Here is a 56,397-nt window from a genome sequence, read left to right on the forward strand (position 1 = left end):
CACAGCCAGAGCGCACCGCGGCCTACGGCATCCAACCCCATAACTGAACGGTATTGGGGTTAGGAGATGGCGCGGCGGGCCCTGCGGCGGGAGAGTTCGTCCTCGGGGGTCTCGTCGACCGAGCCGCCGTCCGCACGCTCCACCGGGAAGTCCTTGATCTGGCCGCTGATCTCCCGCATGGCGCCGGAGACGGCGATGCCGAAGACGCCCTGGCCGCCCTGCAGCAGGTCGACGACCTCCTCCGGGCTGGTGCACTCGTAGACGGTGGTGCCGTCCGAGAAGAGCGTGATGCCCGCGAGGTCCCGTATCCCGCGGCGACGCAGGTGCTCGACGGCGACCCGGATGTTCTGCAGCGAGACCCCGGCGTCCAGCAGGCGCTTGACCACCTTCAGGACGAGCACGTCCTTGAAGGAGTAGAGACGCTGCGACCCGGACCCGGCGGCACCGCGGATCGACGGGACGACCAGCCCGGTGCGGGCCCAGTAGTCCAGCTGGCGGTAGGTGATCCCGACGACCTGGCAGGCGGTCGGGCCGCGGAAGCCCACGAGCTGGTCCGGCAGGCCGTCCAGTCCTTCACCGACCAAGGGGTCGGGAAAGAGCTCGCCCTGCGCGGGCCCGTCTGACGACGACCCGTCCACGGAACTCCTTCCCGGCGACCGGGGACGACGGCACTCGGCCGGGCCCCGACGACCCCTCACCAGCAACAGCGCTGACGGTAAGCGCGCGAGCGCCGTCGGTCAACGCGCCACGCCGCCGTACGCCCTGCCCACTCGGGCGTGTCGGCGACGAGACCGCGCAGATCGCGTACCTAGCCCGGCTGAGCGCCCCGGAAGTCCTCCGGCGACACGGAGTCGAGGAACTCGCGGAACTTCTCGACCTCGTCCTCCTGCTCGTCCGGGATGACGAGCCCGGCCTCGGCGAGCACGCTCTCGTCCGCGTGGATCGGCACACCGATCCGCAGCGCGAGCGCCACCGAGTCACTCGGTCTGGCGGACACCGTGATCCCGCCGTCGAAGATCAGCTCGGCGTAGAACGTGCCCTCCTGCAGGTCGGTGATCCGCACCTGCTCCAGCCGCCGCCCGAGCGCGCCGATCACGTCCTTGAGCAGGTCGTGGGTCAGCGGGCGGGCGGGCTTGACGCCCTGTTGCTCGAGCGCGATGGCGGTGGCCTCCACCGAACCGATCCAGATCGGCAGGTAGCGGTCGCCCTGCGTCTCGCGCAACAGGAGGATCGGCTGGTTGGCGGGCAGTTCGACCCTCACACCCACGACGCGCATCTCGCTCATGCGCCCGCCTCCTCACCCTGGGGTCCGACACCGAAGACGCTACACGCGCGGTCGGTCATCCGCGCGCCTCCATCACGGGCGTCGGCGAGGTTCCCTGCGCACCCGCGACACCCCCGAACGGAGTCAGTCCGCCGCGCCGGGGTCCACCGCACCCGTGAGGAACACCAGGCGGAACTTGCCGATCTGGACCTCGTCGCCGTTCGCCAGCACGGCCGTGTCCACCGGTTCGCGGTTGACATACGTCCCGTTCAGGCTCCCGACGTCCACCACCACGAACTCGCCCGAGTCCCGGCGGAACTCCGCGTGTCGGCGGGAGACGGTGACGTCGTCGAGGAAGATGTCGCTGTCCGGGTGGCGCCCGGCGCTCGTGGTGGGCCGGTCGAGGAGGAAGCGCGAGCCCGCGTTGGGGCCGCGCCGCACCACCAGCAGTGCGGAGCCGGGCGGGAGCGCCTCCGTGCCCGAGACGCCCGAGACCGGTTGCTCCTGGGCCGCAGGCTCGACGTCGGCCAGGAAGTCCGCCCGGAAGACCGACGTGGTCTCCGGGGAACGCTCCGGCGGGACGCCGGGCCCGTCGTTCGTGGTCACCTCGGGGTCTCCTGTCGTACGTGGTGCGGTCCCGGGACGGGGTCCCGGGAGGGTCAGGGCGGTCGGCGAAACCTATCGTGCCGAGACCCGGCGCGTGGGCCGGGGACGACCGTCAGGAACCCGCGACGAGTTCCCGGTAGCCCGCGGCGTCCAGCAGGGCGGACACGGCCTCCGCCGCGTCCCCGGCGGGCTCGATCTCGACGAGCCAGCCCTCCTCGTACGCCGACGAGTTGATCAGCTCGGGCGTGCCCTCCAGCGCGCCGTTGACCTCGACGACGGTGCCGCCGACGGGCGCGTAGATGTCCGAGACCGACTTGGTCGACTCGACCTCGCCGAGCGCGTCCCCCGCCGCGAAGGTGTCCCCCACGGCCGGGAGCTGCACGAACACGACGTCCCCGAGCTGGGACTGCGCGTGGTCGGTGATCCCGACCCGCACGCGGCCCGAGTCCAGTGACCGGACCCACTCGTGGGCCTCGGTGTAGCGCAGGTCCGTCGGTGTCTGCTCGGCACTCACGCTCCGCAGCCTAGCCCGCACCGGGCGGGGGGACGGACGGGGCCGGCCCGGCTCGCAGGGCCAGCCCGAACTGGGTCAGGTAGAGCAGTCCGGACCACAGGTACAACGCCACGCCCCAGGCCGCGAAGGCGTACCCGACGGGCCGGGCGACGGTGCCCCAGAAGCCCTCCTGGGTGCCGAGCAGCAGGATCGGGAAGGCGTAGAGCAGCAGGAAGGTGGCCGCCTTGCCGAGGTAGGTGACCGGGAAGGGCCCGTAGTTCATCCGGCGCAGCACGCTCAGGCAGACTCCCAGCACGAGATCCCGCCCGACGAGTACGCCGACCACCCACCACGGCACGATGCCGCGCACCCCCAGCGCGACCAGCGCCGCGAGGATGTAGAGCCGGTCGACGGCGGGGTCGAGCAGGGCGCCGAGCCGCGAGTACTGGTCCAGCAGCCGGGCGAGCTTGCCGTCCAACCAGTCGGTGAACCCGCCGACCGCGAGCACGACGATGGCCCATCCGTCCGCCTCGGGCCCGAGCAGCAGCCACAGGAAGAGCGGGACCCCCGCCAACCGCAGCACGCTGAGCAGGTTGGGAACGGTGACGACCCGTTCCCCCCGCAGCACGCCTGTCACGACGGGGAGGGTACCGGTGGTGATCGCGGCCCCCGCGGGGCGACGATGGGCGGATGGACGCCACCACGCTCAAGGACGCGCAGGCACCCCTCAAGCAGCGGTACCGGGAGGACGCGGGCTCCGCACTCGTCACCATGCGGGCGGACGGCGAGCTCGACGGCACCGGTGTGGCCTGCAGGGTCCGCACGGCCACCGCCCTGGTCGAGGCGGGCCTGCACCCGGCCTCCGGCGGCGACGGCACCCGGCTGTGCTCCGGTGAGATGCTGCTGGAGGCGCTGGTCGCCTGCGCCGGGGTGACCCTGCGGGCGGTCGCGACCTCGCTCGGGCTCGAGGTCGACGGCACGGTGCACGCCGAGGGCGACCTCGACTTCCGGGGCACGCTCGGCGTCGACAAGGAGGCGCCGGTCGGGTTCCGGGACATCCGGCTGGGCTTCGACCTGCGCACCTCGGCCGACGCGGACCAGGTCGCGACGCTGATCAGACTCACGGAGCGCTACTGCGTGGTCCTGCAGACCATCACGGGCAGCCCCACGGTGTCGGTGACGACCGATGTCTGAGACCGGCGCCGCGGTCCTGCTCGGCACCCTCGCCGACGCCGGCGTGACCACCTGTTTCGCCAACCCCGGCACATCGGAGATGCACCTGGTCGCCGCGCTGGACGCCGAGCCGCGCACGCACGCGGTGCTGACCCTGTTCGAGGGCGTGGCGACGGGCGCGGCGGACGGGTACGCCCGGATGGCCGAGCGGCCCGCGGCGACCCTGCTGCACCTGGGGCCGGGCCTGGCGAACGGGCTGGCCAACCTGCACAACGCGCGGCGGGCGGGCACGCCGGTGGTCAACGTCGTGGGGGACCACGCCCGGGACCACAAGCCGCTCGACGCCCCGCTGGAGTCCGATGTGGACGCCATCGCGGGCGTGGTCTCGGCCCGGGTGCACCGCAGCACGGACGTCGCGCGGCTCGGGGAGGACGCCGCGGACGCCGTGGCCGCGGCGTACGGACCGCCGCCCGCGATCTCAACCCTGCTCGTGCCCGCGGACGTCGCGTGGAGCACGGGCGGCGAGCGTGGCGCGCCCCGGCCGGTCGCCCCCGTCGGACGGGGCATGCTGGACGCCGACGGCCTGGAGTCCGCCGCCAAGGCCCTCTGGTCCGGCGAGCCGTGCACCCTGCTGCTCGGCGGGGCCGGGCTCCGCGGCGAGGGCCTGCGAGCCGCCCGCCGAATCGCCGCCGCGACCGGCGCGCGGCTGCTGGCCGAGTGCTTCCCCACCCGGATGGAGCGCGGCGCGGGCCGCCCGGCGATCGACCGGCTCGCCTACCCCGGCGACGCCGCCCGCGCCCAGCTGGACGGCACGCGGCACCTGGTGCTGGTCGGGGCCCGCTCCCCCGTCACCTTCTTCGGGTACCCGGGCAAGGAGGGCGACCTGGTCCCCGCGGGGGCCGCGGTGCACGGCGTCACCGAGACCGGGGCGGCGGGCGGGCTCGCCCTCGAGGCGCTGGCCGACCTGGTCGCCTCCGGCACCGACCCGGGCCCGACGGCGGACCTCGAGCGTCCCGGCGTCCCGACCGGGGAGCTGACCGTGTGGACCGCGGGGCAGGCCGTCGCGGCACTGCTGCCCGAGGGCGCGGTGGTCGTGGACGAGTCGATCACGGCGGGTGCCGGGCTCGCGCGGCCGACCGTCGGGTCCGCCCCGCACGACTGGCTGACGCTGACCGGCGGTGCGATCGGGTGGGGCCCGCCCGCGGCGACCGGCGCGGCCGTGGCCTGCCCGGACCGGCCCGTCTGGAACCTGCAGGCGGACGGCAGCGCCATGTACACGCTGCAGGCGCTGTGGACCCAGGCGCGCGAGGGGCTGGACGTGACCACGGTGCTGTTCGACAACGGCGCCTACGCGATCCTGCGCGCCGAGCTGCTGGGCGTCGGTGCCGAGCTGGCCGCGGACTCCCCCGCCCGCGCGCTGCTGGACCTGGGCTCGCCGCGGCTGGACTTCGTCGCCCTGGGCACGGGGATGGGGGTGCCGAGCGTGCGGGCGCAGACCGCGGACGAGCTGGTCGACGCGCTGCGGCGGGCCGCGGCCGAACCCGGCCCCCACCTCGTCGTCGCGCAGGTGCCGCCGTTGGTCCCGTAGGGGTGACCGCTCGTCTCACCGCTCGCCGCCACGTGTCCGCAGCTCGGCGCGCCGTCCGCCGATCGCGGGACGGGTGACCCCCGGTGGGGGCCGTACGCTGGGCCTCGATCACGGTCGGCAGTGGTGGAGCAGCAGAGGATCACGGTAGAACGCGTGCAGGTGCGGACGGCGGAGGACCTGGGCTCGGGCGATCACGCCTGCGCGGTCCCGGTCAGCGACGAGGGCCTCTGGGAGCTCACCGCCCGGTTCCTCGCGAGCGGCCTGGCGCGCAACGAGAAGGTCGTCTACTTCGACGACGGCACGTCCGAGCGGGTCCTCGACCGGCTGACCGAGGACCGCATGCCGATCGCCGGGGCGCTGCGCAGCGGGCAGCTGCAGGTGGTGCCCGCGGAGGTCACGCGCGGGGCGTTCCGGTCCCCGGTCGGGGACGTGCGCGCGCTGCTGCACTCCTATGTGGACGGCTCGGTCACCCAGGGCTGGACCGGCTTCCGGATGACCGGGCAGATGAGCTACGGCGCGACCACCCCCGCCGGGATCCCGTTGCAGGCCTACGACCGGGCGTTGGACGAGGTCGTCGTCGACCGCGGGCTCACCGCGCTGTGCCTCTACGACCACACGCACTACTCGGACGACCAGATCGAGCAGATGCGCGGCGTGCACCGCGAGGAGCTCGGCGCCCCGGCCGCCTACGACGACGGGCTGCTGCGGATCACCCAGACCGCCCGGTCGGCGGTCCGGCTGGCGGGCGAGGCGGACCACAGCAACCGGCCGATGATCCACCGGATCATCGCCGAGGCGCTGGACCGCGCGCTGCGCGCGGCGGACGCGGAGACCGACATCGAGCTCAACCTCGCCTCGCTGAGGTTCCTGGACGTCGCGGGCGCGGTCGCGCTGGTGCACGCGGCCGAGGAGTTCCCGTCGAGCCACCGGTTGGTGCTCACCGACGTGCGGCCCGCGGTGCTGCGCGTGCTGGACCGCTGTGGGGCGCCGTTCGCCGCCCAGCTGTCGGTGCGGGAGGCCAGGGTGGGGCACGAGTGAAGGTCGAGACCCGCGTCCCGGAGACCATCCGCCTGCGACACGCCGTGCAGTTCCACGACGGGCCCGTGGACCAGGTGGACCGCGCCGTCGAGTTCGCCGGGGCGGCCGTGCGCCGGGGCGAGCGGCTGGCCCTGGCCGTGCCCGCGGACGTGGAGCAGGCGGTGTTCCGGGCCGTCGGCGAGGCCGGGATCGTCTCCCTGGCCACCCCCTCCGGCGCGGGTGGCGGGTCCGGGCAGACCACCGCGGCGCTGCGGGCCCGGGAGCTGCGCGCGCTCGTGCAGAGCGACGCCGGGGTCACCGTCCTCTGTGCTCACGACCCCGCACTGGACGGCGTGGACGGCGGCTACTGGACCGAGCTGGATGCCGCGCTCAACGTGGCCCTGGGCGACCTGCCGGTGGACGTCGTGTGCCTCTACCCCGGCTTCCCGCTGCACCTCGAGGTGCTGGAGGGCGCTCAGGCGAACCACCAGTACCTGATGGTCGGCGGCGCGCTGCAGGAGAACCCGCGGCACCGCTGCCCCCAGGTGGTGCTGCGCGAGCGGGACCCGAGCACCCCGCTGGTGCTGGGCCCGCCGGACCTCACCCACCGCTACAACTCCTGGCAGCTGCACGAGGTCCGCGGGCTCGTCGCCACCCTGGCCCCTGAGCTGGGCTTCGATCCCGTGCGGGCCGAGGACCTGGTGCTGGCGGTCAACGAGGTGGCGACCAACGCCGTCGAGCACGGGTCCCCACAGGCCGAGATCCACCTGTGGGCCACCGCGGCCGGGCTGGTGTGCGAGGTGCACGACACCGGGGAGCTCACCGAGCCGCTGCCGGGGATGGTCGCGCCCCACCCGGCGGACCCGCGCGGGCGCGGGATCTGGATCGCCCGCCAGCTCTGCGACCTGCTGCACGTGTGGCGGGACCGGACCGGCACGCACGTCCGGATGCACGCCACCCCCTGACCGGTGGGCGGGCACGCGGTGGTCTAAGATCGCTACCGATCGTCACCCCTACGGCTCGTACCTGCGGCTGGTCACATAGGTACGCCCAGATCGTAACTGTGACGAAACAGCCTCTTGGCAATCGGCTCGGTCCGGGGAACACTGTTCGTCGGGCCCGCCCATGAGGCCGCCCCACGGGTCACACACCAGCGTTCCACCACATTTGGGATCACCATGTCTGACGGTCACCGCCGATCCTTCGCCGAGTGTCCGAGCCACCGCATCACGGTGCTCGGCTCGTTCGGCCTCACCTCCGACGGCGCCGCGGTGCCGTTGAGCGTCGACGCCCGCCGCGTCGTCGCCTACCTCGCGGTGCACCGCAGGCCGCAGCCGCGGGCCGGGCTCGCCGCGGACCTGTGGCCCGGTGTTCCCGCCGAGGCCGCCGCCCGGCTCCTCGCGGAGGCCGTCGCCGCGATCGACGTACCCGGCCTGCTCGTCGGAGACCCGTCCGACACGGACGCCGTGAACGCCGTCGACGCTGTGGACGCCGTCGACGCTGCGGACGCCCCCCTCGCGCTCGTCGACGAGGTCGAGGTCGACCTGTCCGACGCGATGCTGCTGGTCCGGGCCTTCTCCGGCGGCGGCCGCCTCACCGAGCGCCCCTCGGTGGACCTGCTCTCCGAGGACATCCTGCCGTCCTGGACCTCCCCCTGGATCGCCGTCGAGCGCGAACGCTTCCGCCAGCTCCGGCTCGCCTGCCTGGAGGAGGTCTCCGCCAAGCTCTCCACCGCGGAGCTGCACGCGGACGCCGTGGAGATCGCCGAGATCGCCGTCGCCGCCGCCCCCAGCCGGGAGAGCGCGCGCCGCGCCCTGGTCGAGGCGCTGCTGGCCAAGGGTGACGTGGTCGAGGCTGTGGCCCAGTACGACGCCTTCCAGGAGCTGCTGCGCACCTCCGTCGGCCCGCAGAGCGCCGGACTGGAGGGGCTGTTCCCGCCCGCGGGTGCCTGGCCGATGCGCCCGATGGTCGGCGGCTACCGCCCCGTCCCGTCGCGGTCCGCGGTCGTCCTGCCCGGCCTGCGCGCCGCGCGTCCGGCCACCCCGGGCGCCCGCCGCCTCGTGGCGGGCGGCTCCGTCCGCTGACGCACCCCTGACGAGCGCGAGCCCCGGCCGGGACCCGGTCGGGGCTCGCGGTCCGTTCGGGGGCGGGTCAGGGGATGACCAGCTCCAGGCTGACCTCGGTCCCGTTCGGCCGGGCCGCCACGTCGAGGTGCTGCGCGAGCGCGCGGATCATGGGCAGTCCGCGGCCGCGGTCGCGGCCCGAGACGTCCGACGGGCGCCAGCGGCCCCGGTCCACGATCCGCGCCGCGACGACCCGCCCACGACCCCTCGGCCGCACTCCCAGCTCGACCTCGAGCGGTCCGGGCGGCCCGCTGCGGTAGGCGTGGTCGACGACGTTGGCCGCCGCCTCCCCCACCGCGAGCAGCAGGTCGACGAGCACGTCCGCGGGCAGTCCGACGCCACGCGCCCACGTCGACACGACCGACCGGAGGCCGGCGAGTGCGTCGGGGGTGGCGGTGCGCACCACGCGCAGTTCCTCGGTGGCCCCGGTCGCGCCGGGGGTGGGCGGCGCGGCGGAGCCACCGCCGGGCAGGCCCTGGAGATTCACGAGGAAGGTGCTCCCGCGGTGTCGGGGTGCGGTGCCGGGACCGGCACCTGGCCTGGAGTCCCCCGCCCCGCACCCCGCCAAACCGGGCCGGTCAGTGGAAGCGCGGGGGGCGCTTCTCGCCGAAGGCCGCCAGACCCTCCGCGCCCTCCGCGCCGCCCGCGCTCGCGGAGATCGCCGCGGCCTCCGCGTCCAGGTGGGCCCGCAGGGGGCGGTCGAAGCTCGCGGCGAGCAGCGTCTTGATCCGGCCCAGCGCCGCGGTGGGACCCTGCGCGATCTTGTGTGCGGTGCCCGCGGCCTCCTCGGCGAGCTCGGCGTCCGGCACGAGCACGGACGCGATGCCCAGCGAGAGCAGGTCCTCGGCGCCCAGCACCTGGTCGGACAGCAGGATGTGCCGCGCCCGGGCCAGCCCGACGATCCGCGGCAGCGTCCAGCTCATCCCGCCGTCCGGCGAGAAGCCGATCCCGGGGTAGGCGGGACGCAGCTTCGTCCCGTCCCCGACGAGCACGACGTCCGTGGCGAGCACGATGCTCATTCCGGCTCCCGCCGCCCAGCCCTGGACCCCCGCGACCGTGGGCACGGCGCAGGTGACGTACGCCTCGAGGAACTCGTGGAAGACGTCCGCGATGTCCTTGACGAAGCTCGCCCGGTCCTCGGCGGCCGCGAACGACCGCACGTCCCCGCCCGCACAGAAGTTGCCGCCCGCGTGCACGAGGTGCACCGCCCCGAGGCCCCGCTCCGCGGCCTGCTCGGTGGTCGCGAGCCCGCGCAGGGTCTCGGCGACCTCGGCCATCGCCTCGCCGTCGAGCGCGTTGGCGCGACCCGAGGCGACCCGGACGCGGAGGACCCGCCCGTCCTGCTGGACCGCGTCGCTCACGCCAGCTCCCGCAGCTTCGGCAGGACGTCCTCGGCGAGCTGGGTCAGGAAGCGCTCCTGGTCGTGGCCCGGGCCGTGGAACACCAGGTGGTTGAGCCCGGCGTCGAGGTAGGGCTTGATCTGCGCGACGGCCTCGTCCGGGTCGGAGGCGACGATCCAGCGCTTGGCGACCTGCTCGATCGGCAGCTCGTCGGCCAGGCGCTCCATCTCCTGCGCCGAGTTCACCGTGTGCTTCTGCTCGGCGGTCAGCGACAGCGGCGCCCAGAACCGGCAGTTCTCCAACGCCACGTCGGCGTCCCGGTCGTAGGACATCTTGATCTCGATGGTCCGGTCGATCGAGGCGGGGTCGCGGGACTCCTTCTCCGCGCCCTCGGTCACCGCGGGCATCAGCTTGTCGGTGTAGAGCTCCATGCCCTTGCCCGACGTGCAGATCATCCCGTCGCCCCGACGGCCCGCGTACCGCGCCACCTGGGGCCCGCCCGCGGCGATGTAGACCGGCACCGGCTTCTCCGGGCGGTCGTAGATCGAGGCGTTGACCAGGGTGTAGTACTCGCCGGAGAAGTCCACCGAGTCCTCGGTCCACAGCGCGCGCATCAGCGTCACGGCCTCGCGCAGCCGGGCGTAGCGCTCCTTGAACTCCGGCCACTGCATGCCGGACACCGCGACCTCGTTGAGCGCCTCGCCCGTGCCCGCGCCCAGGATGACGCGGTCCCCGGTCAGCAACGCCATGGTGGCGAAGGTCTGCGCCATCACCGCCGGGTTGTAGCGGAAGGTGGGCGTGGTCACGCTGGTGCCGATCTGGACGCGACTCGTGCGCTCGCCGACCGCCGCCATCCAGGTCAGCGCGCTCGGGGCGTGCCCGCCCTCGTGGCGCCAGGGCAGGAAGTGGTCCGAGACCCAGACGCTGTCCAGGCCGACCTCCTCCGCCCGCACCGCGTACTCCACCAGGTCACGGGGGCCGAACTGCTCCGCCGAGGCCTTGTAGCCGATCTTGAGATCCACGCTGGTCCTTCCGTCGTCCCACGTACGGATGTGTCTACTACACCTCGCCGAATCGGGATGCGGTGACGGTCGTCGCTTCGTACGGTGGAGAGACGATGACCGCCGCTCCCGATCACGAGTCGGCGCCCCCCGTGACGTCGGCCGCGGCCGCGGCCACCCTCGCCGCGCTGCGCCGCCTCGCCCCCTACGTCCTCCCCCACCGCCGGGTCCTGCTGGGCTCGGCGGTCGCCGCGCTGTGCGGCAACCTCGCCGCGCTGGCGATCCCGCTGGTCACCCGGCGGATCGTCGACGGCCCGATCGCCCGCGGCGACCTGTCCGCGCTGCCCTGGCTGGTGGCGGGGATCCTCGCGCTCGGACTCGTCGAGGCGCTGCTGCTGCTGGTCCGCCGCCGGATGGTCGCCCGCCCGACCACGGGGATCGAGGCGGACATGCGAGCGGACCTCTACGCCCACCTGCAACGGCTGCCGCTGTCCTTCCACGACCGGTGGCCGTCCGGCCAGCTGCTGTCCCGCGCGATCCAGGACCTGTCCACCATTCGCCGGTTCCTGGCCTTCGCCGGTGTGTTCCTGGTGGTCAACACGATCACGGCGGTCGTGGGGGTGGTCGTGCTGGGCTGGCTGTCCTGGTTCCTCGGGGTGGCGCTGGCGCTGCTCGCGGTCCCGCTGGTCGCGCTGACCCTGCGCATCGAGTCGCGGTTCTCCGCGGTCGCGCGCCGGGCGCAGGACCAGGCGGGCGACCTGGCGACCGTGGTCGAGGAGTCCGCGCTCGGGGTCCGGGTGCTGCGCTCGCTGGGGCGCCGCCGGGAGATCACCGCCCGCTTCCTCGCGGACGCCCGGGTGCTGCGCGGCACCCAGCTGCACATGGTCCGGCTGCGGGCGGCGCTGTGGTGCGTGCTGGTGCTGCTGCCCGAGGCCGGGATCACCGTGATCCTCGGGCTCGGGGCCTGGGGGGTCGCCTCGGGCGTGCTGACCCTCGGCACCCTCGTCGCGGCCGTCACGGTGATGACGTACCTGTTCTGGCCCATCGCGTCGCTGGGCTGGCTGCTCACCGAGGCGGGCAACGCCGGGGCCGCGAGCAGGCGGTTCTGGGAGGTCATGGACGTGGAGCCCGCCATCGTGGACCCGGCTGAGCCGGAGACCCCGGTGGTGCGGGGGCGGATCGAGCTCCGGGACGTGCACGTCGGGACCGTCCTGCGGGGCGTCGACCTGACCGTCGAGCCGGGCGAGACGATGGCGCTGGTCGGCGCCACCGGATCGGGCAAGACCCTGCTCACCGCCCTGGTCGCCCGGCTCGCGGACGTCTCGTCCGGCGCCGTCCTGCTCGACGGCGTGGACGTCCGCCGGTGGCGGCTCGCCGAGCTCCGCCGGGTGGTCGCCACCGCGTTCGAGGAGCCGATCCTGATCTCGGCCGGCGTCCGGGAGAACGTGGCGCTCGGCGTGCCGGATGCCTCCGACGAGGCGGTCTGGGAGGCTCTGCGCACCGCGAGCGCCGCGGACTTCGTCGAGCGCCTGCCGTGGGGTCTGGACACCCGGATCGGGGAGCAGGGCATCTCGCTGTCCGGCGGGCAGCGGCAGCGGCTCGCGCTGGCCCGTGCCGTGATCGGTCACCCGCCGGTCCTGGTGCTGGACGACCCGCTCTCCGCGCTCGACGTGCACACCGAGGCCGAGGTGGAGGCCGCCCTGCGCCGGGTGCTGGGCGGGGTGACCGCGCTGGTCGTGGCGCACCGGCCGTCGACCGTGCAGCTCGCGGACCGGGTGGCGCTGCTGGAGGACGGGCGGATCACGGCCGTGGGGCGGCACGCGGAGCTGCTGGCGGACAACCCCGCGTACCGGGACCTGATCTCCAGTGAGCTGGTGCGGTCGTGAGGTCGCTGGAGGACCCGGGGATCGGCGAGGACCCGGAGACGGAGCCTGCGGAGTCGACCCTGGGCTCCGAGACGGAGCCTGCGGAGTCGACCCTGGGCTCCGCGACGGAGCCTGCGGAGTCGACCCTGGGCTCCGAGACGGAGCCTGCGGAGTCGACCCTGGGCTCCGAGGACGTGTCCCGCGCGGCCGGGCTGCGGCTCGCCCGCAGCGCCCGCCGTCTCGTCGGGTCCCTGCTCGGCCCGCATCGCGGGGGCGTGGCGCTCTGCCTGCTGATCCTGGTGCTGGAGAACGCCGTCCGGCTGACCGGGCCGCTGGTGGTGGCGTACGCGATCGACACCGGCGTGCCCGCGGCCCTCGACGGGCGTCCCGCGGCGTTGTCCTGGGCCGTCGTCGGGTACGCGGCGTCCGGGCTCGCCGCGGCGGGCCTGCGCGCGGCGTTCCTGCTGCTCTCCGGCCGGATCGGCCAGGACGTCCTGCTCGAGCTGCGGCGCCGGGTGTTCACCCACGCCCAGCGGCTCGCGCTGGAGTGGCACGAGACCTACACCTCGGGCCGGCTGATCTCGCGGCTGACCAGCGACCTGGAGTCGATCGACGACCTCCTCGACCAGGGGCTCGACGGCCTGCTGGGCGCCGTCCTCACACTCGGCGGGATCACCGTCCTGCTGATGCTGATCGACCCGGTGCTGGCAGGGGTGGTGCTGGCCGGGTTCGTGCCCCTGGCCGCGCTCACGATCTGGTTCCAGCGGCGCTCGCGGGCGAGCTACCGGCTCACCCGCACCCGGGTGGCGCGGGTGATCGTGCAGTTCGTCGAGTCGATGAACGGGATCCGCGCGGTGCAGGCGTACCGCCGCGAGGCCCGCAACGAGTCGATCATGGCGCAGCTCAACACCCGGTACCGGGACGCGAACGCGGACGCCCTGCTCACGCTGTCCTGGTTCGTCGCCTGCGTGCGCGCGGTCGGCAACGTGACGCTCGCGCTGGTCCTGCTCTTCGGCGCCCTGCGTGTCTCCAGCGGGGCGCTGGAGCTGGGCGCGCTCACCGCGTTCCTGCTCTACCTGCGGCGCTTCTACGACCCGCTGGACCAGCTCGCCCAGTTCCTCAACGCCTACCAGTCCGCGGCGGCGGCGCTGGAGAAGCTGTCGTCGGTGCTGGACACGCCGGTCGGGGTGCCCGAGGTGGCGGCGCCGACGCCGCTGACCGCGGCCCGGGGTGCGCTCGAGTTCGACCGGGTGAGCTTCGCCTACCCGCGCGCGCCGGAGCGACTGGTCCTGCCGGAGTTCTCCCTGCGAGTCCCCGCCGGGCAGACGATCGCGCTGGTCGGGGCCACGGGCGCGGGGAAGACCACGCTGGCCAAGCTCGCCGCCCGGTTCCACGACCCCGTCTCCGGGTCCGTCCTGCTCGACGGCGTGGACCTCCGTGTGCTGTCCGACGCCGACCTGCGGCGGGCACTGGTCATGGTCACGCAGGAGCCGTTCCTGTTCTCGGGGTCGATCGCGGAGAACGTCGCCCTCGGCAGGCCGTCGGCGACCCGGGCGGAGGTCGAGGCGGCGCTGGCCACCGTCGGCGCGGGGTTCGTCCGGGACCTGCCGGAGGGGGTGGACGCGGACGTCCGGAAGCGGGGCGGGCGGTTCTCGGCCGGGCAGCGGCAGCTGGTCACGCTGGCCCGGGTCGTACTGGCCGATCCGGCCGTGGTGCTGCTGGACGAGGCCACGTCGAGCCTGGACATCCCCTCCGAGCGCGCCGTGCAGGCGGCGCTGGAGACCGTCCTGGCCGACCGTACCGCGCTGATCATCGCGCACCGCCTCTCCACGGTGGCGATCGCCGACCGGGTCCTGGTCATGGCCGACGGCCGGGTGATCCAGGACGGCACCCCCGAGCAGCTCCTGGCCACCGAGGGCGACTTCGCCGACCTGCACGCCGCCTGGGCCGCCTCCCTGCGCTGACTCACGAGCGGCGAATCCGCGGGAGCGCTGAGCCGATCAACCCGTGACCCGGACGTCCGCGCTCGCCCTGGAGCTCACCCGAGGTGGTGTCGACGACGTCCGGCGCGGCAGCGTGACCGACACCGCCCGCACCTTCCCCGGCGTCCGGTGCGCCCAGCCCGCGCAGCGTGGACCGATCCCGTTCCGGTCGAGCGGGCGGCCGGGCCGGTGGACGCCACGCGGCCGGGCCCGAGCTGTGCCCAGGCCGGCACGGCTCCGCGGGGAAGACGTGGTTCGCGACGTCGGCGGCCGGACACCCGGTGTTCACCGTGCGGCCGGCCCGCTCGACGACGATCCCGCGCGTGACCGAGCAGCTGCCGCGGGGCCCGATGACCCAGTACGCCGTCGAGGACTCCGACGACGACGATCCCGTCCTGGTCGGCCCCGAGGGCGCCGTCGACACCTGGCGCGAGGGCTACCCGTACGACGAGCGGCTCTCCCGGGCCGAGTACGACCAGGTCAAGCGGCTGCTGCAGATCGAGCTGCTCAAGCTGCAGAACCACATCAAGGAGAGCGGCTCCAAGCTCGTCATCCTGTTCGAGGGCCGGGACGCGGCGGGCAAGGGCGGCACGATCAAGCGGTTCATGGAGCACCTGAACCCGCGCGGCGCCCGCGTGGTGGCGCTGGAGAAGCCGACGGACCGCGAGCGCGGACAGTGGTACTTCCAGCGCTACGTCGAGCACCTGCCGAGCGCCGGGGAGATCGCCCTGTTCGACCGCAGCTGGTACAACCGCGCCGGCGTCGAGCGGGTCATGGGGTTCGCGGACCCGGCCGAGTACATGGAGTTCCTACGTGCGGCCCCGGAGCTGGAGCGGATGCTCGTCCGCAGCGGGCTGCACCTGGTCAAGCTGTGGTTCTCGGTCTCCCAGGCCGAGCAGCGCACCCGGTTCACCATCCGGCAGGTCGATCCCGTGCGGCAGTGGAAGCTCTCCCCCATGGACCTGGCGAGCCTGGACCGCTGGGCGGACTACACCGAGGCGAAGGAGGCGATGTTCTTCTACACCGACACCGCCGACGCGCCGTGGACGGTGATCAAGAGCAACGACAAGAAGCGGGCCCGGCTGGAGGCCATGCGCCACGTCCTGCGGCTGTTCGACTACCCCGGCAAGGACCTCGCGGTGGCCACCGACCCGGACCCGCTGATCGTCGGGCCCGCCTCCCGCCTGTTCGAGGCGGACGAGAAGCCCGGTGCCTTCCCCCCGCTGGGCCGCCACGGCTGACCCGCCGCGCTGTGGCCGCGCTCACGCGGGCGGGACACCCGGGAAGGCGTCGACCAGCGGGTTGAGGGTCGCAGATCTTGTCGGGACCCCACAATCCGGTCAGTCTCACGTTGTGCGCGTCCGACGACATGGAACACTGGTGCCGGTCCGCCTCCGCCGACCGAGATCGGGTGGTCACGCATGCAGGATCGCGCTCCACGGATCACCGGGATCGGTCATGCCGTCCCCCCGCGGGTGGTGACCAACGACGACCTGGCCGCCCGCCTGGACACGTCGGACGAGTGGATCCGCAGCCGCAGCGGGATCGGCACCCGCCACCACGTCGATCCCGGCACAGCCACCTCCGACCTCGCCGCCGAGGCGGGCGCCCTCGCGCTCAAACACGACATGCGCAGCGGCGGGACCGGGCACGTCGACCTCGTGGTGCTGGCCACCACCACGCCGGACCGCACCTGCCCGGGCACCGCGCCGCTCGTCGCGACCCGGCTCGGGATGGGCGGGATCCCGGCGTTCGACGTCAACGCCGTCTGCTCCGGCTTCCTCTACGGACTGCAGACGGCCACCGCCATGGTCGCGGGCGGGGCCGCCGGGTCGGTGCTGCTCGTCGCGGCGGACACGTTCTCGACGATCGTGGACCCGGACGACCGCCGGACGGCGTTCCTGTTCGGTGACGGCGCCGGGGCCGTGGTCCTGCGGGCGGGCACCGAGCCCACGGTGCACGCGATCGACCTCGGCTCGGACGGCACCCAGGAGGACCTGATCATCACCCCGGGCGGCGGCTCCCGCTCCCCCGGCTCGGACGAGCGCTGGTTCGCCATGCAGGGCCAGGCCGTCTACCGGCAGGCCGTGGACCGGATGACCCGCTCCACCCGCGGCGTGCTCGAGCGCGTCGGCTGGGGCGTGGACGAGGTGGACCGCTTCGTCGGCCACCAGGCCAACAGCCGGATCCTCGAGGCGGTCGCGCAGCGGCTCGGCCTGCCCGTCGAGCGGGTCGTGATGAACCTGGACCGGGTCGGCAACACCGCCGCGGCGTCCATCCCCATCGCCCTGTCGGACGCGCACGACCGCGGCCTGCTCGTCGGCGGCCAGAAGCTCGCGCTGGCGGCCTTCGGCGGCGGCGCGACCTGGGGTGCCGCGGCCCTGACCTGGCCGGACCTCCCCCGCGCCTGACCCGATCCGCCGTTCGCACATGATCCGCGGCCGAACGGGGTACGCCCCGGGCATGGCCGACCCGCCCCGCTCCGGGGACCCCGACTGGGACCGGCGGGAAATGCTGGCCCGGCGACACCTGCAGGACGGGCTGGCGCGCGGCGGGCTGGTCCCGGACGCCGTCTGGGTGGACTACCTGACCCTGGGCGGCGGACTGTCCGCCGAGGACCTGGCGGCCGCCGTCACCGGGGACCTGCCCCTGCGCAGGCGTGACCACGACCTGCTGGCCCACGCCGTGAACGAGCGGCTCGCGGCGGACGTCGAGCGGGTGCCGTACTCGGACCAGATCGGCTGACGAACCGGACGAAATCCGGCCGAAACCTCCTTATTCCGATCATGCTCCGCTACTCTGCGGCCACGCTGGGAAGTGTCCGAGCGATCTCCGTCGGGTCCGCCCGATGCCCCCGCGGGCGGCGGCCGATCCCCCGGACGGTCCCTCGGGGTGGAGGGGGTGGGCGGGTCGTCATGGGCGTCTCGCTGGTCGACGGGTGGCTTCCGCCCGTCCTGCTCGCGCTCGGCGCGCTGGGGCTGGTCGGGCTGCTGGCCCGGCGCGGCCGGGGCGCCCTGGTCGCACTGCTCGTCGCGGTCCTGCTCGCCGGGCTGACCTACGCCGGGCTGAACCCGCTGGCGGTGGACGAGCTCGGGCTCGTCCCGGACCCGCTGCCCTCCTCGGTGCTGCTCTGGATCGCCGTCGCGGTCGGGGGGCTCGCGCTCGCGGTCGGCTCGCTCGTCGGCACCAGCGTGGGCCGCACGGTCCTCGCCCTCGTCTGCGGGCTGGCGGTGCTGGTCGCGTCCGGGTCGCAGATCAACGTCTACTTCCAGCAGTTCCCGACGCTGGGCACCCTGCTCACCGGCGGCGACCCGGAGGACGAGCAGAGCCTCGCAGGCGGGCGCGGCGCCGCGTCCCGCTCCATGAACACCCCCGTGGTGCAGCGGTGGACCGGGTCCGCGACCGGGACCTCGAGCATCGTCACCGCCCCCATCCCCGGGACGCTGTCCGGCTTCACCGCGCGGCCCGCGCAGATCTACCTGCCCGCGGCCTACAACACGCCGAACCCGCCGCTGCTGCCGGTGCTCGTCCTCGTCGCGGGCCAGCCCGGCGGTCCAGCGGACTGGGTCACCGCGGGGCAGCTCCAGCAGCTGCTGGACGGCGTGGCCGCCGCCCACGGCGGGCTGGCCCCGGTGACCGTGGTGGTCGACCCGAACGGGGCGGACTCCGACAACACGATGTGCATGGACTCGGTGATCGCCAAGGCGGACACCTACCTGTCCAAGGACGTGCCCGGCTGGATCGAGGCGACTCTCGGCATCGACTCGAACAAGGCGCACTGGGCCTTCGGCGGCTGGTCCTTCGGCGGCACCTGCAGCCTGCAGATGGCCACCCGGCACCCGGAGGTCTACCCGAACTTCATCGACATGGCCGGGGAGCGCGAGCCCGCGCTCAGCGCGGACCGCACGCAGACCGTCCAGGAGGCGTTCAACGGGAACGAGGCCGCGTTCGACGCGCTCGTCCCGTTGACCCTGCTGGCGACGAACAGGTATCCCGAGGTGTGGGGTTACTTCTCCAACGGCAGTGAAGAACAGCAGGTGGGGCAATGGACGACCGAGGTGTCGACGGCGGCGCGGCAGGCGGGGATGACCGTCCGGACGCAGGTGGTCCCGGGGCAGGGGCACTCCTGGGGGGTGCCGCACGCGTCGCTGCCCCCGGCCCTGGACTGGCTGGGGCAACGGCTGGGGATCCGCCGGTGACCGAGACCCCCGCGGCAGCGCCGACCGCGCCGTCTGCGCCGACTGCGGGAGCCGGGGCCGCCCCGGCGCCCGCCCCGCAGGCGAAGGCCTCGGGGCCGCCCCCGTCGTCGCCGGTGACCGCGGCGGACGCGCCGGACACGTCCGCGCCGCTGCCCCGCGGCACGGGCCGCGGGATCCCCTTCGAGGTCTGGGCCTCCCGGCTGACCGCCACACTCCCGCAGGCGTGGTCGCGGATCCCGTTCACGATCACCGTGGCCGTGCTCATGCTCGCCGCGGGCGCGGTCGGCCAGACGATCTGGCGCCCGCTGTGGCGCGAGAGCTGGTTCGCCGCCGTGGCCTACGGCGTCCCCGCGCTGCGCGAGGGCCGGGTCTGGACGCTGGTCAGCGGCCCGCTGTTCGCGATCACGCCCGGCCAGTTCGTCACCGGGCTGCTGCTGTTCGTGATCATCGTCGGAGCGTGCGAGATCCGGATGGGGACCCGGGTCGTGGCGGTGACCGCGGTCCTCGGGCAGGTCGGCGGGGTGCTGGTCGCGTCGCTGCTGGTCTGGGCCCTCTCGGCCACCCTCTGGGCGTGGCCGGCACACCTGGTCACCGTGCGGGACGCGGGGTTCACCACCGGCACGCTCACCGTGCTGGCCGTGACCACGGCGGCACTGCGCTCGCCGTGGCGGCTGCGGGTGCGGGCGGCGCTGGCCTTCTACGTTCTGGTGGCGGTGCTGTTCGAGGGGACGCTGTCGGACGTCGCGCACCTCGTCGCCGTCTCGGTCGGCTTCCTCGCGGGACAGCGGCTGTTCGCGGCGGAGCCCGGCTTCGGGCCGCGGACCCGCCGCGAGACCCGGATGCTCGCCTTCGCGGTGCTGCTGGCCATCGGGCTCACCGAGCTCGTGGTGCTGCTGTTCCCGGGCCGCGGGCCGTTCGGGCCGACGCAGGGCAACGACACCCTGGTCGACGTCCTCCTCGACCTGGTCGTCATCGTGGTGATCGCCAATGCGCTGCGGCTCGGGAAGCGCTGGGCGTGGTGGGCCGCCGTCGTGCTCGGTGTGCTGAACGTGCTCGTCCTGATCATCGCCGTCACCGGGCTGATCGTGCTCGCCGCGGTTCCGGACGTGGACATCACCATCTCCTCGCCGAGCGTCACCATCGGCACCGGCGTCCTCTGGGTCGGGCTGCTGGTCTTCCTGCTGGTGACCAGGCGGGCCTTCCGCGTACCGGTCCGGCGGCGGATCAGCGGCGCCCAGACCGGCGCGGACGCCGCGACCCGGGCCCGCGAGGTGCTGCAGACCGTCGGCGGCTCCACGATGTCGTGGATGACCCTCTGGCCGGAGATGCGCTACTACTTCACGCAGGACCAGCCCGGCTACGTCGGCTACCAGCGACACGCCGGCATCGCGTTGGCGCTGGCGGACCCGGTCGTGCCGCCGGAGAGCATCGCCGCGGCCGTCACCGAGTTCACGGAGGAGGCCGAGCGCGGGGGGCTGACCCCGTGCCTGTTCTCGGTCACCGACGCCGCCGCCGAGGCCGCCAGGGCCGCAGGATGGCGCACCGTGCAGATCGCCGAGGACACCCTGATCGACCTGCCGGGCATCGCGTTCAAGGGCAAGAAGTGGCAGGACATCCGGACCGCGCTGAACAAGGCGAAGCGCGAGGGCATCGAGTTCCGGGTGGTGACCCTGGCCGAGGAGTCGTTCGCCGTCGTCGCGCAGGTGCGGGCGATCTCCGAGCAGTGGGTGGGCGAGAAGGGGCTGCCCGAGATGGGCTTCACCCTCGGCGGGGTGGACGAGGCCCTGGACCCGGCGGTGAAGGTCGGGCTGGCCATCGACGCCACCGGCAACATCCACGGCGTGACCTCCTGGCTGCCGGTCTACGGGCCGGGTGGCGGGATCAGGGGCTGGACCCTGGACGTCATGCGCAGGCGGGACGACGGGTTCCGCTCGGTCATGGAGTTCATGATCGCCTCGGCGTGCCTGGCCTTCGGCAAGGAGGGCTACGCGTTCATCTCGCTCTCCGGCGCACCGCTCGCCCGCGGGGACGAGTCCGCCGAGCTGGACCGCGCCGACCGGCTGCTGGACAAGCTCGGCGGCGCCCTGGAGCCCTTCTACGGATTCCGGTCCCTGCACGCCTTCAAGGCGAAGTTCTCGCCGCGCTACGAACCGGTGCATCTCGCGTTCCGCGACGAGGCGGACCTGCCCCGTATCGGGATCGCGCTCACCCGGGCCTACCTGCCGGACGCGACCCCCCGCCAGCTCATCGCCGCGGGCTTCTCCGGCGGTGCCGACCCGGGCGCTGAGCAGGGCGGGAACGCGAAAGATCATCGGAAATGATGATCGAACGGCGGTGGACCTTGCGGTGGCGAAAAGCCGTGCGATAGGTTCCCTCCTGCACGGGGGATGCGCACTTGGGGCGCCCTGTCAGGTTCAATTCCTGTGTCCTCCACCAAACGTGGACCGAGGGTCGGTCGCCATTCCGGCGACCGGCCCTCCGTCGTCTGACGGACTTCTTCCAAGGAGCCCCGCATGGCCGCCCCCACCGCGGAACCCGCACCGCAGCAGTCCGCCGGGGAGAGCACCCTCGAGGCCGAGCTCGGCCGCCGGCCCGCCGCCCAGCCCGCGTTGACGGCGCAGGCGCGCCACTCGGGCCGCCCGGTGCTCGACGCCGGGCGCGGCCAGCCGAACTGGATCGCCCTCACCCCGCGCGCCGCCTACTTCCGGCTCGGCGCCTTCGCGGTGGCCGAGGCGGCGGCAGCGGGCTCACCCGCGGCCGGGGACCCCTACTGGGGCCGCACCCCGGTCGGCGGCGGGATCGCGGACCGGCTCGCGGCGGCCCTGGCGGCCGACCACCGTGCGGACCCCGAGGACCAGGCCGCGCGGTTCCTCGCGGCCGCCATCGACTGGGTCGTCGCGGAGCTGGGCGCGGACCCGGACGAGCTGGTCACCGAGTGGGTGCGCGGCATCCTCGGGGACGGCTACCCCTCCCCCACGCGGATGCTGCGGCACTGCGAGCACGTGCTCGAGCGGTACGTCGTGGAGGTCACCGGCGCGGTGTCGGAGTCCGGTGAGCCGGGGCCGCCCGGCCGGTTCCACGTGTTCGCCACCGAGGGCGGCGCCGCCGCCATGGCCTACACCTTCCGCTCGCTGAAGGAGAACGGCTTCTTCGGCCCCGGGGACAAGGTCGCCATCGCCGCGCCCGTGTTCACCCCGTACCTGCAGATCCCGGCGCTGGCGGACTTCGGGCTCGAGGTCGTCGAGGTGCAGGCCGCCCCGAACAAGGCCTACCGCTTCGAACCGGGGCAGCTCACCGAGGCGCTGCGGGATCCCTCGATCAAGGCGTTCATGGTGATCAACCCCGGCAACCCGGACACCCGGGCGATGCGGCCCGAGCGGCTGCAGGAGATCGCGGGCCTGATCGCCACCGAGCGGCCGGACCTGGTCCTGGTGGCGGACACCGTGTACGCGACGTTCGTCGAGGGGTTCCGCGGCCTGCTCGCCGAGGTCCCGCGAAACGTGATCTGCCTGCACAGCTTCTCGAAGAACTTCGGCGCCACCGGCAACCGGCTCGGGTTCGTGGCCGTCGCCGCGGACACGGCGCTGGACGAGCTGCTCGCCGCCCGTCCCCGGGCCGAGCGCGCCGCCCTGGCCGAGCGCTACCACTCGGTGACCGAGGACCCGACCGCGCTGCCGTTCGTGTCCCGGATGGTCGCGGACAGCCGCGAGGTCGCGCTGCACAACATCGCCGGGCTCGCCACGCCGGACCAGGTGCAGATGACCTTCTTCGCCCTGGCGCACCTGCTGCCCGAGGGGGCCGCGCACGTCGGGTCGCTGCGCACCGAGCTGGCCGCCCGCCACGCCGCGCTGCTCGAGCCGCTGGGCATCGAGGCACCGGGCGGGCAGGACACGCAGTACTACGCGCTCATCGACCTGGAGGCCGTCGCGCGCGTGCGGCACGGCGAGGAGGGCGTGGCGCGACTGCACGCCGCCGACTCCACTCGGGTCCCGCTGCACCTCGCGAGGGACCACGGCGTCGTCGTGCTGCCGGGTGCGGGCTTCGGTGCCCCGACGTGGGACGTCCGCGTCTGCCTCGCCGCGCTCCCCGCGGAGGAGCTGCACACGATCGGCGAGTCCCTGGCGAAGGTGGTCGACCACCTCACCGCCACGCCCTGATCCGTCCGCCCGGGAGCGGTCAGACCGCGGCGCGGGAGCGGGACTGCTGGGCCTCCATCAGGGAGTCGAACTCCGCGCGCCAGTCCTCGGCCAGCGGGTACTGCTTGCGGGTCGCCTCCTCCAGGGACAGCTCGACCGGCATGCCGAAGGTGTCGTGCAGCTCGAACAGGTGTGCGCCGGTGACCGTCTCGCCCTGGCGGTTCAGGCGACGCAGCATCGACAGGCCCTTGCGCAGGGTCCGCGCGAACTGCTTCTCCTCCTTCTGCAGCACCGCGACGATCTGCGCCTCCTGCTCGGCGACCTCCGGGTAGACGTCCGCGTACAGCTTCCCGACGACCGGCACCAGGTCCGCCGCCACGCCTGCGGTCAGCTCCAGGTCCAGGCCGAAGCGCAGGGCGCGGCGGACCAGCCTGCGCATCACGTAGCCCTGCTTGGAGTTGCCCGGCTTCACGCCGTCGGCGGCGAGGAACGCGGCGCCGCGGATGTGGTCGGCGACCACGCGCATGGACTCGGTGAACTCGTCGTAGGTCTTGCCGGACACCGCCTCGAGCCGCTCGATGATCGGCCACACCAGGCTGATCCGGTAGACGTCCGGGCTGTCGATGGAGGCCGCGGCGATCCGCTCCAGCCCGCCGCCGAAGTCCACGTTGTGTCGCGGGAGCTCGGCGAACCCGCCCTCGGGCTCCTTGCGGAAGGTCATGAAGACCGAGTTGCCGATCTCCAGGTACTGCCCGCCGTCCGAGTTCTGGTGCGGGTACCTGCCGTACGCGGTGTCGTGCTCGACCTGCGGGAAGTAGTAGAAGACCTCGGAGTCCGGGCCGCCCGGGTCCCCGGCGGGCATCTCGTCCGGACCGCCGAAGCGGCTCCACCAGTTCTTGTGTCCGTAGAAGGCGATCCGGGCGCCGTTCGAGCCGTGGTCGTTGCCGTACTCCTCGGTGTCCAGGTCGATCCGGTCCGCGGACACCCCGCGCTCGGTGAACAGCCGCTCCCAGATCGCGGCGCTCTCCTCGTCCCGCGGGATGCCGTGCTCGGGATCGCCGATGAAGCAGGAGACGTAGATGCGGTCCGGGTCCAGCCCGACGACGTCCACCAGGAACCCGAACAGCCGCGGGATCTGCTCGGCCTTCTCGTAGTCGCCGAGGCTCCAGTTGCCGAGCATCTCGAAGAACGTGGTGTGCCGGTTGTCGCCGACCTCGTCCATGTCCTGCGCGCGCAGGCAGGGCTGCACGTCCGCGAGCCGGGAGCCCTCGGGGTGGTCCGCGCCGATCAGGTACGGCAGCAGCGGCTGCATGCCGGAGCCGGTGAACAGGGTGGTCGGGTCGTCCCGCAGGACGATCGGGGCGCGCTGGACGACGGCGTGCCCGTCTGCGGCCAGCAGGTCGAGGAAGGCGCGACGGATGTCCTGAGCGTCCATGCGGGCACCCTGCCAGGGAGATCCACTCCGTGGGAAGGTCCGAAGGAAGGACGTCGGCGTCCGGTTCGGCCGGATCCGTCGAATGTCGGCGATGCGCCGCGGCGGGGACTACCGTCCGTCGCGGAGGAACCGCGTGCGGTACCGACCCGCGAGCACCAGCAGCCCGAGCTCGAGCACGACGGCGACCACCACCAGCTCGGCGTCCAGGTACCCGAGCGCGACGTTCACCCCGGCCAGCGCGAGCACCAGCCCGGCCCGGCAGAGCCGGACCCCGGCACGGTCTCGGCCCAGCACCCACGCTCCCGCGGCCACGACGAGCAGCACGCCGACGACCGCCTCCCCCGCCGACGCGACGACCAGTGCGGGCGGGCGGCTTCCCGGGGCGAGGGTCGTGTCGTCGAGCACGAGGCGAAGGTCCGGGTCACCGCTCAGCAGGGCCACGAACACCACCAGCCCGACCAGCGACGCGAGCCCCAGCAGGAGCGAGCCTGCGATCAGCAGGATCCGGTGCACCCACCGCGGCAGCAGCACCCGCTCGACGCGCACCGCCGCGGCCCGGACCGGGGCGAGGGGCGAGCGCGGCTCCTCGACGGGCGCCGCCTCCACCAGCGGCCGGACCTCGCCCGCGAACGCGGCGAGGTCCGGCCGGGTGGGCTCGGCGGCGAGGGCGTCGAGGTCCCGCAGCAGAGCGGCGCGGGCGGGCGGGCGCAGCGGGCCGTCGGCCAGGTCCTTCAACCGGACGACGACCGAGTAGGCGAGCTCGCGGGGCCGGTTCAGCGGCACGCGGCCCGCCAGCGTGGCCACGCCCAGCACGGCGAGGAGGCAGCTGTAGATGATCGGCGCCGCGAGCGGGGTGAAGTAGTCGTTCTGCCTGGTGATGAACTTGCCGACCTCGTCGACGAACAGCCCCGACCCCACGCCGACGCACACCGCCGTGGTCGGTTGGACCCACGGGTTGCTCCACAGCAGCGCCACGATCCCGCCGACGAGCAGCAACAGCCCACCCCACAGCGCGTGGGCCAGGTGGTACTCGCCGCCGCCGATCTGCGGGTAGCCGGTGAGGGCCAGGTAGAGCCGGGTGACCACCACGGTCACCCCGAAGGCGACGGCGACCAGCCGGACCGAGCGTGCCCCGTCGGACCGCGGGACGGGGCCGCGCAGGCGCGGGGTCGCGGCGGCAGGCACGAGCTCGCTCACGGCTCCGCCCACCAGGCCCACGCCAGTGGCGGCAGGTGCACCCGCCCGTCCCGGACCTCGACCGGGTCCGAGGCGAGCACCGGCTCCAGCCCCGTGAGCAGCGCGGAGTCCACGGACGCCGGGTGCTCCGCGACGTTCGCCAGCCCCACGAACGCCCCGGTGTGCGGCGGGCGGCGGCGCCAGGCGAGGACGTGCGGGTCGTCGACCCGCAGGACCTCGGTCGGGGCGGCGGCGTGCAGCGCGGGCAGGGCGGCGCGGGTCGCGGTGAGCCGCCGGAACCAGCCGAACACCTCACCCTCCACCGTGGACGGGTCGTGCCGTCGGCCGAACGCGGTCTCGTCCAGGCGCGGGCGGTGCATCCAGCGGTTGTCGTCCGCCAGGGCGGGGTCGTCGCGGTAGGAGTGGTCGTTGCGCTGGGCCAGCTCGTCCCCCATGTACAGCAGGGGCACGCCGCCGAAGCCGCAGGTCACCGCGTGGAGCAGGACCAGCCGTCGGACGCCCGCGGGTTCGTCGGTCTCGATCCCGCAGAGCGACGCGGCGCTGCCGGAGATCCGGGCGTCCCCGGTCTCCGGGTTCTCCTGGAACGCGGCGCCGCGGGCGAAGGAGCCGGGGAAGCGGCCGCAGTAGAAGTCGGTGAGGAAGCGGCGGTGCGCGGGGCCGGACCAGCCGACCGCCGCGGCGTCGGTGTCCGACACCGCCCAGCCGATGTCGTCGTGGCAGCGGACGTAGGTGGCCCAGGACGACCCGAGCGGGATCGGCTCCATCCGCCGCAGCGCCTGCACGGCGAGCCGGGCGTCCCCGGTGGCCAGCGACGACCAGAGCAGCACCATGAGCTGGTTGTGGTAGGCCAGCTCGCACTCGGGGCGCTGCCGGGGATGGCCGCCGAGGTAGGGGACGAGATCCTCGGGCGAGACGATCGCCTCCGCCTTGAACACGGTCGCCGGCGCCGCCAGCCGCACGGCCGCGCGCAGGGCCTGCAGGATGTCGTGCACCTCGGGCTGGTTGAGGCAGTTCGTGCCCAGCCGCTTGCCCAGGAACGGCACCGCGTCCATCCGGACGATCTCCACACCCCGGTCGGCGAGCTGCAGGAGGGTCCCGAGCATCGCCGCGAAGACCTCGGGGCGGGTGTAGTCGAGGTCCCACTGGTAGTCCCAGAAGGTCGTCCACACCCATCCCTGCACCTCGTCCACCCAGGTGAAGCAGCCGGGGGCACGGTCAGGGAAGACGTCGGGGATGGTGGCCTCGTACGCCGCGGGCATCGTGCGGTCCGGGAAGGCCGTGTAGAAGGAGTTGCCGCCCGCGACCCACTCGCGGGCCCAGGGGTGCTCGCGGGCGGTGTGGTTGAGCACGAGGTCCACGCAGAGGCTCATGCCGCGCTCGCGCAGGGCGGCGGCGAGGTCCTCGAGGTCGGCCATGGTGCCGAGGCGGGGATCGACCTGCGTGTAGTCCGCGACCGCGTAGCCGCCGTCGTTCTCGCCCTCGCGGGGGCGCAGCAGCGGCATCAGGTGCAGGTAGGTCACGCCGAGCTCGGCGAGGTGGTCCAGGCGGGTGTGCAGGCCGCGGATCGTGCCCGCGAACCGGTCGACGTACGCGACGTACCCGACCATCCGCGGGTCCTGGTACCACTGCGGGTCGATCTCGCGGCGGCGGTCCAGCTCGCGCAGCGCCGCCGGGCGGCCGACCGCGGCGGCGAGGGCCTGCCGGACGATGCGGGCGGGCAGCGCCGGGTCGCCGTAGAGGACCGTCAGCGGGAGGTGCAGATCGGCGAACCACCGCTCGACGCGCGCGCAGAAGGCCACCGCCTCGGCCCGCCCGAGCGCGTCCTCCGCCTCGACCCGCAGGGCCGGGAGCAGCTCGTGCAGGCAGCGCGCGGCCTCGGCACGGCGCTGCGCCTCCGGGACGCGGCGGCGGAGGTCGGCGTCGGTCGGGGACGGCGTCGGCCCCCGGGCGTCGATCATCCGCTCATCCTGCCGTGTCGGACGTCCCCGTGGTCCAGTCCCGCAGCGGACGACACCCGAGCGCCACCAGCCCGACGGCCGCCACGCACGCCACTCCCCCGGTCACCGCGGCGACCTCGGGTCCGGCGAACCCGGCGACGAACCCGGCGCGGGCGTTGCCGACGCCCGGCGCCCCCGCCCCCACGACGTACTCGACGGCCGTCACCCGGCCCCGGTAGCCGTCGGGCGTGGCGAGCTGGATCAGGGTGCCCCGGCCGATCACCGACACGGTGTCCGCCGCCCCGGCGGCCGCGAGGCAGGCCAGCGTCGCGACCAGGCCGTCCACCAGCCCGAACCCGGCCAGCGCGGCACCCCAGACCGCCGCGGCGACGAGCGAGGTGCGGCCGGGGCGCACGGCCCGCGCGACGGGCCCGGACAGCAGCCCCGCGACGGTCCCGCCGACGGCGATCGCGGACAGCAGGAAGCCCAACGTGCGGGGGTCCCCGCCGAAGCGGGCGGCGTTGACCGCCGGGAACAGCGCGATCGGCATGGCGAGCAGGGTCTGCGCGAGGTCGGAGAGCAACGCGCCCCGCAGCACCGGGCTGCGCACGACGAAACGCAGGCCCGCGAGGGTGGAGCGGGGCGTGCCGTCCGCGGGGTCGGGGGCCATCCGCGGGAGCCGGGCCACGCCGTAGAGCGCGGCGGCGGTGATCACGGCGTCGACCGCGAACGCGGCCTGCGCGCCCCAGCCTGCCAGCAGGATCCCGCCGAGCGCGGGCCCGGTGAGCATCGCGACCTGGAAGGCGACGTGATCCAGCGCCACCCCCGCACCCACCCGCTCGCGGACCAGCAGCCGGGGCACGAAGGTCCGCCGCGCCGCCGACCCGAGTGCGGTGCAGCCCGTCTGCACCGTGACCAGCGCGAGCAGCACGGCGACCGAGCCGATCCCGAGTGCCACCGTCGCGGCCAGCAGCGCGGCGGCCGCGGCGGTGCCGAGGCGGGTCACCAGCACCAGTCCCCGCCGCTCGACGTGGTCGGCGAGCGTGCCGCCGACCAGGCCGAACACCCCCGTCGCGAGCCCGGTGGCGAGGCCGACGGCGCCGACCCACGCGCTGCTGCCGGTCAGCTCCCACACCTGGAACAGCACGGCGACGACGGCGATCTGGGAGCTGACCGCGGAGGCGGACCCGGTGAGCCAGAGCCTGCGGAAGTCCGCGGACTCGCGCAGCGGGCGGAGGTCCAGTGCCGAGCTCACCGGAGCTGTTCGGAGATCCGGTCCACGAACGGCCGCTCCCGCAGTGCCGCGGCCATGTCCGCGATGACCTGCGTGACCCGGTACGGGAGCTCGCCGTCGAGCTGGGCGACGGCGGCCTCGGTGGCCCGCCACTCCGCCTCGAGGAACGGCACGAGGTCGGCGCCCTTGGCGGTGAGGGCCACCAGCCGGGTGCGCGCGTCCGGGCCCGGCGTGGACTCCACGAGTCCCTCCCTCCGCATCGCGGACACCGTCTGGCTCATCGCCGAGTGCGTGACGTCCACCTCGGCGGCCAGCTCCTTCACCGACAGCGGCCCGCGGTGGTGCAGGCGGATCAGGGCCATCGAGAACCGCGGCCGAACCCCGGCGATCCCCCGCCGCGCATACAGCTCAGCGATCGCGCCGTCCATGTCCGCGAGCAGCGCCTTGAGCGGGACGAGCCAGCTCTCACGGGTGGGGTCGATCGATGTCACAGCGCTAATATAACAGCCCTGTCATCATCCCGGTACCGCGTTCGGGCAGGATGGCGGGCGTGCGTCGAACGGCTGTCTCCCTGCTCGCCGTCCTCCTCGCGGTGGTGGTCGTCGTGGGCGGGGTGCTGTGGTGGACCGGCTCTCGGCCGCAGCCCGGCTGCCGGGTCGAGGCGGCGGGGACCACGGTCTCCCTCACGCTCGCGCAGGCGGAGTACGCGGCCACGATCGGCGGCGTCGGGTACGCCGAGGGGATGCCGGACCACGCCGTGACGGTGGCGATCGCGACGGCCCTGCAGGAGTCCCGGCTGGACAACCTCGCAGGCGGCGACCGGGACTCCGCGGGGCTCTTCCAGCAGCGACCGAGCCAGGGCTGGGGCACGTACGCGCAGGTCACGGACCCGGTGCACGCGGCGCAGGCCTTCTACCGGGCGCTGCGGAAGCTGCCGGACTGGCAGGACGCCACGGTCACCGAGGCGGCCCAGCTCGTGCAGCGCTCGGCCGCGCCGTCGGCCTACGCGCAGTGGGAGCCCCAGGCCCGCGCCATCGCCGTCGCGCTGACCGGGCAGCAGCCCGCGGCGCTGCGGTGCCGGGACCTGACCCCGCAGAGCCCGCCGGACGACGTGGCCGCGGTCGCGGCGGCCGAGCTCGGCACCGCCCGGCTCAGCGGTCCCCAGCCCGCCCAGCGCGGCTGGGCGCTCGCGGCCTGGTCGGTGGCCCACGCGGACCGGTTCGGCCTCACGGCCGTCACCTACGACGGCCGGACCTGGAGCGCCGGCGAGGGCACCTGGGCCACCACCGGCCCCGCCGACGGCACGTTCTCGCTCAGGACGGGGTAGGCGGGGCGAAGAACTCCAGCGCGATGCCGTCCGGGTCCCGGAAGGAGACGCCGGAACCGTAGTGGGCGTCCTTGATCCCGCCGTGGGTGATCCCCAGCTCGTCGAGCCGCGTCACCCACCCCTCCAGCTCGGCGCGGTCGGCGCAGGTGAAGGCGACGTGGTCCAGGCCCGCGAGCCGGGCGTCGAACGCTCCGTCCGGCGAGCCCCCCGTGTGGGTGTGGAGGCCGAAGAGCTGGCCGCCCCCGATCGCGTAGACGGTGTGGTGGAAGTCGCCGGACCCCTCGTCCTCGTCCAGGACGGGCTCGGTCCCGAACAGGGCGGTGTACCAGCGGGTGCTGCGGTCCAGGTCGGAGACCGTGACCGCGACGTGGGTCAGGGGCGGGAAGGCCATGCGTGTCCTCCGAACAGCGTCGGTCGGTGGGTGGCCCAGTCTGCTCGCCGCACCCGTGCGCCGGACCCTCCGACCGGACGGGATCAGGCCAACAGCGGCGCGAGGCGTTCGGCGTGGTCCTTGAGCAGGGCGAGGATCTCCTCGTTGGGCTCGGCGATCCGGTGCGGCGGGCCCGCGATCGCCAGCCCCGCCACCAGCGAACCGTCCCCCGGTGCGCGCACGGACACCGCGAGGCAGCCGCGGTCCGCCCGCAGCTCCCCGCACTGCCGGGCCATCCCCCGCGCGGTGACCTCGGCCAGGTCCAGGTCCGCCGCACGGGTGGTGTGCTCGGTGAAGGCCCGTTCCTCGCGGACGAGCGCGTGCCAGTCCGGCTGCTCGGCCAGCAGCAGCCTGCCCAGTGCGCTGACCTGCGGATACCGGGCGAGCAGGGCGCCGGCGCTGGGCGGGTGGTCCGGGTCGGGGTCCACGACGACCACCTGCCCGGTCCGGTACGAGGCCAGGTGCACCCCCCACCGCACCAGCCCCCGCAGGTGCTCGACGACGGCGCGGGCGGCGGTCGGCGGCGCCGACACCACCGGCAGGGCGAGCCGGGCGGCCCGCCTGCCCAGCTCGAAGCCCTTGAGGTCCGGCAGCCGGACCAGGTACTCCTCGGCGACCAGCAGGTTCAGCAGCCGATACGTCGTGGCCTGCGGGAGCTTGAGCGCCGCGGAGATCTCCTTCGCCGTGACCCCCGGACCCGCCGCGACGACCTCCTCCAACACCGCGAGGGCGCTGCGCACCGCCTTGGGCTGGCGCCCCGAGAGCGGGGCGGGCCCCGTCATGCCCGGGTCCCCGCGATCCGCCGACCCGCGACGTCCGCGGCGACGGTCTCGTCGTACACCCCGATCCCGGCGAGCGCGGCGGGACGGCGCCACCGCAGCAGCGCCCACCAGGCCAGGCCGAGGGCCGCGATCACGCCGAGCACCACCGCAGGCCCCGGTGCGCTCAGCACGAAGGCCACCAACACCACCACCAGGATCGGCGCGATCACCGCGGTGGCGGCCACGGCGGACCACGTCAGCTCGCCGATCCGGTGCAGGAACACCGGGGCCGCCACGCAGACCAGCAGGTAGGCGACCAGGAACCCCGAGGTGGCGAGCGTCAGCAGCGTGACCAGCACCGGGCCCACCGGGACACCGGCGGCGACCGGAAGGGCCAGGACCAGCACCACCACCGGCATCGCCGCCACCAGCGCGACGTGGGGGGTCCGGAACCGGCGGTGGGTGCGCCCGAGCGCGGCGGGGGCGACCCCGTCCCGGGACAGCGAGAACAGCACCCGGACGAGCGCCGTCGTCGTGGCCAGCGCGCACGCCAGGAAGGACGCGATCAGCCCGAGGTCCAACACCACGGGCACCCAGGACCACCCGCGGGCCGTCGCCAGCACCAGCACCGGTTCGGCCTGCCCCGCGAGCCCGCCCGGGGTGTCCGCGAACCCGACGACCTGGACGTGCGCGGCGAAGAGGTAGAGCACCCCGGCCACCGCGGCGGTGATCCCGACCGCGCGCGGCACGGTCCGGAAGGGCCTGCGGGCCTCGGCGCCGAGCGTGGTCGCGATCTCGAAGCCGATGAACGCGGCGAGCGCGGGCAGCACGCCCGCGGCGATCCCCCCGAGCCCGGGCGACGCGGGCGCCGACCCGGGCCCCGGGATCGGTCCCCCGGCCAGCAGCAGCGCGAACACCACCACCAGCACCGTGATCGCCACGCTCTCCACCAGCAGCACCACGCGCGCGGCGAGCCGCACCCCGCGCAGCGCGAGCAGCGCGACGAGCCCGCCCACCACCACCGCGACGGCGGCGGGGACCCACCGCCCGTCGGTCACGCCGAGGCGCGCCAACAGGGCGTCCACGTAGGCCGCGACCCCCGCCAACGCCGCGGCGGCCAGCAGCCCGTACCCGGTGAGCAGCGCGATCCCGCAGGCCAGCGCCGCGCCGGGGGCGAGCCCCTTCGCCGTGAGCGGGTAGAGCCCGCCCGGCGCGGCCATGCGGCGGGTGAAGCGGGCGATGCAGCCCGCGATCAGCAGGGCCAGCACCGTGGCGACGACGAACGACCACACCGTGGCCCCGCCCGCGGAGGCCGCGACGATCACCGGGACCGCCGCCATCGCCGCGGACGGCGCGGCCCCCGAGACCGACTGGGCGAGCACGTCGAGCGCGCCGAGCCGCCGTCGTTCGAGTCCGTGCACGGGGGAACGGTCGCGCAGCATGCCCACCTCCTGATCCTGGCCCGCGCACGTTAGCCCGTCGGGACAGCGCTGTGACCAGCCAGGACGAGTCGAATGAGAATTCCCGTCGCCGGATTCCCGTGGCGTGGGAACGCGCCGCGCGGTGATTCGCGCCACCGGAGAACGGCGGTTGTGCCCGACGCGGCGGCCGAGGACGGTCCCCCGCATCCGCCACTCCCCTGGAGCATCCATGAGTACGCGAACACTCTCCGGCACACTCGGCGTCGGCTCGATCGTCTTCATGGTCGTCGCCGCCGCGGCGCCGCTGACCGTCATCGCGGGCACCGTCCCGCTCGGCCTCGCCGCCGGCAACGGCGCGGCCTTCCCCACGACCTTCGCGCTGTGCATGGGCGTCCTGCTGCTGTTCGCGGTGGGCTTCTGCGCGATGAGCAGGCACGTCCCGAACGCGGGCGCCTTCTACTCCTACGTGCAGCGGGGGCTCGGCCGCGCCCCCGGGCTCGGGGCGGCGTTCCTCGCCCTCGTCACCTACACCGCGGTGCAGCTCGCCGTGTTCGGCTACATCGGCGCGGTGATCGACGGCCTCGTCCAGCACTGGGGCGGCCCCGCGCTGCCGTGGTGGGTGTGGTCGCTCGTCGTGCTCGCGGTCGTCGGGGTGCTGGGGTACCGGCACATCGAGCTGTCCGGGCGGGTGCTCGGCGTGCTGCTGGTCGCCGAGGTGGCCATCGTGATCGTGTTCGACGTCGTCGTGGCGGCCACCGGCGGCGGTGGGACCGGGCAGCTCTCGACGGCGTTCCTGCAGCCCTCCCAGGTCGTCTCCGGCTCGCTGGGCATCGCGATCATGTTCGCCATCGCGAGCTTCATCGGGTTCGAGGCCACCGCCGTCTTCCGGGACGAGGCCCGCGACCCGGAGCGCACCATCCCCCGCGCCACCTACACGGCGTTGCTGCTGATCGGGGTGTTCTACACGCTGTCCAGCTGGGCGGTGGTCTCCGCCTGGGGCGACGCGGCCGCCGTCGAGGCCGCGGGTGCCGACCCCGGCAACATGATCATCACCACCATCACGACCGTGCTCGGCCCGATCGGCGGCGACGTGGCGCAGGTCCTGCTGATGACCAGCCTGTTCGCGGCGATCCTGTCCTTCCACAACGTGCTGGCCCGCTACTGGTTCGCCCTCGGCAACGCCCGCTCGGTGTTCGCCGCCTGCGGGCGCAGCCACGCGAAGCACGGCTCGCCGCACGTCGCCTCGCTGACCCAGTCCGGGATCGCGCTGTTCTTCATCGTGGTCTTCGCGCTCGCCGGGATGGACCCGGTGGCCCAGGTGTTCGCGTGGATGGCGGGCACCGCGACGCTCGGCGTGCTCGCCCTCATGGCCCTGACCTGCACCGCGGTCCTCGTGTTCTTCCGCAGCACCCGCGCGGACACCCGGGCCTGGCACACCCTCGTCGCCCCGGCGCTCGGTCTCGTGGGCCTGCTGGCCTGCCTGGCGCTGACCGTCGCCAACTTCCCGACCCTGATCGGCGGCTCGCCCGCGCTGGCCGCCGCGATCGGCGCGGTCCTGGTCCTGGCCTTCGCGGTCGGGGCACTCTGGAGCCGCAGGCCCGCCACCGAGACGATCCCCGCTGGAGGAGTCGCATGACCACGCTCGAGAACCGCACCCACGCGCTCGCGATGGCGTCCGAGGCCGAGGTGACCGCCGTCCGCGAGGTCCTGCTCGCCGCCGGGCTGCTCGGCGAGACCGTCCGCTACACGTTCTTCGCCCCCGAGGAGCCGCCGAAGTCCGAGGTCCTCGCCGGTGCCGAGACCGACCGCCGGTTCCGGGTCGTGCTGTTGGACATCGCCTCCGGGCGGTCGTGGGACGTCGTGGCCTCGACGACGGGCGTCGTCTCCACCCGCGGGATCGAGCCGGAGCGCGAGGGCCAGCCCCCGATCATCGACACCGAGTTCGAGATGATCGAGGAGATCCTCAACGGGGAGCGGGAGTGGCTCGCAGCGCTCGAGACCCGCGGGATCGAGCCCGCCTCGGTCCGCGCCGTCCCGCTGTCCGCGGGCGTCTACGACTACCCGGGCGAGGCGGGCCGCCGCATCGTGCGCGCCTTCGGCTTCCAGCAGGACCACGCGAAGGACCACCCCTGGGCCCACCCGATCGACGGCCTCGTGGCCTACGTGGACCTCACCACGCGGTCCGTGGACCGCGTGATCGACACCGGGGTGGTGCCCGTCCCCGAGACGACGGGCAACTTCGACGACCCCGAGGTCCAGGGCGAGCACCTCGACCTCAAGCCCATCTCGATCACCCAGCCCGAGGGTCGCTCCTTCACCGTCGAGGACGGGCACGTGCGGTGGGGCAAGTGGGACCTGCGCATCGGGTTCAACGAGCGCGAGGGCCTGACCCTGCACCAGATCGCCTTCGACAACCGCCCGATCTGCTACCGCGCGTCGGTCGCCGAGATGGTGGTCCCCTACGCCGACCCGGCGCCGGTCCGCTTCTGGCAGAACTACTTCGACTGCGGCGAGTACATGTTCGCCCGCTACGCCGACTCCCTGCAGCTGGGCTGCGACTGCCTCGGCGACATCCTCTACACCGACGCCGTCGTCGCGGACGACCTCGGGAACCCGCGGACCATCCGGAACGCGATCTGCATGCACGAGGAGGACTACGGCGTCCTCTGGAAGCACTCGGACATGTTCACCGGATCCCGCGAGACCCGCCGCCAGCGCCGCCTGGTGATCAGCTTCTTCACCCCGATCGGCAACTACGACTACGGCTTCTACTGGTACCTCTACCTCGACGGCACCATCGAGCTGGAGTGCAAGGCCACCGGCATCGTGTTCACCTCCGGCACCCCGGGTGAGTACGCCACCGAGATCGCGCCCGGCCTCGGCGCCCCGTTCCACCAGCACCTGTTCTCCGCCCGGCTGGACATGACCGTCGACGGGCCGCGCAACGCGGTGGAGGAGGTGGAGGCGGCCCGCGTGCCGATGGGCGAGGGCAACCCGTACGGCAACGCGTTCCGGCGACGCGTCACCCGGCTCTCCCGGGAGTCCGACGCCCAGCGGGACGCCAACGCCGCCACCGCGCGGGTCTGGCACATCGTCAACCCGGACAAGCGCAACGCGCTGGGCCAGGAGGTCGGGTACGTGCTGCACCCGACCGGGCAGCCGACCCTGCTCGCGGACGACGCGTCGTCCATCGCGGGCCGGGCGACCTTCGCGACGAAGGCGCTGTGGGTCACGCAGTACGACCACGACCAGCGCTATCCGGCCGGGGACTTCGTGAACCAGAACCCCGGCGGCGCGGGGCTGCCCGCGTGGGTGGCGGCGGACCGTCCGGTCGACGGCGAGGACATCGTCGTGTGGCACACCTTCGGCCTCACGCACTTCCCGCGCCCGGAGGACTGGCCGGTCATGCCCGTCGACTACACCGGGTTCGTGCTCAAGCCCGCCGGATTCTTCGACCGCAACCCGGCCCTGGACGTCCCGCCGAGCTCACAGGGGCACTGCCACTGATCACTGCCACTGATCACTGGCACTGATCGTTCCGACCGATCACGCCTGTTGGGGGCAGGCGGGGGCGGGGCGGCGGCGCAGACCCAACACCAGCGCCGCCGCCGTGAGCGCCACGATGCCCAGCGCGTACACCTCCGCGGTGACGTGCAGGCCGAAGCGGGTGCCTGCGAACCCCGCCGCCACCGCGGGCAGCGAGAACGCCAGGTAGGAGATCACGAACGCGACGGCGAACAGGGCCCCGCGCTCGTGCGGCTCGGCGATCCGGGCGAAGGTGCCGAAGGTCGCCAGGGCCGCGGCGCCGAACCCGATGCCCGCCACCAGCGTCCCGACCAGCCCGAGCGCGATCTGCCCGAGCCCGATGCCCGCCAGGGTGACCAGTGTGCCCAGCCCCAGCACGGCCGCGGCCGGGGCCAGCAGTCGGGGCGCGGGCGCGTTGCGCAGGGCGAAGGCCGTGATCGACCCGGTGCCGCAGAGCAGTGTGACCACCACTCCGCCGACGAGGTGGTTGGTCAGGCCGAACAGCTGCGCGGCCACGGACGGGCCGAGTGAGAGATAGAGCCCGCCGAGCGCCCAGCTCGCGATCATCACCGGGACCACCGGCACGACCTCCGGGCGCAGCCGCGCGGGCACGCCGACCACCGGGCGGAGCGAGGCGAGCGCGCCGGGCCTGCGCGCGGACGTCTCGGGCATCAGCGCCACGATCACCGCGGCGACGCCCATCCCGGCCAGCAGCAGGGCGAACACGAACCGCGTGGGCGACGGGCCGAACTCGACGAGCGCGCCGGTGCCCAGCGCCCCCAGTGCGAGGCCCGCGGTGGGGGCGACGGAGTTGACCAGCCCCGCCCTCCCCCGCGCGTGCGGCGCCTCGAGGTCCACCAGTGCCGCGCCGAGCGTCGTCATCGCCGCGCCGGTGGCGACGCCCTGCAGCAGCCGGGCCACCGACAGCACGAACACGTTCCCGGCCAGCAGGAACAGCACCAGGGCCAGGGACTCCAGCAGGAGCGCGCCGACCAGGACCGGCCGCCGACCGACGTGGTCCGACAGCGCGCCCACGACCAGCAGCGAGCCGAGCAGGCCCACCACGTAGATCGCGAAGACCACGGTCAGCACGGTCGGGCTGAAGCCCCACATCTGCTGGTAGACGATGTAGAGCGGGGACGGCGCGCTGGAGGCGCCGAGGAAGAGCATGACGATCGCGGCGACGGCGGCGAAGAACAGCGGGCGGGAGCGGAGGGCGGTGGTCATCGGGAGCCTCACAGGAGTGCAACGATCTGTGCGTTAGCGACCGTAGCACGGGATCGCAATGATCGTTGCGTTAGTGCATACTGGCGGCCATGACGAGCCCGACCCGGACGGGGACCCGACCCGGCGGCCGCTCGGCCCGGGTCCGAGCGGACGTGCACCGCGCGGTCGCGGAGCTGGTGTCCGCACAGGAGGACACGCTCACGCTGCCGGTGGTCGCCGCACGCGCGGGCGTGCACCCCACCACGCTGTACCGCCGGTGGGGCTCGGTCGCCGAGCTCCTGGCGGACGTCGCGACCAGCCGGTTCTCCGGGGACGTCGTGGTCCCGGACACCGGCTCGCTGCGCGCCGACCTGGAGCGGTGGGCGGCGAGCGTGGCCACGGACGTCGCGGACCCGGAGGTCCTCGCCCTGATGCGCGCGGCGATCGGCGCGGGCGAGGTCGGGGCCTGCGCCTGCCGCGGGGACCGCGAGGAGCAGCTCGCCGCGATGCTCGAGCGGGAGAGGGTCCGCAGCGGCCGGGCGCCGACGGTCGAACGGGCCGTGGACGTGCTCCTGGGCCCGATCTACTTCCGTGCGGTGCTCACCGACCGCCCGGGCACCCCGGAATGGGCGCGCGGACTGGTCACGCTCCTCCTACCGGAGTGATCCGCTCGGCCAGCCGCGCCGAGTAGATCGAGTACCCGTCGATCCAGCGGGCGATCGCCGTCGCGAGCAGAGTGGCGACCATCATCGGCGGGAGCAGGCCGAGGCCGACGTCCGTCAGCTCGAGGACGATCACCAGGCCCGCCAGCGGTGCCTGCATCCCCGCTCCGATCATCGCGGCGGCGCCGATCAGCGCGAAGGCACCGAGATCCGCCCCCGGCCACAGCAGCGTCCACAACGCGCCGAGCGCGGCACCCAGCGTCGCACCCGTCGCGAGGGCGGGGGTGAACAGGCCGCCGGACGCGCCGCTGCCCAGGCACATCGCCGTGACCAGCGGCTTCAGCACGAACAGCAGGGCCGGCAGCCACACCGGTCCCACCCCGTTGAAGGCCTGTTCGGCGAGGTCCTTGCCGTTGCCGTAGAGCTGGGGCAGCACCAGGCCGAGCGCGGCGAGCACGGCGAACGCCCCGAGCGGCGCCACCAGCTGCCACCGCCCCTTCGGCTGCCGGTGCGACACCCAGGCCACCAGCCGCACGAACAACACCGCGGCCGTCCCCACGACGATGCCGGCCGGGAGCGACCACACGAGAGTGATCAGCGTGAAGGGCTGCACGGGCAGCCCGACGTAGACCGGGCCGGACGGCAGGACCAGCCACGCGGTCAGCGTCGCGACCGTCGAGCAGGCCAGCGCGGGCAGCATCACCGGCAGCCGGATCGCCCCGACCAGGACCTCCGCGGTGAACAGCGCGCCGCCGAGCGGCACGTTGTAGACCGCCGCGAGCCCCGCGCCCGCCCCGCAGGCGACCAGCAGCCGACGCTGCGGCGTCGAGAGCCCCGACCAGCCCGCGAGCACGCTGCCGCACACCCCGCCCATCAGCTTCGGCGCCGCCTCGCGACCCAACGACGCCCCGAGCCCGACGACGATCTCCGACAGCACCGAGGTCCCGAGGCTGCGGCGCACCCCGAGCCGCCCGTCGCCCGTCCACACGGTGTCGTCCACATCGGACCGCCCCGGCACGTACCCGCGGAGCAGGTACCAGCCGACGCCCGCGATCACACCCGCGACCAGCAGCGGCACCACCCGGCCGACCCACGAGGCCCCCGCCACGGCGGCCTCGAAGTTCCCGGTACCCGCCCCCGACCCGTAGGCGAGATCGGCGACGGCGAACAGCAGCAGCATCAGCGCGATCCCGAACAGGCCCGCGCCGATCCCGGTGAACACGACCATCAGCCAGAACCGCGGGGTCAGCGGGACGTCGCCGTCCCCGGTGACGTTCGGCTGGTCCATCGCCGCGCGCCCCGAGGCGATGCGCCTGCGCAGCAGGGGCGGGGGCTCGCGGAGACGCTCGCTGGGCGTCCGCCGGGCACCCCACCGGCCACCGCGCCGATCACCGCGCCGATCACCGCGCGTCCCCGGATCGTCCACGGTCGACCATCCTGCCGGCGACCCTGGGATGCTCCGATGCCCCTCTCCGCAGGCGTGCGCCGCGGTGACGCCCTGGGCAATGTGGCGGCCGGGACCTTCGGCACCGTCCCCGGCCTGCTGCTGCTCCCCTACCTCACCGACGCCCCCGGCGTCGCCGCCGGACTGGCCGGGCTGCTGGTGGTGCTGCCCAAGGCGTGGGACGTGGTGCTGAACCCGGTCGCGGGGAGGGTCAGTGACCGGGCGGGCACCCGGCGGCCCTTCCTGCTGTGGGCCGGGATACCGGGTCGGCCGAGGCGGACGAGATCGGCACCCGCGCGCCACCCGCTGCCGCACCCTCGTCGGGGGTGCTGGCCACACCCCGAGCAACCCGTTGGCCCGGTCGTCCGGGGCCCCCGTGCGGCGGGAGTCTTCTGCGCAGGAGAGGCCGCCCCCCGAGCGGCCCGCAGTAGCCCCGGGAGAGTCCCATGACCACCGTCTTCCCCCACGAGAACGCCCAGTCCCAGGCCGCCGTCGAGCTGCTCGCCTCGGCGGTGCGCGGCCCGGTGTTCGAACCCGGCGATCCCGGCTTCGCCGAGGAGGCGAGCGGGTTCAACGTGGCGCACACCCCGGCCGCCGCGGTCGTGGTCGGCGCGACCTGCACCGCGGACGTCGCCGCGGCGGTCCGGTTCGCCCGGGCCAGTGGACGTCGGGTCGCGGTGCAGGCCACCGGGCACGGCCTCACCGACGAGCTCTTCGGCACCGTGCTCGTCAGCACGCGGCGGATGGACGCGGTGTCCATCGACCCCCTCAACCGCCGCGCGGTCGTCGGGGCGGGCGTCCGCTGGCGCGCGGTGCTCGATGCCGCCGCGCCGCACGGCCTCGCCCCGCTCTGCGGCTCGTCGTCGCACGTCGGCGTGGTCGGGTTCACCACCGGCGGCGGACTCGGCCCGTTCGGGCGGCGGTTCGGCTTCGCGGCCGACCACGTGCGGCGGTTCATCCTCCTCACCGCCGACGGCGCCGTCCGGGAGATCGACGAGCACAGCACCGGCTCCGACGGCGACCTCTTCTGGGCCGTCCGCGGCGGCAAGGGCAACTTCGGGATCATCACCGAGATCGAGTTCGACCTCGTCCCGGTCAGCCGCTTCCACGGCGGCGCGGTGCTGTTCGCGGGCGAGGACGCGGCGGCCGTGCTGCACACCTGGCGCGAGTGGGCGCCCACGATGCCCGAGCACACCGGCACCTCCGTGGCCCTGCTCACCACGCCGCCGGACCCGCGGCTGCCGGAGCCGATCCGCGGCCGGTCCGTCGTCGCGGTGCGGTTCAGCACGCTCGCCCCGGCCGAGGAGGGCGCGGCCCTGCTCGCCCCGCTGCGCGCGGTCGCCACACCGCTGATTGACACCGTCGGCGAGCTGCCCTACGCCGCGCTCGACGCCGTCCACATGGACCCGACCGACCCGATGCCCAGCTGGGACCGCGGCACCTCGCTGCGGGAGCTGACCGCCGAGACCGTGGACGCGCTGCTCGCCCACGCGACCCCGCCGCTGGCCATGGTCGAGGTCCGGCTGCTCGGGGGCGCCGTCGCGCGCCGGCCCGAGGTGCCGAACGCGGTCTCGGGGCGGGACGTGGCGTTCTCGGTGTTCACCGTCGGTGTGCTCGCGGGCCCCGAGCCGCAGCTGGTGCCCGCCGCGGCCGCCGCGCTCGTCGACGCCCTGCGCCCGTGGGCCGCGGAGGGCGGGTTGGTGAACCTCCTCGGGCAGGCGTCGCCCTCACGGGTGGGTGCGCTGTGGTCCCCCGCGGACCGGGAACGCCTGCTGGACATCGCCTGCCGGGTCGACCCGGAGGGGACCTTCGCCACCAATGTGGTGATCGCCTGAGTGATTGTGGACGGTCGGGGGGCCGCGCGGGACGATGAGTGCTCAGACGCCGAACAGGGTAGGAGCATTCATGGTCGCCTCCAGTCAGGAACCGAACCGCGAGATCGAGGTCCAGGGGACCCGGGTCTGGGGCTTCGGTGGCCCCACGTCCGGCTCCGGCTCGCACGACGGGCAGAGCGCGCTCAAGCTGCACCGCGGGATCTCGGTGATCGCGTTCCTGCTCTGTGTGCTGGTCGTGGTCGTGTTCCTCATGGACGGCGCCATGGTCCCGGCGATCGTGTTCGCCGTGGTGGCCCTGGGCTGCGTCGGGATCTTCGTGTGGACGGCGACGCAGCTGCGGAAGACGCAGAGTCACTGATCTGACCTGACCAGCTACGCTCCGCCACATGGCGGAGCACCGGAGGCCCGAGCACATGGGGCCGCGGACGGCGATCGCGCTGGTCCAGGTGCTGGGCCTGGCCGTCTGGTTCTCCGCCTCCGCCGTGGCGCCCGCGTTGTCGGCCGAGTGGGGGGTCGGGACGGTCGCGCTCACGGTCTCGGTCCAGCTCGGGTTCGTCGCGGGCGCGGTGGGCTCGGCGGTGCTCACCCTCCCCGACCGGCTCCGCCCGCACCGGCTGCTCGCCGGCTCGGCGCTCGGGGCCGCGGGCACCACCGTCCTGCTCGCCACCGCGGTCGAGTCGGCCGGGCCCGCGCTGGCCCTGCGGGCGCTGACCGGGCTGTTCCTGGCAGGCGTCTACCCGGTCGGTATGAAGCTGACGACGTCGTGGTCCCGCCCGAGCGCCCGCAGCCGGGACCTGGGCCTGCTGGTCGCGGCCCTCACGCTCGGCTCCGCGTTGCCCCACCTGCTCGGCGGGCTCGCACTCCCCTGGCGCGAGCTGCTGCTGGGCGCGGCGGCCGCCGGGGGGCTGGCCGCGGTGGTCGCCGTCGTCGCCGTCCGGCCGGGACCCGGGCACGCGCCGGCCGCCCCGCCCGATCCGCACTTCGCCCTCGGCCTGCTGCGGGACCGGACCGCCCGGCTGGTCGTGCTCGGCTATCTGGGCCACATGTGGGAGCTCTACGCCTTCTGGACCTGGCTCCCGAGCTATCTCGAGGCCGCCTCTCCCGGGCTGCGGGCCCATCTCGTGGCGTTCGTCGCCGCCGGAATCGCGGGGGCGGGGGGCTGTGTGGTCGCGGGGCGGGCCGCGGACCGCTGGGGGCCGGCCCCGATCGCGGCGCTGGCGCTCGCCGCGTCGGGCACCTGCTGTCTGCTCTCCCCCACGATGGTCGACGCCGCGCCTGCGGGGCTGGCGTTCTTCTGCGCCGTGTGGGGCGCGACCGTGATCGCCGACTCGGGGCTGTTCACAGCCGCACTGTCCGACGTGGTCGACCGCCGGTACGTCGGGACCGCCCTGACCACGCAGACGGCCCTGGGGTTCCTGCTCACCGCGGTCAGCATCCCGGTCGTGGCGGCGGCCGCCGACCTGACGGGCTGGCGGCTCGCGCTGCTCGTCCTGCTGCCGGGGCCGGTGTTCGGGGTGTGGGCGATGCGCGCGTTGCTGCCCGGACGAGTCACACTGGAGGCATGACTCCCCCGGGTTCGACGGACCTCCTCGTCGTCGGCGCAGGCCCCGCGGGTTCCGCGGCGGCGGCGTGGGCCGCCCGTCAGGGCATGGACGTCGTGCTCGCGGACTCCGCCGAGTTCCCTCGGGACAAGACCTGCGGGGATGGGCTCACCCCGCGCGCGATCGCCGAGCTGGACCGGCTCGGGCTCGGTCCGTGGGTGCGCTCGCACGGCGCGAACCGCGGGCTGCGCGCCGCAGGGTTCGGCCAGGAGCTGCTGCTCGAGTGGCCGGGCGGGTCGCTGCCCGCCGAGGGCAGCGCCGTCGCCCGCACCGAGCTGGACGACCGCATCCGGGCCGTGGCGCTCGAGTCCGGTGCCACGGGGGTGACCGGCAAGGCGGTCGCGGTCGAGCGGGACGGTGAGCGGATCTCCGGTGTGACCTTCGCCGACGGGCGGACGATCGCCTGCCAACGCCTGGTCGTCGCCGACGGCGCCCGGTCGACCCTGGGCCGGGTGCTCGGGCGGGAGTGGCACCAGGACACGGCGTACGGCGTCGCGGCGCGGGGGTACATCCGCTCCGAGCGGCACGACGACCCGTGGATCTCCTCGCACCTGGAGCTGCGCGGCACCGCCGACGAGGTCCTCGCCGGGTACGGCTGGGTCTTCCCGCTGCACACCGGCGAGGTCAACATCGGCGTCGGGACGCTGGCGACCGAGAAGCGCCCGGCGAACGTGCAGCTCCGCGCGCTGATCGAGCACTACGCGAACCTCCGCCGCGAGGACTGGCGGCTCTCCGGCGAGGTCCGGCTGGTCCGGTCGGCGCTCCTGCCGATGGGCGGGGCGGTGTCCGGGGTCGCGGGCCCCAACTGGGCACTGATCGGGGACGCCGCGGGCTGCGTGAACCCGCTCAACGGCGAGGGCATCGACTACGGCCTGGAGACCGGGCGGCTGGTGGCCGAGCTGGCCGCGGGCGAGAAGGACCTCGCGCTCGCCTGGCCCGCGACCCTGCGCGGCCACTACGGCCAGGCGTTCTCCATCGCCCGCAGGCTCGCGGGCCTGCTCACCCTCCCCCGCCTGCTCCCGCTCGCCGGCCCGGTGGGCATGCGCTCCACCGCGCTGATGCGGGTGGCGCTGCGGGTGATGGGCAACCTGGTGACCGAGGAGGACCGCGACCTCACCGCCCGCGCCTGGCGCGCGGCGGGCAGGCTCTCCCTGCGCCTGGACACCCGCCGCCCCTTCCCCGCGCCCGACCTGCGCTGACCCACTCGCGGTGATCATCAGACCCCTGACGCGGGTACGGCGGCCCCGGATCCCGCGTCGGGGCGCGGTGATCTGCCTCCGCGCAGGTCATCAGACGTTCACACAGGGGTGGGAGGCGGGTCTTCCGTCCGGGCCGTCGTCGGGCTAGCGTCCGGAGCGGGTATCCACCGGCAACGGCGCAACGGCGGCCCACCTCTCGCGAAGGAGGCACGCCGTGATCCCGATCCTCGATCTCCGCACCCTGACCGGTCCCGAGCTGGTCGCCGCACTCACCCGCTCGTCCTGTGTGTTCGTCACCGGGCACGGGCTCACCGCCGCGGCGCTCGACGGGGTGCTGGACACCGGGCGGGCGTTCTACGGGCTGCCCGAGGCCGAGAAGGCCCTGGTCCAGTGGCCCGGTGAGGGTCCGTGGGCGGGGTGGCAACCGGTCTACGCGGGCGGCCCGAGTGCACCGCTCATGGAGCGCTTCGAGGTGCGGCTCACGCCGGGCGGGCAGACCGCCGGTCTCGACGCGTGGGGCGCCACCTTCCCGCACTGGCCGGACCGGCCCGCGGGGTTCGCGCAGGCCTGGACCGCGGTGTACGCGCACCTGCACGGCGTCGCGTCGAGGGTGACCACGCTGGTCGCGGAGGGCCTGGACCTGCCCGCCGCCGACCTCCCGGCGTGGACCGAGGGCCAGCACTCCAACCTGGTGCTCAACCACTACCTCGCCCAGGAGACCGCTCCGGAGCCCGGCCGCACCCGCGCCCGTCCGCACACGGACATCGGCGGGATCACCCTGCTCTGGGCGGACGCCGCGCCCGGTGGGCTGGAGGCGTTCGCGGACGGTGAGTGGGTCCCGGTGGCCTTCCCGCCCGATGCCCTGCTCGTGCAGGCGGGCGACCTGCTGCACCGCTGGAGCCGCGGACGGCTCCCGGCCAACCTGCACCGGGTGGTCAACCCGCCGCGGACCGGGCCCGCGGGCCCGCGCTACTCGCTGGTGTTCTTCCACCACCCGGACCTGGAGACCTGGGTGGCTCCGGACGGGGAGCCCGCGGACGGTGTCGCCGCCCGCGACCACGTCCTCGCCCGGCAGCGCGCCGCGGCCGAGGAGGACGCCCGCATGAACGCGACCCCGTGAACCCGCGGACAGCGCGCCGCGATCGAGGAGGACTTCCGTGAACGCGGCTCGGTGAGCCCTCAGGCCAGCGCGGCGCGGTAGAGGTCGGAGAGGGCGGCCCAGTGCCGCTCCTCGGCCTCGGCGTCGTGGGTGGGGTTGTCCGGGACCGCGAAGCCGTGGGCGGCCGGGTAGGTCTCGACGGTGTGGCGCACCCCGGCCTCGGAGAGCGCGTCGTCCAGCAGGGTGAACTGCTCCGGGCCGAAGGAGCCGTCGTCCGTGGCGCCCGCGACGTACACGGCTGCCCGGATCCCCGCCGCGCGGTGGTGGGGGCTGTCGGGGTCGTCCGCCTTCGCCAGGTTGCCGCCGTGGAAGGAGGCCGCGGCGCCGATCGTCCCGCCGAGCGCCCCCGCCACGATCAGCGACGTCCGCCCGCCCATGCAGTACCCCGTCGTCCCGACCCTCGGGCCGGTCACCTCGGGCCTGCCCAGCAGGGTCGCGGTGTAGACGGCGGCGTCGGCCACGACCATCTCCGGCGTCAGCGACTGCATGAGCGCCCCGAGCCGTGCCCGCTCCGCGGGGTCGGTGAACACGGTGGCCATGTCGAAGGGCTCGAAGCCGCCCGAGCGGTAGTAGACGTCCGGCAGCAGCACGACGTAGCCGAGCCCGGCGAGATGGTCCGCCATCCCCAGGAACGTGTCCCGGACACCGCCCGCGTCCGGGTACATGATCACGCCGGGCCACGGGCCGGACCCCTCGGGCGTGTGCAGGGTGGCCGGGCAGAGGCCACCCGGCGCGTCGAGGGTCAGGGCGGTACGCGGCATCGGGGAGTCCCTTCGGGAGCGGGAGGCTGCTCGACGGCGACTCTAGGGGCCGCACCCCCGCGGCGTGCCGCGGACCGGGACCTCAGTCCGACAGCGGGCGGCGGATCTCGTGGGTGTGCAGGTAGGCCGTCGTCGCGAAGCCCACGTCGTCGAGGAACCGGTCCACGACGCCGCGCTCCTCCGCGGTCAGGGCCAGCAGGACGGCGTTGGCCCGCCCGGCCAGCGTGTGGAGCAGCTCGCTCGCGGCCGCACGTCCGGCCTCGCGGCACACCAGCCGCACCCGGCGGCGGTCGGCCGTGTCCGCCTCCCGTCGCACGTGCCCGGATCGGACGAGCCGGTCCACCAGACCGGTGATCGCCCCGGTGGTCAGCCGCAGCGCCTGCGCGAGGTCCCCCGGGGTGGCGGGCGCACCCGCCTGCTCCGCCGAGGCGATCGCGACCAGCGCGTGCAGCTCGGTGGCGCGCATCCGGCTGGCCCGGGCCACCACCTCGACGATGCGCTCCGCCCCCGCCGCAAGGACGTGCAGCCGTTCGCCGATGCGGACTACGGGATCGGCCGCCGGAGGGGTCACATCCGGCCTCCGGTCGACCTGTCGATATCGGTCCGCGGTCACGCGGGGTCACCCTTCCCGTGTGCGGTGGTCGCGGCCACGACGCCTCCCCGAAATGGCGGCGACCGCGGTGACGGCCGCTCGTTTCGGATTCTCACACAGCCCTTGGAGCGCCGCGCGCGTGGAATGGCGTGATCATCTGAGAATGCGCGGGACCACCACGCGGAGCAGGTGTTCGACCACGGATGGTGAACGAGTACTCCGTATCCGAACGACCACGTACAGTGCTCTGGCCTGCGCGGACGTGGCTCAGACCACGTCGCCGGAGAGAAATGCCGGATACCCCGTTCGGCCTATCGACGCTGAATATCCGCAGCATCTGCGCACATCCGTCCGCTCCCGGTATGACTCCTCCGAATACGCCGCCGTCGCCCCGGGGGAGGATTCCTGTGAAGCCGCAGCCGACCCGGCGAGTCCACTTGCCCACGCAAGGTCATGCACGCGCCGTGATCAGTGTCACGTCGCTGCGGGTGTCCGTCAGGCGGCGTCCCGGCGGCGCAGGACGCGGCCGACGATCTCGATCAGCACCCCGGCGGCCAGTCCGAGCGCCACCGCGACCCCGACCCGCTCGAGCGTCACGTCGAGCAGGAAGATCCCCGAGCCGAGCGCGGGCACGGCGAGGATCACCGCGGCCACCGACGCCAGCCCGGCCACCAGCGCGACCTTCCACCGGTTGAAGGGTCGGGCGAACAGCGTCAGCGCCCAGAGCGACGCCACGAGCACGGTGACCGTCGCGACCGTCTGGCCCGCCACGAGCCCGCCCGAGGGCTGCATCCAGCGGATGGTCCGGTCCCCCGCGTAGGCCGCCGCGCCGATCAGCACGCCGACCGGGATGGCGAGCCGCAGCACCCGCCGTAGGAAGCCGGGGACGTAGCGCCGCCGGTTCGGGGCGAGCGCCAGCACGAAGCCGGGGATGCCGATGGTGAGCGCCGAGATCAGCGAGAGCTGGATGGGCGCCAGCGGGTAGGCGGCGGCGGTGGCGATCACGACCGCGGCCATGAGCAGCGAGTAGACGTTCTTGACCACGAAGAGGTTCGCGGCGCGCTCGATGTTGGCGATCACCCGTCGGCCCTCGGCGACGACGTCCGGCAGGTGCGCGAACTTGCCGTCGAGCAGCACGAGCTGGGCGACCGCCCGGGTGGCCGCGGCCCCGTTGCCCATGGCGACGCCGATGTCCGCGTCCTTGAGCGCCATCGCGTCGTTGACCCCGTCCCCGGTCATCGCGACGACGTGTCCGCGCCTCTGCAGGGCGGTGACGATGGCCCGCTTCTGCGCCGGGGTGACCCGCCCGAAGACGACCTTCTCGTCCAGCACGGCGCCGAGCTCGTCCGGGTCCTCGGGCAGCGTGCGGGCGTCCACGGCCTCGTCCGCCCGAGTGATCCCCGGCAATCCGACGGCCGTGGCGACGGCCCCGACGGTCCGCGGGTTGTCCCCCGAGATCACGCGCAGGGACACGCCCTGCTCGGCGAAGTACCGCAGGGTGTCCGCGGCGTCCTCGCGGACGCGCTCGGCGAGCACGACGAGCGCGCGGGCCTCCAGGTCGACCGGCAGCTCCTGCCCGAGCGGTGCCGCGTCCGAGCAGGCCAGCACCAGCACTCGGCGCCCCTGCTCGGCGATCCCGCTCGCCCGGGCGAGCAGCTCCGCCGTGACCGCGTCCGACACCGCGCCGGGGAACACCATCTCGGGGGCGCCGAACACCCAGGTGCCGTGCTCCCCCGCCGTGATCGCCGACCACTTGCGCGCCGAGGAGAACGGGACGCCGCCCGTGCGGGCCCACGACCCGCCGTCGAACACCGCGCCGAGCGCGGCCGCCGTCGCGTTGGTGTCCGGGCCCGACGCGCAGAGCACGAGGGCCTCGCGGACCTCCGCCTCGTCCAGCGCGTCCGTGTCGGCGGGCAGCACCAGCCGGTCGAAGACGATGTCGCCGTGGGTCAGCGTGCCCGTCTTGTCCAGGCAGACCACGTCCACCCGGGCCAGCCCCTCGACCGCGGGCAGCTCCTGGACCAGCGTCTGCCGCCGGGCCAGGGTCACCGCGCCGAGCATGAACGCCAGGCTGGTGAGCAGCACGAGCCCCTCGGGCACCATGCCGACGAGGGCCGCGACGGCCCCGGTCACGGCGTCCTGCCAGCTGTGGGTGTCCGCGCTGCGGAACTGGCTCCACACCAGCAGCGGCGCCACCACCAGCATCATCAGCGAGATCCAGCGCAGCAGCGTGTTCGTGCCGCCGACCAGCTCCGAGGAGACCTTGGTGAACTTCTTCGCCTCGGCCGTGAGCCGCGTGGCGTAGGAGTCCGCCCCGACCGCGGTGGCCCGGAACCGCCCCTGCCCGGCGACGACGATCGAGCCCGACCGCACCTCGTCCCCGGGGTCCTTGGCGATCGGGTCCGACTCGCCGGTGAGCAGCGACTCGTCCACCTCCAGCCCGTGCGAGGAGGTGACGACGCCGTCCGCGGTGACCTGGTCCCCGGAGCGCAGCTCGATCAGCTCGTCCGCCACCACGTCCGCGACGGCGATCTCGGCGAGCAGCCCGTCCCGGACCACCCGCGCGTGCGGGGCGTTGAGCACCGCGAGCCGGTCCAGGGTCCGCTTGGCCCGGACCTCCTGGACCACCCCGATCGCGGTGTTGGCCACGATGACCAGCCCGAACAGACCGTTCTGCCACCGGCCGGTGGCCAGGATGACGAGGAACAGCGCGAACAGCAGCCCGTTGAACGGGGTCAGTACGTTCGACCGGACGATCGCGGCGATGCTGCGGCTGGAGCGCGTGTCCACGGCGTTGGTCCGCCCCGCGGCCACGCGCTCGGCGACCTCCGCCGTGCTGAGCCCGTCCTCGGTCAGCCCGCTGGGCGCACGCACCAGCGGCGCACCACCGATCAGGTCCGCCATCCGTCCCCCCGCCCTGGATCCCGCGGCCACTCTAGGGCCGGCGGCCCGAGGCGCCGCAGCACCCCGACCTCGGTCTAGTAGTCCTCGTGTCGGGGGGCCGGGACGCTACGGGGAACGCCGGGGTACCCGGGCGCGCGGTTCTGATCGGTGAGCCGCCGAGGGTGCTCCACGCGTACCGCGGGCGCGGGGCTCAGGTGCTCCGGTCGCAGGTCGGGAGCACTGCGCGGGACCGGGAGCCCGGACGGCGGGGTGGTCTCCGGGACGGTCCCGCCGCGGGTGGCGGTCAGGTCGTACCCGGTCTCGGCGTGCTCGGCGAGGTCCAGCCCGCCCTCCTCCGCCTCGCGCGGGGCGCGGAAGCCGATCGTGAACCGGATCAGGTACCCGAGGGCCAGCGTGACGACGAAGGAGTAGCCGGCCACCACGCCTGCGGCGATCGCCTGCCGGGCGAGCTGGGTGCCCCCGCCGCCGTAGAGCAGGCCCTCGGTGGTGACCGCGGGGTTGACCGTCGAGGTCGCGAAGACGCCGACCAGCAGCGTGCCGACGAGCCCACCGACCAGGTGGATCGCGACGACGTCCAACGAGTCGTCCAGCCGCAGCCGCCACTTCAGCGAGCAGGCCATCGGGCAGATCACCCCGGCCGCGACGCCGATGGCGATGGCCCCCCAGAGGTCGACGAACCCGCACGCGGGGGTGATCGCCACCAACCCGGCGACGGCCCCGGACGCCGCGCCCAGGGTGGTGGGGCTGCCGGTGCGCAGCTGCTCGACGAGCAACCAGGCCAGCACGGCCGCACAGGTCGCGATCGTGGTGTTGGCGAACGCCATGGCCGCGATGCCGTTCGCCGACAGGGCCGAGCCCGCGTTGAAGCCGTACCAGCCGAACCACAGCAGCGCGGCACCCAGCACGGTGAACGGGAGGTTGTGCGGGCGCGCGATGGCCCGCGGCCACCCGGTCCGCCTGCCCAGCACGATCGCCAGGGCCAGCGCCGCGGCACCCGCGTTCATGTGGACGACGGTGCCGCCCGCGAAGTCCAGCGCCTGCAGCCGGTTGGCGATCCAGCCGCCGACGGCGTCCGGGGCGAGGAAGCCGTCGAACGCGAAGACCCAGTGCCCGACCGGCGCGTAGACCAGCACGCTCCACAGCGCCACGAAGATCACCCAGGGCCAGAACCGGGTGCGCTCGGCCACCGCGCCGGAGATCAACGCGGGCGTGATCACGGCGAACATCAGCTGGAACATCGCGAAGGCGAGCACCGGGACCGCGTGCGAGCCCGGCCAGGTCTCGCCCGCCCCGGCGAACCCGGCGAGCGCCCCGACCGTCCAGTGGTCGCCCGGGCCCGCGACGCCGCCGATCAGCCCGGCGAACCCGTCGCTGCCGAAGGTCAGGTCGAAACCGACGACCGCCCAGCCGAGACCGACCACCACGAGGCAGACGACGTTCATCATCAGCGTGTTCAGGACGCTCTTCGACCGCACCATTCCGGCGTAGAAGAAGGCCAGTCCCGGCGTCATCAGCATGACCAGCGCGGCACTCGCCAACAGCCACGCGGTGTCACCGGTGTTCATCGAATCCGCCTCTGCGCCGCCTCGGGACCCCCTTCTCGGATACGCAGCGTAGGTCCCGGGCCTCCTCCGTCCGGAGGCCGTCGAGGATGTTAACGAACCGGTAACCCCTTCCGCGAATCATCCGGGCGGCCATTCCGCTCACCATTTCGAACGATGCGTGCGCGACCGATCACCCAGCGTTTCCGCGCGCGTTGTAGACCGTGTGGTCGCCCCTCCCGTACTCGGCGAAGACGGCCACCGCCTCGTCCCGGAGCACGCCCACCGTGACCGCGATCCCCCGCTGTTCGAACTGCGCGGCCCAGTCGTCCCGGACCGGGCCCTCGTCGAACCCGGTGAGCTCCTCGAGCTCCGGGCCGTCGCCGGCGACCACCAGCCTGCGCACCCCGGACCAGAGCGTCGCGCCGTAGCACTGGGCACACGGCCGCCAGTTGACGACGAGCTCGTGCGCGGGCAGGTGGGCCGCGCCGAGGTCCCAGGTGCCGAGCCGGGCCTGGGCCAGCCCGAGCGTGACGACCTCGGCGTGCGCCATCGACAGCCCGGACGCCAGCACGGCGTTCACGCCGGCGGCCACCAGCCGCCCCGTCTCCGACTCGACGACGAGCGCGGCGAACGGCCCACCGCTCCCCTCGACCGGGTTGCGGGCGGCGAGCCGGTGGACCAGGGCCATCCGGTCGACGTCGGTGGGCAGCGGGTCGGCGGGCAGCTCGTCGGCGACCCAGCCGGGCAGCGCGATGGTGAAGGAGTCGGTCACACGGCGGGATCCTGCCGGAAGCCGAGCAGCACCGCGGCCATGTCCTCCTCGCCGTGGCCCGCCTCGGACGCGGCCCGGAACCGATCGTGCAGCGCCCGCATGACGGAGGGGTCCACCCCGGACCCGGCCAGCGCGTCGCCGATCAGGCCCGAGTCCTTGAGCGCCCCGTCGAGCGGGAAGGCGGGCGGGTACTCCCCCGCCAGCATCGCCTTCCCCTTGAGCTGCGCGTACCCCGAGTCCAGCGGGCCGCCCGCGATGGAGTCCAGCCACTGCCTCGGGTCCACCCCGAGCGCCTGCGCGAGCGCGACGGCCTGCGCGGTGGCCCCGACCAGCGACAGCACCCAGGAGTTGGCCACGAGCTTGAGCCGGTGCCCGTCGCCGGGGTCGGTGCCGACCCAGACGGTCGTCGAGCCCACCGCGTCGAGCACCGGGGCGACGGCCTCGCGGACCGACTCGGGCCCGCTCGCGAGCACCGTGAGCTGCCCGGACTCGGCGGGCTGCCGGGTGCCGAGTACCGGCGCGTCCACGAACGCCACGCCGTGTCGCCGCGCCAGCTCGGCGAGCCGGTCGGTGCCGTCGAGCCCCACGGTCGAGCTCTGCACCCACACCACGCCCTCCCGGGCGGCGGGCAGCGCCTTCTCCATCACCTCGGCGACGGAGTCCGCGTCGAACAGCATCGTGACGACGACGTCCGCCCGCGCCACCGCGTCCGCCGGGTCCTCCGCCACCCGGGCGCCCGCCTCCGCCAGTGGCCGCGCCCTGTCCGCGCTGCGGTTCCAGACCGTCGTCTCGAGCCCCGCCCTCGCGAGGTTGGTGGCCATCCCGGCCCCCATGATCCCCGTGCCCAGCACCGTCACCGTCGTCATGGGGCCTGCTTATCCGCCGGCCGGAGGGCCGAAACAACCCTAGGGTTCCGCCATGCCCGGAATCGGACGCCTCCGCGTCGCCGCCCTGGACACCCGCGACCCGGTCGGGCTCGCGCACTTCTACTCCGCACTGACCGGCCTGCCGATCCGCGACGGCGACCTGACCCCCGACACGGACTGGGTGGAGCTCGACGCAGGCGGCGCGGCCACCATCGCCTGCCAGCTCGCCCCCGGCCACGTCCCGCCGGAGTGGCCGGGGACCGAGCACCCGCAGCAGGCCCACCTGGACTTCGCGGTCGCCGACCTGGACGAGGGTGAGGCGCGGGTGCTGGAGCTGGGTGCCCGCAAGCACGAGATCCAGCCGGACGAGACCTGGCGGGTCTTCCTCGACCCCGCGGGCCACCCGTTCTGCCTCGTGCCGGAGCGCGGGAGCAACCCGGCCTGACCGCTCGTCGGGGGCGACCGCAGCGTCGAGGTCGCCTCCGTGGCGGTCCCGGCGGACCGGGTCGCGGCCGTCACCGCCACGTTCGACAGGGTGCTGGGCGTGGTCGCGCCGTGCGGCCGGGTCAGCGCGTCCCGGCGCGGGGCTTCTCGACGGCCTTGCGGTAGGCCTTCATGCCGTACCGGTTCACCGCCGTGCGGACCAGGCCGAAGATCGCGCCCTGGAGCGTGGCCGCCAGCAGCACCTCCCGGGTGCTGTAGGCGGGCGAGAGGGGCTCGGGCGTCTCGGCCTCCTGCGAGATCCGCTTCCAGACCAGGTCGAAGATCTGCCCGGCCAACAGGCCGCCCACCAGCCCGGAGACGATGCCGACCGGCTTGTAGGCCAGCTTCAGCGCTCCGGGGAGGTCCTCGCCGGTCTCGCGGGCGCGTTCTCTGGTCGTCTCTCGGCTCATGGGCTGCACGTACCCGGAGCGGCGGACGACCACACTCCGGGTCGCGCCGCCCCGGGGCCCACCCCAGCTGCAGCACCACCTCGGCGCCGCCCGCTCCGCAGTGCGCACCTCGCCGGACGACGCCGCCCGCCGGGCCGCCCGCGACCGCGTCGGCGTGGCCGAACACGGCCTGGGCGAGCGCGGCGACCCGTGGTGGGAGCAGGACTCGACGACCCGCGAACAGCGCTGGACGGACGCCCTCGAGGCGCTGCGCGACTGAGCCTCACACCGCGCGGTGCGGTGTCCCCCGGACCGAGCACCACAGCGCGGCGACCTCACGGTCCCTCGCGGGCCGCACCCGCGCCGAGCAGGACTTGCCGAACCGCCTGCGCAGCCCGCGGCGGGCCGAGCGCTGTGCGGCCCGGACCAGCTCCTCGACCGGCTGGGCCCCGGCCAGCACCGCGACGAACGTGATCCGCCGCCGGGTCCGCCCACGCGGCTCGTGCCAGGCGGGCAGCAGCTCCAGCTCGGCGGTCATCGGGCGCTTGCGGTCCGAGCACAGGACCCGGGTCAGCGCGGCCTCCAGCACGTGCGGGTCCACCTCACGCGGCACCTTCACACGCAGCAACGCCATGCAGGGTGTGGGCATGCGCGCTCCTCACGGCCGGTCCGGTCCGCGCTGGGCTGCTCAACGCCCTTCCAGCGTCGCACATCGGCGCCTTCCCGGCATGATGCGCACATGACCGGGAAACAGGAGCGGGCCGGGGTGGCGCTGTCGAGCCTCGACTCCCCCGTGCTGGACGGCGAGCCCGCCACCAAGGGCGATCTCGTCGACTACCTCGACGCGGTGGCGGACCGGATGGTCCCGGTTCTCGCCCGCCGACCGCTGTCGGTGATCCGGGTCCGGCCGGGCCAGGAACCGTTCATGCAGAAGAACCTGCCCAAGTACACCCCGGACTGGGTCGCCTCCACGGTGATCACCTCGCAGACCGGTCGCGAGGTCCGCTACGGCCTGTGCGACGACCGCCGCACCCTGCTCTGGTTCGCCAACCAGCGGGCCGTGGAGTACCACCCGGGCCTGTTCACCGTCGACGAGCACGCGGCGTCGCAGCTGGTGCTGGACCTCGACCCGCCGGAGGGTGCGGGGTTCGCGGAGGTCGTCGCGGTGGCGAAGCTGGTCCGCGAGGCCCTCTCGGCCGCGGGGCTGACCGGCGTGGTCAAGACGAGCGGGGCCAAGGGCCTGCACGTCGTCGTGCCCCTGACCCCCACCCCGTTCGACGACGCCGCGGCCGCCACCCGGGCGCTCGCCGCCCGCGCCGCGGCCCTCGACCCGTCGATCGCCACGACCGCGTTCGTGCGGGAGGACCGCGAGGGCAAGGTGTTCGTGGACTCCACCCGGGCCGGCGGCGCCACGGTGGTCGCGGCCTACAGCCCGCGGATCCGGCCGGGGCTGCCCGTGTCGTTCCCCCTGGACTGGGCCGAGCTCGACGGCGCGGCCCCCGGCGACTTCACCATCGCGACGGCGCCCCACCTCCTCCGGGACCGTCCGACGTGGACGGAGCTGCTGGCCGAGCCGCAGACCCTGCCCGCGGACGTCGTCGAGGAGGGCCACACGATCCCGATCGCGCGGGTGCAGGCGATGCACGAGGGCAAGCGCCGCAAACGGGCCCGCGAGCAGCGGACGTGACAGGGCCGGGACCGCCCCCGACGCGGTGCCGGCCCCCTGATCCCCCCGGTCAGCCCGTGACGGGCAGGTCCGCGGTCACCACCGTCGGCGCGGGCGCCTCCTCGCGGTGCGCGGCCGGGACCGCGGCGCTCGGCTCCTCGGGCGCCTGCTCGTCGCCGTGCTCCTCGACGGCGGGCTCGTCCGGGTGCTCGTCGGAGACGACGGCGCAGCTCGCGGTGCCGATCGTGACGGTCAGCAGGCTGTCGGAGCCGGCGTGCAGGGCGTCGAGCAGCGAGCCGACGGTGGAGAGCACCGGGAGCTTGGACGTGTCGCCGCCGAGCAGGTCCAGCAGCGCGGGCGCGGCCTTCTTCTCCGCGTCGGACAGTGGCGCCGTGCGCGGCTTGCCGCTCGGGATCACGGTGACCTTGAGACCCTCGACGGTGAGGTAGCCGTTCTTGCGGGTCTGCTTGTTCACCTCGATCTTCACCAGCGGCGACACGTCGATGGTCGCCGAGGGCTGCTCGGCCTTGATCGGGGTGCCGAGCACCCGGCCGTCGACCAGGTCGACGCCGCCCTCGTCGCTGTCTCCGTCGCACCAGGTCCTGACCAGGTCCGCCTCGACCAGCTTGAGGATGTCCAGCTCGGCGACCGTCGCCTGCGCCCGGTGGCCCTCGGCGTCGACGGTGAGCAGCCTGCCGCCGATGCCGCCGTCCAGGCCGGGGATCACGCCGAGGGAGGCGAGCTCCTGGTGGGCGGGCTCCCCGTCGATCGACTGGGCGTACGGGGTGGGGCTGACGCTCACGAGTCCGCTGACCCGCAGCAGCGAGGCCGACGCCGTCACCTGCGGGTCAGCCGAGGCAGCCGTCGAACCGAGGAGGAACACCGCCGCGGCGGTGGCGGCGCCCACGGCGGCCGCGCCGGCACCGGCGATCTTGGAGGTCTTCACGCGGGGGATCCCTTTCACGAGTTGTCGATCGACACGAGCGTGCCCAGGGGCACCGTGCCGAGCTGCCGGAGCGCGTCGGCGGGCACCCGGATGCAGCCGTCGCTGGACGCGTCCCCGAACACGTCCGAGGTCGGCCAGGTGTGGATGGCGACGGTGCCCGGACCGCCGCCGAAGGTGTCGTGCGTGGGGCTGTGCGTGCCCAGCGGCAGGATCACCGGGGAGAAGTGCTGCTTCGGGTCGCTGAACGCGCCCAGCAGGAAGGTGCGGCCGGTGGGGGTCGGCGCGGAGGGCTTGCCGATGCCGACGGTCCACTG

Annotated in this window: 54 protein-coding genes (1 of these 54 only partly in view); 26 read left to right on the plus strand and 28 right to left on the minus strand. The window is 74.2% G+C overall.

Annotation, left to right across the window (positions count from 1 at the left end):
* Nucleotides 1-59: 59 nt before the first annotated feature.
* From ABD993_RS05875 to clsA, 5 genes are all read right to left on the minus strand, one after another.
* A complete protein-coding gene (locus ABD993_RS05875; protein ID WP_425568902.1) occupies nt 60-638 on the minus strand; it encodes a MerR family transcriptional regulator in 579 nt (192 codons plus the stop codon).
* Between the two features lie 170 nt (nt 639-808).
* On the minus strand, nt 809-1,285 hold the full coding sequence (locus ABD993_RS05880; RefSeq protein WP_345413493.1) for a bifunctional nuclease family protein: 477 nt from the start codon (nt 1,283-1,285) through the stop codon (nt 809-811).
* Nucleotides 1,286-1,408: 123 nt separating this feature from the next.
* The gene (gene garA / locus ABD993_RS05885) at nt 1,409-1,870 is read right to left on the minus strand and encodes a glycogen accumulation regulator GarA (protein ID WP_345413495.1); all 462 of its coding nucleotides are present in this window, start codon (nt 1,868-1,870) and stop codon (nt 1,409-1,411) included.
* 112 nt (nt 1,871-1,982) lie between these two features.
* Entirely contained in the window at nt 1,983-2,384 is a 402-nt protein-coding gene (gcvH, locus tag ABD993_RS05890; RefSeq protein ID WP_345413497.1) for a glycine cleavage system protein GcvH, read from the minus strand.
* A 10-nt stretch (nt 2,385-2,394) separates the two neighbouring features.
* Nucleotides 2,395-3,000 carry a cardiolipin synthase ClsA gene (gene clsA, locus ABD993_RS05895; RefSeq protein ID WP_345413498.1) on the minus strand — a complete coding sequence of 202 codons (606 nt, stop codon included), beginning with the start codon at nt 2,998-3,000 and terminating at the stop codon, nt 2,395-2,397.
* Nucleotides 3,001-3,053: 53 nt separating this feature from the next.
* Between clsA and ABD993_RS05900 the strand changes: the two genes are divergently transcribed.
* From ABD993_RS05900 to ABD993_RS05920, 5 genes are all read left to right on the plus strand, one after another.
* Nucleotides 3,054-3,557, plus strand: a complete 504-nt coding sequence (locus ABD993_RS05900; protein WP_345413500.1) for an OsmC family protein — start codon at nt 3,054-3,056, stop codon at nt 3,555-3,557.
* Nucleotides 3,550-5,124, plus strand: coding sequence for an acetolactate synthase large subunit (locus ABD993_RS05905; protein ID WP_345413502.1), 1,575 nt, complete (start codon nt 3,550-3,552; stop codon nt 5,122-5,124). Before ABD993_RS05900 ends, ABD993_RS05905 begins: the two co-directional genes overlap by 8 nt.
* Before the next feature lie 153 nt (nt 5,125-5,277).
* The gene (locus ABD993_RS05910; protein ID WP_345413504.1) at nt 5,278-6,162 is read left to right on the plus strand and encodes an MEDS domain-containing protein; all 885 of its coding nucleotides are present in this window, start codon (nt 5,278-5,280) and stop codon (nt 6,160-6,162) included.
* Nucleotides 6,159-7,106 carry an ATP-binding protein gene (locus ABD993_RS05915; protein ID WP_345413506.1) on the plus strand — a complete coding sequence of 316 codons (948 nt, stop codon included), beginning with the start codon at nt 6,159-6,161 and terminating at the stop codon, nt 7,104-7,106. Before ABD993_RS05910 ends, ABD993_RS05915 begins: the two co-directional genes overlap by 4 nt.
* 213 nt (nt 7,107-7,319) lie before the next feature.
* A complete protein-coding gene (locus ABD993_RS05920) occupies nt 7,320-8,225 on the plus strand; it encodes an AfsR/SARP family transcriptional regulator (RefSeq protein ID WP_345413508.1) in 906 nt (301 codons plus the stop codon).
* 67 nt (nt 8,226-8,292) lie between these two features.
* Here the strand turns inward: ABD993_RS05920 and ABD993_RS05925 are convergent, their stop codons facing one another.
* From ABD993_RS05925 to fgd, 3 genes are all read right to left on the minus strand, one after another.
* On the minus strand, nt 8,293-8,751 hold the full coding sequence (locus ABD993_RS05925) for an ATP-binding protein (RefSeq protein WP_345413510.1): 459 nt from the start codon (nt 8,749-8,751) through the stop codon (nt 8,293-8,295).
* Between the two features lie 91 nt (nt 8,752-8,842).
* Nucleotides 8,843-9,625, minus strand: a complete 783-nt coding sequence (locus ABD993_RS05930) for an enoyl-CoA hydratase/isomerase family protein (protein WP_345413511.1) — start codon at nt 9,623-9,625, stop codon at nt 8,843-8,845.
* Nucleotides 9,622-10,626 carry a glucose-6-phosphate dehydrogenase (coenzyme-F420) gene (fgd, locus tag ABD993_RS05935; protein ID WP_345413513.1) on the minus strand — a complete coding sequence of 335 codons (1,005 nt, stop codon included), beginning with the start codon at nt 10,624-10,626 and terminating at the stop codon, nt 9,622-9,624. Before fgd ends, ABD993_RS05930 begins: the two co-directional genes overlap by 4 nt.
* 95 nt (nt 10,627-10,721) lie before the next feature.
* Between fgd and ABD993_RS05940 the strand changes: the two genes are divergently transcribed.
* The 8 genes from ABD993_RS05940 (at nt 10,722) to ABD993_RS05975 (ending at nt 22,808) form a co-directional block, all read left to right on the plus strand.
* Nucleotides 10,722-12,491 (plus strand): ABC transporter ATP-binding protein, encoded by a 1,770-nt coding sequence (locus tag ABD993_RS05940; RefSeq protein WP_345413515.1) that lies wholly within the window; start codon nt 10,722-10,724, stop codon nt 12,489-12,491.
* A complete protein-coding gene (locus ABD993_RS05945; protein ID WP_345413517.1) occupies nt 12,488-14,434 on the plus strand; it encodes an ABC transporter ATP-binding protein in 1,947 nt (648 codons plus the stop codon). Before ABD993_RS05940 ends, ABD993_RS05945 begins: the two co-directional genes overlap by 4 nt.
* A gap of 368 nt (nt 14,435-14,802) precedes the next feature.
* The gene (gene ppk2, locus ABD993_RS05950; RefSeq protein WP_345413620.1) at nt 14,803-15,693 is read left to right on the plus strand and encodes a polyphosphate kinase 2; all 891 of its coding nucleotides are present in this window, start codon (nt 14,803-14,805) and stop codon (nt 15,691-15,693) included.
* A 180-nt stretch (nt 15,694-15,873) separates the two neighbouring features.
* Nucleotides 15,874-16,863, plus strand: coding sequence for a beta-ketoacyl-ACP synthase III (locus tag ABD993_RS05955; RefSeq protein WP_345413519.1), 990 nt, complete (start codon nt 15,874-15,876; stop codon nt 16,861-16,863).
* 52 nt (nt 16,864-16,915) lie between these two features.
* Nucleotides 16,916-17,197: a hypothetical protein gene (locus ABD993_RS05960; protein ID WP_345413521.1), complete on the plus strand. Its 282-nt coding sequence runs from the start codon at nt 16,916-16,918 to the stop codon at nt 17,195-17,197.
* A gap of 170 nt (nt 17,198-17,367) precedes the next feature.
* Entirely contained in the window at nt 17,368-18,651 is a 1,284-nt protein-coding gene (locus tag ABD993_RS05965; RefSeq protein WP_345413523.1) for an alpha/beta hydrolase, read from the plus strand.
* Nucleotides 18,648-20,972, plus strand: a complete 2,325-nt coding sequence (locus ABD993_RS05970) for a bifunctional lysylphosphatidylglycerol flippase/synthetase MprF (protein WP_345413525.1) — start codon at nt 18,648-18,650, stop codon at nt 20,970-20,972. Before ABD993_RS05965 ends, ABD993_RS05970 begins: the two co-directional genes overlap by 4 nt.
* Nucleotides 20,973-21,164: 192 nt before the next feature.
* Complete coding sequence (locus ABD993_RS05975; protein WP_345413527.1) at nt 21,165-22,808, plus strand: bifunctional aspartate transaminase/aspartate 4-decarboxylase; 1,644 nt, start codon at nt 21,165-21,167, stop codon at nt 22,806-22,808.
* 19 nt (nt 22,809-22,827) lie between these two features.
* Here the strand turns inward: ABD993_RS05975 and ABD993_RS05980 are convergent, their stop codons facing one another.
* From ABD993_RS05980 to ABD993_RS06000, 5 genes are all read right to left on the minus strand, one after another.
* A complete protein-coding gene (locus tag ABD993_RS05980; protein WP_345413529.1) occupies nt 22,828-24,222 on the minus strand; it encodes an alanine--tRNA ligase-related protein in 1,395 nt (464 codons plus the stop codon).
* A gap of 108 nt (nt 24,223-24,330) precedes the next feature.
* Nucleotides 24,331-25,419 (minus strand): hypothetical protein, encoded by a 1,089-nt coding sequence (locus tag ABD993_RS05985; RefSeq protein WP_345413531.1) that lies wholly within the window; start codon nt 25,417-25,419, stop codon nt 24,331-24,333.
* Entirely contained in the window at nt 25,416-27,377 is a 1,962-nt protein-coding gene (locus tag ABD993_RS05990; RefSeq protein ID WP_345413532.1) for an alpha-amylase family protein, read from the minus strand. Before ABD993_RS05990 ends, ABD993_RS05985 begins: the two co-directional genes overlap by 4 nt.
* 4 nt (nt 27,378-27,381) lie before the next feature.
* Nucleotides 27,382-28,611 (minus strand): MFS transporter, encoded by a 1,230-nt coding sequence (locus ABD993_RS05995; RefSeq protein ID WP_345413534.1) that lies wholly within the window; start codon nt 28,609-28,611, stop codon nt 27,382-27,384.
* Nucleotides 28,608-29,081, minus strand: coding sequence for a MarR family winged helix-turn-helix transcriptional regulator (locus tag ABD993_RS06000; protein WP_345413536.1), 474 nt, complete (start codon nt 29,079-29,081; stop codon nt 28,608-28,610). Before ABD993_RS06000 ends, ABD993_RS05995 begins: the two co-directional genes overlap by 4 nt.
* A 59-nt stretch (nt 29,082-29,140) precedes the next feature.
* Between ABD993_RS06000 and ABD993_RS06005 the strand changes: the two genes are divergently transcribed.
* A complete protein-coding gene (locus ABD993_RS06005) occupies nt 29,141-29,917 on the plus strand; it encodes a hypothetical protein (RefSeq protein ID WP_345413538.1) in 777 nt (258 codons plus the stop codon).
* Here the strand turns inward: ABD993_RS06005 and ABD993_RS06010 are convergent.
* The 3 genes from ABD993_RS06010 to ABD993_RS06020 all read right to left on the minus strand — a co-directional run bounded on the left by ABD993_RS06010 (nt 29,904) and on the right by ABD993_RS06020 (nt 32,550).
* Entirely contained in the window at nt 29,904-30,308 is a 405-nt protein-coding gene (locus ABD993_RS06010; RefSeq protein ID WP_345413540.1) for a VOC family protein, read from the minus strand. The genes ABD993_RS06005 and ABD993_RS06010 overlap by 14 nt on opposite strands.
* Before the next feature lie 83 nt (nt 30,309-30,391).
* Entirely contained in the window at nt 30,392-31,129 is a 738-nt protein-coding gene (locus ABD993_RS06015; protein WP_345413542.1) for an IclR family transcriptional regulator, read from the minus strand.
* Nucleotides 31,126-32,550 (minus strand): APC family permease, encoded by a 1,425-nt coding sequence (locus ABD993_RS06020; RefSeq protein WP_345413544.1) that lies wholly within the window; start codon nt 32,548-32,550, stop codon nt 31,126-31,128. Before ABD993_RS06020 ends, ABD993_RS06015 begins: the two co-directional genes overlap by 4 nt.
* Nucleotides 32,551-32,758: 208 nt before the next feature.
* Between ABD993_RS06020 and ABD993_RS06025 the strand changes: the two genes are divergently transcribed.
* Nucleotides 32,759-34,165, plus strand: a complete 1,407-nt coding sequence (locus ABD993_RS06025; RefSeq protein WP_345413546.1) for an APC family permease — start codon at nt 32,759-32,761, stop codon at nt 34,163-34,165.
* Nucleotides 34,162-36,036: a primary-amine oxidase gene (locus tag ABD993_RS06030; protein WP_345413548.1), complete on the plus strand. Its 1,875-nt coding sequence runs from the start codon at nt 34,162-34,164 to the stop codon at nt 36,034-36,036. Before ABD993_RS06025 ends, ABD993_RS06030 begins: the two co-directional genes overlap by 4 nt.
* A 39-nt stretch (nt 36,037-36,075) precedes the next feature.
* On the opposite strand, the gene ABD993_RS06035 is transcribed toward ABD993_RS06030, so the two are convergent.
* Complete coding sequence (locus ABD993_RS06035; RefSeq protein WP_345413550.1) at nt 36,076-37,281, minus strand: MFS transporter; 1,206 nt, start codon at nt 37,279-37,281, stop codon at nt 36,076-36,078.
* An 89-nt stretch (nt 37,282-37,370) separates the two neighbouring features.
* On the opposite strand from ABD993_RS06035, the gene ABD993_RS06040 reads away from it, so the two are divergent.
* The gene (locus tag ABD993_RS06040) at nt 37,371-37,925 is read left to right on the plus strand and encodes a TetR-like C-terminal domain-containing protein (RefSeq protein ID WP_345413552.1); all 555 of its coding nucleotides are present in this window, start codon (nt 37,371-37,373) and stop codon (nt 37,923-37,925) included.
* On the opposite strand, the gene ABD993_RS06045 is transcribed toward ABD993_RS06040, so the two are convergent.
* Complete coding sequence (locus tag ABD993_RS06045) at nt 37,903-39,348, minus strand: chloride channel protein (RefSeq protein WP_345413554.1); 1,446 nt, start codon at nt 39,346-39,348, stop codon at nt 37,903-37,905. The genes ABD993_RS06040 and ABD993_RS06045 overlap by 23 nt on opposite strands.
* A 36-nt stretch (nt 39,349-39,384) precedes the next feature.
* Here ABD993_RS06045 and ABD993_RS36630 point away from each other — a divergent pair, with 36 nt between their 5' ends.
* The 6 genes from ABD993_RS36630 (at nt 39,385) to ABD993_RS06075 (ending at nt 45,121) form a co-directional block, all read left to right on the plus strand.
* Nucleotides 39,385-39,816, plus strand: coding sequence for an MFS transporter (locus ABD993_RS36630; protein WP_425568903.1), 432 nt, complete (start codon nt 39,385-39,387; stop codon nt 39,814-39,816).
* Complete coding sequence (locus ABD993_RS06055) at nt 39,813-41,201, plus strand: FAD-binding oxidoreductase (protein WP_345413556.1); 1,389 nt, start codon at nt 39,813-39,815, stop codon at nt 41,199-41,201. The genes ABD993_RS36630 and ABD993_RS06055 overlap by 4 nt, the downstream gene beginning before the upstream one ends.
* 70 nt (nt 41,202-41,271) lie before the next feature.
* Nucleotides 41,272-41,559 (plus strand): hypothetical protein, encoded by a 288-nt coding sequence (locus tag ABD993_RS06060; protein WP_345413558.1) that lies wholly within the window; start codon nt 41,272-41,274, stop codon nt 41,557-41,559.
* Between the two features lie 28 nt (nt 41,560-41,587).
* Nucleotides 41,588-42,766 carry an MFS transporter gene (locus tag ABD993_RS06065; RefSeq protein ID WP_345413560.1) on the plus strand — a complete coding sequence of 393 codons (1,179 nt, stop codon included), beginning with the start codon at nt 41,588-41,590 and terminating at the stop codon, nt 42,764-42,766.
* Nucleotides 42,763-44,001 (plus strand): geranylgeranyl reductase family protein, encoded by a 1,239-nt coding sequence (locus ABD993_RS06070; RefSeq protein WP_345413561.1) that lies wholly within the window; start codon nt 42,763-42,765, stop codon nt 43,999-44,001. Before ABD993_RS06065 ends, ABD993_RS06070 begins: the two co-directional genes overlap by 4 nt.
* A 214-nt stretch (nt 44,002-44,215) precedes the next feature.
* Nucleotides 44,216-45,121: a 2OG-Fe(II) oxygenase family protein gene (locus ABD993_RS06075; protein WP_345413563.1), complete on the plus strand. Its 906-nt coding sequence runs from the start codon at nt 44,216-44,218 to the stop codon at nt 45,119-45,121.
* Between the two features lie 59 nt (nt 45,122-45,180).
* Here the strand turns inward: ABD993_RS06075 and ABD993_RS06080 are convergent, their stop codons facing one another.
* The 6 genes from ABD993_RS06080 to ABD993_RS06105 form a co-directional block, all read right to left on the minus strand.
* Complete coding sequence (locus tag ABD993_RS06080; protein ID WP_345413565.1) at nt 45,181-45,921, minus strand: dienelactone hydrolase family protein; 741 nt, start codon at nt 45,919-45,921, stop codon at nt 45,181-45,183.
* 82 nt (nt 45,922-46,003) lie between these two features.
* Nucleotides 46,004-46,492 (minus strand): MarR family winged helix-turn-helix transcriptional regulator, encoded by a 489-nt coding sequence (locus tag ABD993_RS06085; protein WP_345413567.1) that lies wholly within the window; start codon nt 46,490-46,492, stop codon nt 46,004-46,006.
* Between the two features lie 516 nt (nt 46,493-47,008).
* On the minus strand, nt 47,009-49,417 hold the full coding sequence (locus ABD993_RS06090) for an HAD-IC family P-type ATPase (protein ID WP_345413569.1): 2,409 nt from the start codon (nt 49,415-49,417) through the stop codon (nt 47,009-47,011).
* Nucleotides 49,418-49,491: 74 nt separating this feature from the next.
* Complete coding sequence (locus ABD993_RS06095; protein ID WP_345413571.1) at nt 49,492-50,982, minus strand: ammonium transporter; 1,491 nt, start codon at nt 50,980-50,982, stop codon at nt 49,492-49,494.
* A gap of 169 nt (nt 50,983-51,151) precedes the next feature.
* Nucleotides 51,152-51,733: a nucleoside deaminase gene (locus ABD993_RS06100; RefSeq protein WP_345413573.1), complete on the minus strand. Its 582-nt coding sequence runs from the start codon at nt 51,731-51,733 to the stop codon at nt 51,152-51,154.
* Nucleotides 51,730-52,599 (minus strand): NAD(P)-dependent oxidoreductase, encoded by an 870-nt coding sequence (locus ABD993_RS06105; protein ID WP_345413574.1) that lies wholly within the window; start codon nt 52,597-52,599, stop codon nt 51,730-51,732. The genes ABD993_RS06100 and ABD993_RS06105 overlap by 4 nt, the downstream gene beginning before the upstream one ends.
* A gap of 52 nt (nt 52,600-52,651) precedes the next feature.
* On the opposite strand from ABD993_RS06105, the gene ABD993_RS06110 reads away from it, so the two are divergent.
* Nucleotides 52,652-53,044, plus strand: a complete 393-nt coding sequence (locus ABD993_RS06110; protein ID WP_345413575.1) for a VOC family protein — start codon at nt 52,652-52,654, stop codon at nt 53,042-53,044.
* 121 nt (nt 53,045-53,165) lie between these two features.
* On the opposite strand, the gene ABD993_RS06115 is transcribed toward ABD993_RS06110, so the two are convergent.
* Nucleotides 53,166-53,492, minus strand: coding sequence for a DUF4235 domain-containing protein (locus ABD993_RS06115; RefSeq protein ID WP_345413577.1), 327 nt, complete (start codon nt 53,490-53,492; stop codon nt 53,166-53,168).
* Here ABD993_RS06115 and ABD993_RS06120 point away from each other — a divergent pair.
* Entirely contained in the window at nt 53,491-53,751 is a 261-nt protein-coding gene (locus tag ABD993_RS06120) for a hypothetical protein (protein WP_345413578.1), read from the plus strand. The genes ABD993_RS06115 and ABD993_RS06120 overlap by 2 nt on opposite strands.
* A 3-nt stretch (nt 53,752-53,754) precedes the next feature.
* Here the strand turns inward: ABD993_RS06120 and ABD993_RS06125 are convergent, their stop codons facing one another.
* Nucleotides 53,755-54,120: a hypothetical protein gene (locus tag ABD993_RS06125; RefSeq protein WP_345413580.1), complete on the minus strand. Its 366-nt coding sequence runs from the start codon at nt 54,118-54,120 to the stop codon at nt 53,755-53,757.
* A 90-nt stretch (nt 54,121-54,210) separates the two neighbouring features.
* Between ABD993_RS06125 and ABD993_RS06130 the strand changes: the two genes are divergently transcribed.
* Nucleotides 54,211-55,158 (plus strand): DNA polymerase domain-containing protein, encoded by a 948-nt coding sequence (locus ABD993_RS06130; RefSeq protein ID WP_345413582.1) that lies wholly within the window; start codon nt 54,211-54,213, stop codon nt 55,156-55,158.
* A gap of 49 nt (nt 55,159-55,207) precedes the next feature.
* Here ABD993_RS06130 and ABD993_RS06135 read toward each other — a convergent pair whose 3' ends face one another.
* Together ABD993_RS06135 and ABD993_RS06140 are read right to left on the minus strand one after the other, a co-directional pair.
* The gene (locus tag ABD993_RS06135) at nt 55,208-56,083 is read right to left on the minus strand and encodes a hypothetical protein (RefSeq protein ID WP_345413584.1); all 876 of its coding nucleotides are present in this window, start codon (nt 56,081-56,083) and stop codon (nt 55,208-55,210) included.
* A gap of 14 nt (nt 56,084-56,097) precedes the next feature.
* Nucleotides 56,098-56,397, minus strand: the 3' portion of a protein-coding gene (locus tag ABD993_RS06140; protein WP_345413585.1) for a L,D-transpeptidase. Its footprint extends 564 nt past the window's final position; only the last 300 of its 864 coding nucleotides appear in the window; its start codon lies beyond the right edge, outside the window — the gene reads right to left on this strand; the stop codon is at nt 56,098-56,100.

Origin of the sequence: Pseudonocardia xishanensis (genome assembly GCF_039541715.1) — a bacterium.
Lineage (GTDB): Bacteria > Actinomycetota > Actinomycetes > Mycobacteriales > Pseudonocardiaceae > Pseudonocardia > Pseudonocardia xishanensis.

Excerpts from the sequence above, each read along its gene's own strand:
- ABD993_RS05880 (WP_345413493.1), bottom strand. The coding sequence starts at position 1,285 with ATGAGCGAGATGCGCGTCGTGGGTGTGAGGGTCGAACTGCCCGCCAAC.
- ABD993_RS05900 (WP_345413500.1), top strand. The coding sequence starts at position 3,054 with ATGGACGCCACCACGCTCAAGGACGCGCAGGCACCCCTCAAGCAGCGG.
- ABD993_RS05905 (WP_345413502.1), top strand. The coding sequence starts at position 3,550 with ATGTCTGAGACCGGCGCCGCGGTCCTGCTCGGCACCCTCGCCGACGCC.
- ABD993_RS05920 (WP_345413508.1), top strand. The coding sequence starts at position 7,320 with ATGTCTGACGGTCACCGCCGATCCTTCGCCGAGTGTCCGAGCCACCGC.
- ABD993_RS05940 (WP_345413515.1), top strand. The coding sequence starts at position 10,722 with ATGACCGCCGCTCCCGATCACGAGTCGGCGCCCCCCGTGACGTCGGCC.
- ppk2 (WP_345413620.1), top strand. The coding sequence starts at position 14,803 with ATGACCCAGTACGCCGTCGAGGACTCCGACGACGACGATCCCGTCCTG.
- ABD993_RS05955 (WP_345413519.1), top strand. The coding sequence starts at position 15,874 with ATGCAGGATCGCGCTCCACGGATCACCGGGATCGGTCATGCCGTCCCC.
- ABD993_RS05960 (WP_345413521.1), top strand. The coding sequence starts at position 16,916 with ATGGCCGACCCGCCCCGCTCCGGGGACCCCGACTGGGACCGGCGGGAA.
- ABD993_RS05965 (WP_345413523.1), top strand. The coding sequence starts at position 17,368 with ATGGGCGTCTCGCTGGTCGACGGGTGGCTTCCGCCCGTCCTGCTCGCG.
- ABD993_RS05975 (WP_345413527.1), top strand. The coding sequence starts at position 21,165 with ATGGCCGCCCCCACCGCGGAACCCGCACCGCAGCAGTCCGCCGGGGAG.
- ABD993_RS05980 (WP_345413529.1), bottom strand. The coding sequence starts at position 24,222 with ATGGACGCTCAGGACATCCGTCGCGCCTTCCTCGACCTGCTGGCCGCA.
- ABD993_RS05990 (WP_345413532.1), bottom strand. The coding sequence starts at position 27,377 with ATGATCGACGCCCGGGGGCCGACGCCGTCCCCGACCGACGCCGACCTC.
- ABD993_RS06010 (WP_345413540.1), bottom strand. The coding sequence starts at position 30,308 with ATGGCCTTCCCGCCCCTGACCCACGTCGCGGTCACGGTCTCCGACCTG.
- ABD993_RS06015 (WP_345413542.1), bottom strand. The coding sequence starts at position 31,129 with ATGACGGGGCCCGCCCCGCTCTCGGGGCGCCAGCCCAAGGCGGTGCGC.
- ABD993_RS06020 (WP_345413544.1), bottom strand. The coding sequence starts at position 32,550 with ATGCTGCGCGACCGTTCCCCCGTGCACGGACTCGAACGACGGCGGCTC.
- ABD993_RS06025 (WP_345413546.1), top strand. The coding sequence starts at position 32,759 with ATGAGTACGCGAACACTCTCCGGCACACTCGGCGTCGGCTCGATCGTC.
- ABD993_RS06030 (WP_345413548.1), top strand. The coding sequence starts at position 34,162 with ATGACCACGCTCGAGAACCGCACCCACGCGCTCGCGATGGCGTCCGAG.
- ABD993_RS06035 (WP_345413550.1), bottom strand. The coding sequence starts at position 37,281 with ATGACCACCGCCCTCCGCTCCCGCCCGCTGTTCTTCGCCGCCGTCGCC.
- ABD993_RS06040 (WP_345413552.1), top strand. The coding sequence starts at position 37,371 with ATGACGAGCCCGACCCGGACGGGGACCCGACCCGGCGGCCGCTCGGCC.
- ABD993_RS36630 (WP_425568903.1), top strand. The coding sequence starts at position 39,385 with ATGCCCCTCTCCGCAGGCGTGCGCCGCGGTGACGCCCTGGGCAATGTG.
- ABD993_RS06055 (WP_345413556.1), top strand. The coding sequence starts at position 39,813 with ATGACCACCGTCTTCCCCCACGAGAACGCCCAGTCCCAGGCCGCCGTC.
- ABD993_RS06060 (WP_345413558.1), top strand. The coding sequence starts at position 41,272 with ATGGTCGCCTCCAGTCAGGAACCGAACCGCGAGATCGAGGTCCAGGGG.
- ABD993_RS06065 (WP_345413560.1), top strand. The coding sequence starts at position 41,588 with ATGGCGGAGCACCGGAGGCCCGAGCACATGGGGCCGCGGACGGCGATC.
- ABD993_RS06070 (WP_345413561.1), top strand. The coding sequence starts at position 42,763 with ATGACTCCCCCGGGTTCGACGGACCTCCTCGTCGTCGGCGCAGGCCCC.
- ABD993_RS06080 (WP_345413565.1), bottom strand. The coding sequence starts at position 45,921 with ATGCCGCGTACCGCCCTGACCCTCGACGCGCCGGGTGGCCTCTGCCCG.
- ABD993_RS06090 (WP_345413569.1), bottom strand. The coding sequence starts at position 49,417 with ATGGCGGACCTGATCGGTGGTGCGCCGCTGGTGCGTGCGCCCAGCGGG.
- ABD993_RS06095 (WP_345413571.1), bottom strand. The coding sequence starts at position 50,982 with ATGAACACCGGTGACACCGCGTGGCTGTTGGCGAGTGCCGCGCTGGTC.
- ABD993_RS06105 (WP_345413574.1), bottom strand. The coding sequence starts at position 52,599 with ATGACGACGGTGACGGTGCTGGGCACGGGGATCATGGGGGCCGGGATG.
- ABD993_RS06110 (WP_345413575.1), top strand. The coding sequence starts at position 52,652 with ATGCCCGGAATCGGACGCCTCCGCGTCGCCGCCCTGGACACCCGCGAC.
- ABD993_RS06120 (WP_345413578.1), top strand. The coding sequence starts at position 53,491 with ATGGGCTGCACGTACCCGGAGCGGCGGACGACCACACTCCGGGTCGCG.
- ABD993_RS06115 (WP_345413577.1), bottom strand. The coding sequence starts at position 53,492 with ATGAGCCGAGAGACGACCAGAGAACGCGCCCGCGAGACCGGCGAGGAC.
- ABD993_RS06125 (WP_345413580.1), bottom strand. The coding sequence starts at position 54,120 with ATGCCCACACCCTGCATGGCGTTGCTGCGTGTGAAGGTGCCGCGTGAG.
- ABD993_RS06130 (WP_345413582.1), top strand. The coding sequence starts at position 54,211 with ATGACCGGGAAACAGGAGCGGGCCGGGGTGGCGCTGTCGAGCCTCGAC.